Source organism: Bacillus sp. EB01 (assembly GCF_000613125.1).
Classification (GTDB): Bacteria; Bacillota; Bacilli; order Bacillales; family Cytobacillaceae; genus Bacillus_D.
This window is the reverse complement of the sequence record NZ_HG964497.1, coordinates 817579-874905: the sequence shown is the minus strand read 5'-3', so window position 1 is coordinate 874905 and position 57327 is coordinate 817579. Positions and strand designations below refer to the sequence as shown.

Below are 57327 nucleotides of genomic sequence, written 5' to 3'. Positions count from 1 at the left end.
TTTGAGTCGTGTCTTACTCTTATCTTAGTGGGGAGCCCTGTTTTTATCAAAGTCCAAAATTAACGAACTACAGGAATGCTATGAGACGGGCTCTCTTGGATTAATCTCCTTGCTCCAAACAACGATTAATCTATGAGACGGGTTCTCTTGGATTAATCTCTCTTACCCATACACCGATTAATCTATGAGACGGGCTCTCTTGGATTAATCTTTCTTCCCAATACACCGATTAATCTTTGAGACGGGCTCTCTTGGATTAATCTCTCTTACCCATACACCGATTAATCGTTGAGACGGGCTCTCTTGGATTAATCTCTCTTACCTATACACCGATTAATCTGTGAGACGGGCTCTCTTGGATTAATCTCTCTTACCCATACACCGATTAATCTGTGAGACGGGCTCTCTTGGATTAATCCAACTCTCCTGGACCCTTATTACTCGAGGATTCGGCTAGCTCATCTTATTGGTTTTACCGTACGCGTCTACTGAAATCGTTTTAGTATCACTCGCTGCCCAAAGTCGGCAGCCTATGGATGTGATTACTTTCGCCTTTTCAGAAAAATTCCAGCTCCTATACAAACCAGAACCCCTATGCCAACCGTTAATGTCAGCACCGGCCTGCGATCCTCGGCAGATTTAACGGGTTCAGGCTTTGCTGGTTCAGATTTTGGAAGTGCCGGAACTGCTGGTTTCTCTTCCACTGACTTTAGGAATTCTTCAAAAAACACCCTTTTTGTATCAACAGGATGCACAACCTTGCCATTCTTAAGTTGAATCATTCCATTTGGGCCCCCAACAGGCACAAGAAAGTCTGCCTCTGCACTATTCTCCAAAAACAGGAGAAATTCTCCGCCTGCGCGCTGAAATTCGTCCACCCAACCATCGTCGAAAGGATCAAGGCCTGCTGTTATCTTTTTGGATATATTATCACCTTTATACACCTTGCTAACATTAAAAGCTACGCCATGAAAAATAAACTCACTTTCTTTCCGTTCATCGGAAAAATCATACGTGCCGCTAACAACCACATCTGCTCTGTTAACAACCTCTTTCGGATCGATTTCCACCCAGCTGGTCGCAAACACAGGAGTATTCATTAACAGAACCAAGGTTGCCAGCATAACAATTGAGAAAAATTTAAGCATTTCGCTCACCATCCCGTTTATACAATAAGACGGATATTTTTTAAAAAAATGACACTACCACAAAAAAATAAGCGCACCCTTTTCAGAGTACGCTAAACGAGCTGCAGCCCATCAAGATCAAGAATCTCAATTCTCTTTTGAGGCTTTTGGCGGATTAATCCGGCATCCTCAAACTCGGCCAGCTTCCGGCTGACTGTTTCCGGAGTCGTTCCGAGATAGGATGCAAGATCCTTCTTGCTCATCCGCAGTTTAAACTCAAGGGACGTCGCTTCATCCTCCAAGCAATCGACCAAAAACAGCGCAATCCTCGTTTCCACCTTTTCCGTTGCCGTACGCGCACCCTGCTTCTCTGACTGCTCAAGCCGGTTCGAGAACTCGGTCAGTATCTTCAAGGCAATCGTCGGATACTTCAACAGGAATTCCTGGAGGTCACCGCGGCGTATCATGCATACTTCCGTATCAGCCATCGCTTCGGCAAAGGACTCATGCACACCTTCATTGAACAAAGCCAATTCCCCGGTAAAATCACCAGGATTAAGGATACGGACAAGCTGTTCCTTACCCGACTCAGAAAGCCGATAAATCCGGATTTTCCCGTTATGGACAATATAGAGTGAATCCGACTTGCTGCTGGCCTGGTACACTATTTCCCCTTTTTTAAAAGAAGCCGGCCGTGCCGTCTTCATGATTTCATCCATCTGCTACTTTTCCAAATGATTAAAATCGGAACGAGCGCAACACAAGACTGGTGCGAATGGCCATGATGGGGGCAGTAGCTATACTGCCCTGCCTCGTTAGTTGGTTGGTGTACCGTCTTGCTCCTATCCATTCCGCAACACCTCTCTGGTACTTGTTATTCTTATTGTGCTTCTATTTCCCTTGTTAGTCCAGTCCAGTTTATATCCCGCTGTATACCTGGTTCAAATCGTGGCACAAACCATAAGGCTACCTTGGAAGTACAACACAGCCAAGGTTCGTAAGCGCTTCCTCAATACGGGACGCTGTGGTTTTAGCTGACTCAAATTCAGCGGTACCTTGCTAAGAAAATGACCTTCACAGATTTGACACCAGCGATTTTGCTCAGCAGAGTCTTAATTTTCTTAATACAAGAAGGCAAGTAAAGGATTCCAGTGATACTCAGCTTTTGAAGTAGTGGCTTTGGAGAGAACAAGTCTGGTATAAGGAGAAAATAAGTTAAACTTCAACCCAATGTAAAAAAATAAATCCCCCTCACTGCCGGGAGGGGGATTATATTCATTTTCTTAAAACTCCGTTTGAGTAGAAGTAGTAGCGCTTGCCGCCAATGGTTTGCCAGCCGGTTAGCATTTGGCCATAGGTATTGAAGTAGTATTTCTTCCCGCCTATCGTCTGCCAGCCCTTCAGCATATGGCCATACGTATTAAAATAGTATTTCTTTCCGCTTATCGTTTGCCAGCCGGTCACCATTTGGCCATAGGAGTTGAAGTAGTATCTCTTCCCGCCAATCGTCTGCCAGCCCTTTAGCATATGCCCGTAAGTATTGAAGTAATATTTTTTCCCGCTGATTGTTTGCCAGCCTGTCACCATATGCCCATAGAAATTGAAGTAATACTTTTTGGTCGAGATCGTTTGCCAGCCTGTGAGCATATGTCCGTAGGAGTTAAAATAGTACTTCTTCCCGCTGATTGTTTGCCAGCCTGTAAGCATGATACCGGAGCTATTGAAGTAATATCTCTTCGTGGAAATGGTCTTCCATCCCACGGTGAGGATGCCGCTGTTCGGATCGAAGTAATACTTTTTCCCGCCAATCGTTTGCCAGCCAGTCACCATGTGACCATACGAGTTAAAGTAGTATTTGTTATTGGAAATCGTCTGCCAGCCTTTAAGCATATGGCCGTAAGCATTGAAATAGTACTTCTTGCCTCCTATGCTTTGCCAGCCAGTGGCCATCTTGCCGGTTGCTGGACTGAAATAGTACCGTTTTCCGTCAATCGTTTGCCAGCTGGTCCCCATCTGCCCAAATTGGTTAAAGTAATAGGTTGCCCCTTGGATTGGTTTTAAGCCTGTTGCCCAATCACCTGTTTCGGTATCGAAATAATACTTGTAGCCTTCATGGGTTTCCCACTTCGAAGCTGTTTTGAAATGAAAAACAGCATCATTTTCAAGCGGCAGGCCTCCCTTGCCTAAAATGCCGTCTTTCTTAATGGTCAACGTATAGTTGGCCAACTCATCCAGGTAATCAAGCGGGATAATGTAAAGATCTCCAGACTCATCCATTTCGCTGTATACATCCACTTTTACTCCATCAGGGCCAGTCAGGACAATTTTCGAATTATTAATGCCCAGCAGATTGGAGATGCCGAGAAGGAAAAAAACATCTACCGGGATGTTCAATTCCCCATCGGAAATATCATAATAGTATCCACCGTTGGCAAAAGAATAATCGGAATAGTAATAGATGCTGCCAAGCTCCGGTCTTTCTGGGTCTTGATCAGGCGGTGTAATCGGGTCCTCCGGGGATGGCGGATCGAAAACTCCTTTTGACGTATCTGGAATTGTCACAATCTTATATTTCCCGGCACCGTCCTTCATCACGGCAACAAGATTGCCATTCTCCAAATGAAGCTTTTCAACTGTATCCAGTGTCGGGATTGTGTATAGATAGCTGTTTGTATTGATTTTGAAGACATCGATTCCGGTATCCTTTTGAGCCGCAAAGGTTAACGTTTTTTCAACATCGAATTCATAATCGTTATAGCTCCTGCCAAGTAAAAATTCCAAGGCCATATCACCAGACTGGAACTGGTTGGAGGTCAGGACCACCCCGCCGCCAGTGTAAATGCTTTGGCCATCCGCCGAAGTTTTTGTGATGCTTACCAAAGGTGTCTTTCCACTGTACACATCGAAATACCTGTTAACGATAATACCTTTATTAACTTCAAGCCCTTCTATTGAACCGCCATACAAATAAAGTTTTGAATTTCTTGGATTTATCATAGCCGTAGTCTTTTCGTATACTTCGCGAAGTGTTGGATTGGCAATTTCCTCTCCTGTTGCCAGTGAAATTGCCAGCAAATCGGCCCATTGTCCCGAGCCAGGGGTAACATATGCATATCCATCCTTGTCAATGGCTATATCGTAAGGGTCGGTATCAATATCAATTAGTTTTGTTGCGGTAAACGCAACCGTATCTACTTCCACAATCGCTCCCTTTAGCTCAGTTGCGTAGGAGCTATGTGCCATTTTATGTTGAGTAACATACAGCTTGTTTTGATAAAGTTCCAGCTTCTCTGCCGGATATGGCAACGCAAGCGACTTTATTTCACCTGTTTCATAATTCGCCGCATAAATCGTCTTGCTATTCAACCGTGTCATATACATAACAGGCTTGTTTGGATCGATTGCTGTATCATACGGCTGGAATCCAAGATCACTGATGGGTCCAGCCGGATCCGGAGCGCCAGGTGTTTCGGGAAGGCCATTGCCGGGCTGTGTGTTCGCAGCCATCGCCTCAAGGAAAAAGTTATTGCTTTCATCCTTGTGAATCAGGATTAGCTCCCCATTTTGATAATGCAGCTTCTTCACCCGAAGATCCTTTCTCAAGGCATGCATATACGTTTTGGTTCCATACTGATAAACATCTATTCCAGTGGTCGTACGGGCTGCGAATGTCATCCCCTCTTCGGTGGAAAAAGCAAAATCGTTATAGGCCCTGCCGAAGGAAAAATTGTATTTCATATCTTCAGCCTGGGAAGCAGTTAAATTGAAAACATAACCGCCATAGTTATAAAAGTTGCTGCCATCGGGGGATAGTTTCCCGGCACTAGTAATGTCATAGTCTCCATGGTACGGAGAATCATAGCGTTTTTGAATGACGCCATTGACTGTTTCATATGCCTCAAGATCATATGGAGTAACTGCAGTCCGGCTGGAATAAATTTTTGAAGTTTGTTCATTGTAGTAAATATTCGTTTTTGCGTACATGGTTGCTTTGCCGGATTCCTGGGGAAGTTCCTGCTTTGTTTCAAGTGAATAGACTTTTAGGGAAACCGACTGGCCAGAGCCTGGAGCCACATATAGATGCCCTTCATTGTCCACTGTAATGTCAAAGGGATCCTGATTGATATCGATTGTGTCAACGTGGGTGAAAGTGACAGTATCTACGACGGCAATGGCCCCTTGATACGGACCATTGTGATACGTGTCATGGCTCATTTTCAGCTGGGTCACATATAGCTTATTATTCTTAATATCAAGCCTTTCTGCGGGGAGCGGCAGGGTGAGGGATTTCATTTCCCCTGTAGAATAATTGACCGCATAAATGGTTTCGTTGCCTTCCCTTGTCATATAGATAACCGGACTTGAGGGATCAACTGCTGTGTCATAGGGATGGAAACCGAGATTTATCGCGGGTGATGCAGCACTGGCGCGGTGTGGCTGGAGGAATGGAAGCAGTGATGAGAGCACAAGGGAGAATATAATCAACCATTTAAATGGGACCTTCAAATGCAACCCACCTTTCGTGTTATAGAAAAATTTTACCATGGGATACGTTTGATTAATACAAAAATTCCGCCCAACTTTTAGACTAATTAAAAATCTCTTCTGCTTGCATCCTCTTTGCATAGGGCAAACAAAAAGCCATTCCCGGATTGGGAACGGCCTTTCGAAACCGGATTCTTATTGACACCTTCGGAAGATTATTAATAGGTTATGGCCCTCTTATTTTGGTTTGCCCAGATTTTGTTGAAACTTGTTTTACTCATTTTAGCGTTCTTTTCACCGCTCCATGGATCGTTGTAGTAATAATTGCTGCCGTCGAAGCCGGTCAGGGTGATGGCGTGGACCGAGAAGCCATGCATTGGTGATACCCAGACAACAACAGGTTTATTTTTCGATAAATACGATTCTAACGTTGCATTGCTCGTTCCTGTCAGGTTAACAGATGTTCCGGCATACTTTTTCACTAAACTCATTAAAGCTGACGGGTAAATGGTCCAGCCGCCTTTTGTAAACGGATCCCCGACATACCCTTGATGCGGATCCCATGAATGCCTTGGCATTTCCCTTGCCAGGCTGACTTTGTTTACGTTGGCCCCTTTATAAAGAAGCATCATTGTGACAGCCGTTATTTCGCAGCCAGTAGGGAGCTCAGGAAGCTGCTTGACCAGCGGAACATTCAGTTTCAGGCTGCTTACCCGTGCTGCATGGCTTCCGTACTTCGTATAAGGTAGATAGCTGTAGGTTGCCAGAAGCCGCTGGGTCCCTGCTTCCCTGCTAACCGATGAGGTAAGATAGCCGCTCGTTCCGATTGTAAAAACGTTCTTGATTCTTTTCCCATGAGTTCCATACTTGGTGGACGGATAATATTCATACCAGTTAAGGATTCTTTGGGTATTCACTTCATGCCTTGATGCTTTCGTTAAATATCCTGACGAATTCTGAGTAAGTTTGTACTGAATTCTTTTTCCATGGGTACCATACTTCGTCCCCGAGTAGTATGTATACCGGGTCAAGATTTTTTGGGTGTCCAGTTCATGCCTTGTCGCACTCGTTAAATAACCCGATGAATTCTGAGTTAGTTTGTACTGAATTCTTTTTCCATGCGTTCCATACTTCGTCCCCGAGTAATATGTATACCGGGTCAAGATCTTTTGGGTGTCCGCTTCATGCCTTGTCGCACTCGTTAAATAACCCGATGAATTCTGAGTTAGTTTGTACTCAATTCTTTTTCCATGCGTTCCATACTTCGTGCCTGGATAGTACGTATAGTAGGTAAGGATTTTTTGGGTATCCACCTGGTGTCTTGTGGTCCTGGCAACATAACCTGAGGAATTCAGAATTAGTTTATACTGAACTTTATTATCATGAGAGCCGTACTTAGCACCCGAATAATATGTATAATAGGTTAGAATTTTTTGAGTATCTTTCTCCAACTGCTCCCGCTTTGTTATGTAACCATCTTGATTAACATAGAATATGTATTGAATTGAGCTATCAGCGGTTTCGACTGTGCTATTTGGATAGTACTCTTGTATTTTCACCAGCTGCCCGTTTGAGTGGACTTCCGCTTTTAAAATCTCTTTATTCTCATTCAGATAATAAGTTGTATCCCCAATTGTAAGAATAGTACCCTCATCGGACTGCATTTCAGAAGTGCTCTTAACTTCGACTTTCTCACTTTGATTAGCTTCAGCCTTGTCGCTTTCCGCTGGTTTCTCAGTGCTGGCAGCAGGCTCTTCGGTTTTGGCTTCTTCATCCTGAACCTCGACAGCTTCCTTGTTCTCCTCAACAGAGCTTGTCACTGGCTTCTCAGTGCTTTCAGCAGGTGCGCTGGTTTGATTTTCAGTGCTATCAGCAGGCTTGTCGGTTTGGGCTTCCTCATCCTGAACCTCGGGTGTTTCCCCGTTCTCCTCATCAGAGCTAACTATCGGTTCCCCCGGAGTTTCAGCAGATATTTCGGATGGAGCGGACTCAGCAGGAGTCCCTGTTTCCTCGGATTGCAACTCCGAACCGCCCGTACTGGAATCTTGCTCTAACACTGTTCCTTTGGTAGATTCCTGGCTTTTGACTCCGAGTTCTTCTGCAAAAACAACTTCTCCCACCGATGAAAAAACGATGGCAGCGCTTAACAATGATGCAATGGCTTTCCTAGACATTTTGCTCTCCTTTCAATTCCGCTAATACGTTCTACTACTATATTAATCTATTTGATTTGGAAAAACACTAGTAATTAGGAAGGTTTATCCACTATTAAAGAATGGAGAATCCGAGAGCTAGCAAACAGGCAGTTCACTTTGGAAAATGCAACTCCTGTAGTATCCTTTTGATAAAATTAACGAAAGAAGGCTAGCCTTATGGAGAGATATCGAATTGATCCAAGCAAGGGGCTCGAGTTTGGGCTGTATACGCTTGGCGACCATATTCCCGACCCGCATACGGGGAAGCGGATTTCCGCCCAGCAGCGGATACAGGAGCTGATTGAGCTGGCTAAGCTTGCAGAGCAGGCTGGGCTTGACTTTTTCAGTGTCGGCGAAAGCCACCAGGAGTATTTCGCGACGCAGGCGCACACGGTTGTGCTTTCGGCGATTGCCCAGGCAACGAGCAAAATAAAGATTGGCAGCTCCTCAACAATCGTTAGTACACTTGACCCGGTGCGAGTGTATGAGGATTTTGCGACAATCGACCTGATCTCAAATGGACGGGCAGAAATCATCGCCGGGCGTGCCTCCAGGGTCGGCCTGTTTGAACTTCTAGGGTATAACATAAGAGATTATGAAGAGCTATACGAGGAAAAATTCGACCTGCTGCTGCAAATTAATGAGAACGAAACGGTTAACTGGAGCGGCAAGTTCCGCGCGCCACTCCGAAATGCGCAGGTTATCCCTCGCCCAGCAGACGGAAGCTTGCCTATTTGGCGTGCAGTGGGAGGCGGCCCGGAGAGTGCGGTGAAAGCTGGTCGAGCTGGTGTCCCGATGATGCTCGCCATGCTTGGCGGAGCGGCGACGACCTTCAAGTATTCGGTTGATACTTACCGGGCGTCGGCCGAGCGAAGCGGTTTTAACACAAAAGAACTTCCAGTCGCGACCGCAGGATTCCTCTTTCCAGCCGAAACGACTCAAGAGGCGCTCCGGGAGTATCATCCTTACATTAACGAGGGAATGAAGCTGACGAATGGACGCGGATTCCCATGGGTCGGGTTCCAGCACGGCGGCGACCCAGAGAATATTATGAATGTCGGCAGCCCGCAGCAAATTGTCGAGAAGATTCTCTATCAGCACGAGATGTTCGGCCATCAGCGCTATATCGGGCAAATGGATTTCGGTGGTGTGCCGTTTGAGACGCTCAAGAAGAAAATTGAACTGATCGGTACGAAAATCTTGCCGGACGTGAAAAAGTACACTTCTGCAAAATAAGATTACGTAAAAAGCCATTCCCGCTTAGGAATGGCTTTTCTTGTATAGGGTAATCCGGTCGAGGATTCCGCTTTTCATAACGAAGTTCTTTACTTTGCTGTATTCATCAGCGGTCGCCCCGGTGCCATGAGAGGCAGGGTTACGATAGCTGCGCAGGGCATCGATTGTGTTTGTGTATTCATTATAAATAGCTTCGTCGGCAAAATCCGCAATCGGCTGGCTGTGCATGCAGGCTGTGATCTGGCTGAGGGTGCGCGCCTTCGCTTTGCCATCCAGCATGTTTAGTATCTCGTTCATTTCCCTTTCAATCACGCCCATCAGGGATGCGATGTGCGTCGCATAGGGAAACAGCTCCATCGAGTCCTTGTACTGCTTTTCCGCAGTCAAGGCTGCAGCAAGCCTCCTCCTCGACTCCTCGGTCAGAAACCTGTATTTGTAAAAGAAAAATTGATAATCGTTATGAAGTTCGTTGATTGCTTTAAAGCTTATCCTTGCAGAAGGCAGTTTTGGCTGTGACCGGCCAAGCGCTAATTGCAAATCGATAAAGCTTAGTTTCATATCGACCAGCACATCGTCTTTGTGCAGAAGCTCGGCTGTATCGAGGACGGCTTTTCCAGGGATATACTCGGACTGGATGATTTCATAGGCGGCAACAGCTTCCAAGCGGATTGCCGCGAAATCAGCGACACTTCCTTCAGGGAGGGCAAAATATTCAGCACTGATGCTCTCGGCAATATCGCGGACAAGCAGCTTTTCGCCTTCGTTCAAAGTGGGCCGCAGCCTATACTTCCGCTTTAGCTTCGCAGCTTCGTCATCATGAAGATATTCATTTTTTGCAAATTGTGAATCCAGGGTATAAGAATCGAGAAATGCCTGGTCATCAAAGACTGAATCGGTCGGCACTAGCTTATGCAGGGAATGAGCCAGGAAACTCACTTTTTCGTCGGACTCTTCCTCGCACGCCTTAATCAGAAGTGTGAAGAGGCCTAGCACAAACTCCCTCGGATTCTTGAGGTAATCATGTCCGGTTTCCGGAAAAAGCTCATGGTAGATTTTCCGGTGCAACTGCCTCTGTTCAGATTCGTACTCGGCCAGCTGGAATTTCAGCATTTCCTTATCGATTTTATAAAAAAGTACATCAAGGTTCCCGCTGTAATAAAGCCGTTCAGCCTCTTTGCTCTTAATGGGCAGGTTCAGGTCGTACGATTCTATGTATACTAATACTCCGCCAGGACACTTTGTAATCCGAAAGCCATCTAGTGTAATCATGCTGTCCACCCTTTTTTCAAAAATAAGTCCTTTATCCATTTTAAATTAAATTGTGGATGCCGACCAAGGTTCTTTTTTTAAAAGTCTTGCAAGATTTGCTGCAACAGCTTCCAGTAATTGTCTAATGGCTCATATCTGGGCTAAATCGGCTCGTATTGGGCTCATATCATATGAAAAAAGGCTCATATAGTTTAAACTATTACTCCTGAATCGAGTTACGCCTAGTAAATTGATTTTCTCGACAAATCGATGGCTCCTGAATCCAGTTTCGTCTAGTAAATTGGGTTTTCTCGACGGATCAATGGCTCCTGGGGCGAGTTTCGTCTAGTAACTTGGGTTTTCTAGACGAATCGATGGCTCCTGAATCCAGTTTCGTCTAGTAACTTGGTTTTCTCGACGGATCGATGGCTCCTGAATCCAGTTTCGTCTAGTAACTGGTTTTTCTCGACGGATCAATGGCTCCTGAATCCAGTTTCGTCTAGTAACTTGGTTTTCTCGACGGATCGATGGCTCCTGGGGCGAGTTTCGTCTAGTAAATTGGTTTTCTCGACGGATCGATGACTCCTGAATCGAGTTTCGTCTAGTAAATTGGTTTTCCAGATAATTGACCGCCTCTTACCACAAAAAAAAGCCCCCCGCAGATTAATTCCGCAGGGAGCTGTTAATATTCTCAGAAAATACACCTTTTCATAGAAAACTGTCTAGCTCCAGCGCCTATCGCCTAGCAAACTTCAGGCCTCCTCCCTACGATAAGTCATCATCGAATCGCTAGCGCTCTTCGTGATTCCTTTATCTCAGTCAAAGTCCCTCCATTTTGTACGGCGATGACCAAGGCGCTTGCGCTTTTCTTGTATTATGCTTTCACAGTCTCTTTCTTTTCTTCCCTGACTGTTCCTTCAAGGACGGCTGGGCGGATGGTGCCCTTGCCGGAGTAGTTTTCAAGCAGCTCTTTCAAATCGATGCCGCTTGATGCTTTCAAGGTTTCCTGAAGGCCGGCCATCAGGTTGGTCGCATAGCCAGTGACGCGGTTTGCGCCGCTGCCGGAGCCGCCGCCGCCAGTGTCGACGATGCTAATCTTGTCGATGTTGGCAAGTGGTGCTGCAACCTGCTTCGCATATTCAGGAAGCATTTTCACAATCATGTCCATGACAGCTGCCTGGCCGAACAACTCGAATGCTTCAGCAATCTTTTGCTTCGCTTCCGCTTCGGCAAGACCTTTCAGACGGATGATTTCAGCGTCGGTTTCACCCTGCGCCCTGACTGCATCCGCTTTGGCAAGACCATCGAGGCGGATGCGCTCAGCTTCCGCTTTTGCAAGTGCTTCAATCCGGTATTTGTTGGCTTCAGCTTCAGCCATTTCCTTCGCTTTTTGGGCCGCTGCAGATTGCTCAACCGAGTAGCGGTCCGCGTCAGCCTTTTTCTTGACCTCGGAATCGTACTGGCGCTCACGGCGCTGGATTTCTTTTTCCTCGAGCTCGATCTGCTTTTGGCGCTCGATGATCTTGATTTGCATTTCCTGCTCGGTTACCTGCTGCTTGGAGCGGGCTGTTTCAAGGTCGTATGCCTGGTCGGCACGTGCCTTGGCGCTTTCCTGCTCAGCGCGGAATTCCGATACCTTCAGCTGGTTGGTCTTTTCAGCTTCGGCAATTTCAGTAGCGCGCTGCAATTCAGCCTGTTTTGCTTCCTTGGCTGCCTCAGCCCTCTTGACGCGTGTTTCCATTTCAGCCTCGGCCGTTGCGATATCGGCATCGCGTTTCACCTGGGCAATTCGCGGCTTACCAAGGGAATCGAGGTAACCGTTCTTGTCGCGGACATCTTTAATCGTGAACGATACAATTACAAGGCCCATTTTCGCAAGATCCTGCGATGCAACGCGCTGGACTTCCTGTGAGAACTTATCACGGTTTTTATAAATTTCTTCAACAGTCATTGAACCGAGGATTGAACGAAGATGGCCTTCAAGGACCTCTTTCGCTTCATTCTCGCGGTCTTCCTTCGCTTTTCCGAGGAACTGCTCAGCCGCTGTCGCGATTTCGGAAATCGAACCGCCAATTTTAATAATCGCAACACCATCAGCCATAACCGGAACACCCTGCTCGGTGTACACCTCAGGCGTGGTCACTTCCAGCTTGCTTGACAATAGGCTAAGCGGCTGGGACTGCTGGAATACTGGTAAAATAAACGCACCGCCACCGCGGATGATTTTAATTTTGTTGCCCGATTCGTCAATGTGGACATTTTTACTGCCCAGCATGCTGCCTGTAATAATCAAACCTTCATCCGGGCCTGCAGTCTTGTACTTTGTCACAAAAACAGCTATAAGTGCGAGAACAATAAAAACGCCAATACCTGCTGCAATCCAAATCATTTCCATTCAATCTCCTCCTAGATCCACTCGTTTTCTATTTTTTCTTTTACTGCAACCTGAAGCACACCATTGGCTGTATCAACAATAAGGACATCGTGCCCGTTGGATATTTCCGCCCCATCGAAGCTTTTCGCAGGCTTTGAAATCCGCCCGCTAATCGAATCGATCATCACTTCGCCGAACCCGTCAGTCGGGATAGCCGTAATCACCTTTCCGACCCGGCCCCTCAAATCAGATTCAGTGTAGGTCAAGGAGACCTCCGCTTTCCTAATCGGGACAAGCACGAACACATTCAGCAGGGTGACAAGAACAGCAGAAAGGCCTGAATTAATGAGCAAAATGGCAAGATGCGACAGAGAGGTCAATTTTTCTAAAATAAACCCTCCGGCTGATAAAAACGTAATAAATGAGAACAAAAGCACAGGATTGAATACATGCAATCCATCAAAAATTCCATCGAGCAAATCACTGAACAGGACATAAACAAGCGTCAGTCCCCCAGCAATCAACAGCCCGTAAAGATAAATCGTGTCCATTGGCACCCCATTCAGAAACTCCATATCTGCCACCACCCCCGATTGAAAGTCTTCCCTTTCATTGTACATTAGGTTATACGGACAGATACAGAGAAAGTTTCATAATATGATAAATTTGTAAACATTTACCTAATTTTATTTTTGTCAAAAGCTGTAGTAACCAATCCTGTTTCTGTTTAGTACAGGCTTAAAAAGGGTATGGTGTACTATTACATCACGAAAGGAGTGCAGCTAGATGGAACCAATAGATTATTTGGCATGGGTTGTGCCAACTCTGTTAGGGGTTTCGTTCGTGGCATCACTCTATGCTATCTCAAAAAAACCGAAATACATGACTGAAAAAGTCTCCCGACGCAAACTAAGTGACTAATGCCTCAAACGCGCTGCCCTTATAAGGCAAGCGCGTTTTATTTTTTCACACGACAGATTCCTTTTTAATGTTAATATAGTAAATATAGTAAAAACATTTACAGGGGGAGAGCTGTATGAGGTTATTGATCGTTGAAGATGAACCCATCATCCGTGACCTGCTTAAACTTTATCTAAAAAACCACTTTGAAATAACAGAAGCTGATAACGGCAGGGACGGACTGAAACTTTCCCTCGAACAAGACTTCGACTTTATTCTTTTAGACATGTTCATGCCCGAGATGGATGGATTGGAAGTTTGGAAAAATCTAAGGAAGCAAAAGGACACACCTGTCCTAATCCTGACAGCCCAATACTCCGAGCAGCTTGAGGAGGCAGGGAAAGAAGCACATACCCACTTTATGCTAAAGCCCTTCAGCCCAAAAGACGTAGCAGCACACATCCTCCAGTCCCTCACCTTACCAAGCAGTTAATTCTTTCTTTTTTAAAAAAACACACAAGTTGAACTTAACTACGGGGTGCCGGCCTATAGGGCCGGTGCCTGTTTATATTAGTGAAAAAGCAGCCTCCTCAAAAAAAGGGGCTACTTTTTATTGGTCTATATTTCCGGCTGAATCATGTTCAAGAACTGTTTAGTCCGCTCATGTTTCGGATTGGTGAAGATGATGTCCGGCTTGCCGCGTTCAAGGACAACTCCCTGGTCCATGAAGATGACCTCGTTGGCTGCCTCACGGGCAAAACGCATTTCGTGGGTGACGACAACCATCGTCATCCCTTCGTTCGCCAGGTCTTTCATAACCTTCAGCACTTCGCCGACGAGTTCAGGGTCAAGCGCGGAAGTTGGTTCATCGAACAGCATGACCGCTGGTTCCATCGCAAGTGCGCGGGCAATGCCGACACGCTGCTGCTGTCCGCCTGATAATTGATGCGGATAATAATCAAGCTTGTCGCCGAGCCCTACTTTTTGCAAGAGCAAGGCAGCCTTTTGCCTGGCATTTTCCTTATTTTCACCTTTGACGATAATCGGCCCTTCCATAACGTTTTCCATCGCCGTCTTGTGCGGAAATAAATTATAGCTCTGGAACACCATCCCGGTCAGGCGACGAAACGATGCGATTGCTTTGTTTGGAACCGTTTTTTCAGTAAAATCAAGCGTCTGCCCCGAAATGGTAATGCTGCCCTTCGTTGGCGTCTCAAGAACATTTAGGCAGCGAAGCAAGGTTGTTTTTCCAGAACCGGACGGCCCGATAACAACCACAACCTCCCCTTTTTCCACTTCCAAATCAATGCCTTTTAGAACTTGAAGGTCGCCGAACTGCTTATGCAAGTCTTTTATTGAAATCATTGGTTGATCCATTGGATTTCCCCCTTCCGTCTATTTGACATACCGGTCAAACCTCGCTTCCAATTTCCCCTGGAAGATGGAAAGGACAAAGCAGACAATCCAATAAAGCAGGGCAGCCTGTAAGTAAAGCAGCAAGAACTCATAATTTGTGGAAGCAATTTCCTGTGCGCGCCGGAACATTTCCGTAACGAGAATCGTCGCGGCAAGCGAGGTATCCTTAACAAGGCCGATGAATGAATTTGATAATGGCGGAACGGAAACCCTGGCAGCCTGCGGCAAGATAATTCTCTTTAGGAGTTGGGGATACGACATGCCGATTGAATAGCCTGCTTCCCATTGTCCTTTTGGGATGGATAGAACAGCAGCCCGGATGATTTCGGATGCATATGCACCGACCGAGAGCGAAAAACCGACAACGGCTGCTGGAAACGGGTCAATTACGACGCCAATTGTTGGCAAGCCATAAAACAGGATGAACAGCTGAACCAGAAGTGGCGTCCCGCGGATAGCAGATACATAGACACGCGCGATATACTGGAGCGGCTTGTTATGCGAAATCCTGGCCAATGCAGTGAGCACGGCCAGGATCAGCCCGATGACAAATGAAATAAGTGTCAACGGGATTGTGTATTGAATGAGCCCTTCCAGGAGCGGCATCCACGAGTTTTTCGCGATGGTTGTCAGCCTGTCCATTCGCTCAGGGTCTGCAAAAATACTATTTAAGTACATTCTCGCCAAACCATTCTTTGGAGATTTTGTCGTACGTACCGTCGTCGATCATTTCTTTAAGCGCCTTGTTGACTTCTTCAACAAGTGTTTCGCTGCCCTTGCGGAACATCAAGCCGCTCTGGGAAGCATCTTCGGATTCGTCTCTCACTTCAACTTGTGCATCCGGGCGGTTCTTTTTAAAATCAAGGAACGCGATTTTGTCATTAAGTGTTGCATCAACTCGTTTAGAATTTAGCAACTCAACTGCCTGGTTAAAGCTGTCGATGCCTACAACCTCGGCGCCAAGATCTTTTGCCATTTGCCCATAGTTACTAGTCAAGGTCTGGGCAGATTTCTTTCCTTTAATGTCCTCAAATGATTGAATATCTTTATTGTCAGTCCGTGTAATCAAAACCGCAGCAGATGTAATGTAGGGATCAGAGAACAAGTATTTTTCCTGTCGGTCCGGGCGGATTCCCACCTGGTTGGCAATCATATCAAATCGCTTTGCATCAAGTCCCGCAAAGATTGCATCCCATTGTGTTTCCTGAAATTCAACATCGACTCCGAGACGTTTTCCTACTTCACGTGCGATTTCAACGTCAAAGCCAGTCAGCTCGCCTTTATCATTATGAAATGAGAACGGAGCATATGTACCTTCCGTACCAACGACCAACTTGCCTTCATCCTTTACCTTTGCAAGCAAATCGTCCTTGTTCGCAGTTTCTTCTTTATTCGTATCGTTATTGCCGCCATTCTTCGCGTTGTCATTCGTGCCGCAAGCTGCAAGCACCAACACAAGGCTTAATAGCAATGCAAAAAACAATGAAAATTTCTTCTTCACAAGTAAAACCCCCTAAATCATATTGGTTTGGTCAACATTCCTCATAATAGTACAGCCCGCCTGCCTTGTCAAAGAAATAATTTGTGTATATTTTACCCTGCTTGTTCTCAGTTAATCGCTTAATTCTAAAATAGCTGGATTGGCTGTAATAATTCTGGCATACTCCTTTATCTATAACCAGATTCAGGAAGACTGTTAATCCTTTCAGCTAATGTATGACATTTTCATGCCTCGATTACCTTGAAGTGTTATTCATCCTTGATTTCTATGGACACTTTCTTTTTTTATGAGCACTTTCCAGCTTATGAATGACATTTTAACGCTTCGGCTACCTTGAAATGTCATTCATCCGGGTTATGAATGACAGTTTGACGTCTCCGTTACCTTGAAATGTCATTCATCCGGGTTATGAATGACAGTTTGACGTCTCTGTTACCTTGAAATGTCATTCATCCGGGTTATGAATGACAGTTTGACGTCTCTGTTACCTTGAAATGTAATTCATCCGGCTTATGAATGACAGTTTGATGCCTCGAGTATCTCGAGTTGTCATTCACGACTAACTCTTACAACTATTAAAAGCCTATTTTTTAAAAATTAAAGAAAATTTATCCATTTTTGACATCAATATGATATCATTATGATAACAAGTAAATAAGGAGGAGATTTGCATGCAGGAAAAAGATGTGTTTAAGATGAACGGTTTTGCCGGGCTGGGGATATTTATCCTTTTAGTAGCGGGCGCGGTGTATTTTCTTGTTCAGTTCGGTATGACCGGCAGTATTGCTTGGGCTGTTATCGGCATATTGCTTGGTGCTGCGGCTTTTTTAATAATGACCGGTTTTACCATTATCCAGCCGAATCAGGCAATGGCACTTACCCTTTTCGGAAGCTATCTCGGGGTGATCAAGAAGGAAGGTTTTTGGCTGACGGTTCCGTTAAGTGTCAGGAAGAAAGTGTCTTTGAGAGTACTAAACTTCAACAGCGACAGGCTTAAGGTTAATGACCTTGAAGGAAATCCAATTGAGATTGCGGCTGTTGTGGTTTACAAGGTTTTTGACACAGCGAAAGCAGTCTTTGATGTCGAGGATTACAAAACTTTTGTTCACACGCAAAGTGAGACCGGACTCAGGCATATTGCCAGCCAATATCCATATGACAACTTCAACAATGACTATGAAATTTCACTCCGCCAGCATTCCGACGAAGTGGGCGAGGTCCTAACGAAGGATCTTCAAGAACGGCTCATGGTTGCAGGTGTCGAAGTAATTGAAGCACGGATCATGCATCTTGCCTATGCGAGCGAAATTGCTTCCGCGATGCTGCAACGGCAGCAGGCAAAAGCGGTTCTTTCAGCGAGGAAGGTCATAGTCGACGGCGCCGTCGGCATGGTCAAGTCGGCAATCGAGCAGCTTAGCAATGAAGGTGTTGTCGAGCTTGACGAAGAAAAGAAAGCACAGATGGTCAATAATCTGATGGTGGCCCTTGTATCCGAAAAAGGCAATCAGCCAATTGTCAATACCGGATCGATTTACTAAGGTTGTGATAGCATGGCAGATAAAAAACGGTTCCTTCTCCGGATTGACCAAAAGACATACGATGCACTCGAGCGCTGGGCAAACGATGAGTTTCGCAGTGTGAACGCCCAAATTGAACTTTTATTAAAAAAAGCACTTAAAGAAAATGGCAGGCTGAAGAAGGAAGAGTAGGTATCCGGCAAAAAAGGGCCGGCCGCGAGTAATTGCGGCTGGCCCTTTTTATTTCGTTAGCGTAAGTGCCTATCGCTAGGCGCTTGCGCTTTTGGTCTTAAACTTCATTTATTTTTTTCGGCTTAGGCTTAAAGAAGTTAACCACTGCTTGCCGGAGCGGCCCATAGAAGAAAATGCCGCTAAGGAGCAGGAGCATACCTAACGCAAAGGTTTTGATATCAGATGTCCCAGCGATTATGACCCAGATCGAGTATAGTGTAGCAATACCAGCAATGATTCCGTCAGTCACACGGGAACGGTCCCCAATCGCATATGTGTCCCCTGTCACAACAAGCTTCAATTGGTACACAGAAGCGATGAAGTATGGGATCAAATAAGACAAGGTTGCAATAAAGACAATGAAATCGAACGCTTGTGAAATTGAATTCGAGATGGTTGAAAAAATAAACACTTGGCCAAGCATGTTGGTAATCACCAACGATCGGACCGGCATGCCCTTCTTGTTTTCTTTTAGAAATGATGGCAGGAAAATGCCCTGCTTGGCTGCCTGGTACGGTACTTCGGCGCTAAGCATCACCCAGCCAAGTGTTGAACCGAACAGGGCGATTAAACCCAGTGCAGCGAGCGCCTGTCCGCCAATCGGGCCAACAAACACTGTAATGGCATCAATTAGTGGCTTATCAGAAGCGATCAGTGCTTCCTGGCTAAGCATGCCCATGACTAGTGTTGAGATACCAACATATATAGCAAGTGCGATTAGGAGACCAAGAATAGTCGCCCGCCTTACGTCAACCTGTTTTTTTGCCCGAGATGCGAACACCATTGCGGATTCGACACCGATAAATGCCCAAAGAGTAGTCAATGCAGCCGAATTTACCTGGCCAAGGAGTCCAAGCGTATTGCCAGCCGCATCTGTCCGGGGTTCGACCATTGGCAGGATGTTCGTTTTATCAAAAGCGAACAGACCTATTAGAATAAAGATAACGAAACCAGCCACTTTTGCGGCGGTCGCAGCAAAATTAAGCTTGCCAGCATCTTCAATACCGCGCAGGACAATCGCATGTGTCATCCATAACAGCACCGTACAAACGATGAATGTCAACCCGTTCCCGACTTTAAGGGTGAAGCTACCGATAGTGAACCAGTCAGCCTGGCTGGTCATAATCGGGAAGAACGTAGACAGATAGCCTGCAAACGTTGTGATAATCGCAATGTTCCCAACGAGGTTCCCAATCCAGTAACCCCATGATGCCATGAAGCCTGAAAGCTTAGATGCATGTGTGCCTTGCTTGAATAAGTCTTTCGCATAGATTTGCGGGCCGCCGCCAAGCTCAGGCTTTCGGATGGCCAAATTACCGAAGACCAATGCTGTCATTAAAACACCAAAACCGGTTAATAACCATGCCAACAGCACGCCAGCTGGGCTGGCTGCTTCCGAAAGTGAACGAGGCAGCATAAAGATCCCCGAGCCCACCATATTTCCAACGACTAACGCCGTCAATAACCACAATCCTAATTTTCCGTTCTTGCTCATCTATGATGTCCCCTTCCTGGTTGTGTGTTCGAAGGTAGAGTATAAATTCAGTTTGTCCTGATTATCTGTGAATCTGTCCTGCATTCTTTGGGAAATGTCCTGTATTCTTTGGGATATGTCCTGAATATATAAAAGTTTGTCCTGTATTTTGAAAAAGTTGTCCTGAAACAATCGAGACGGGTGCTGCTTCAATCTCTTAGTTACAGTCACAAGTCTACAACTCAACTCGCACACAAAGGTAAAGTTGTTGCTTTAACGCGAATTGATCAGCCCGCAGTTACGTGGTAATTGTCCAGTGTAATCCACGGCTTTCAATAAAATAAAAAACACACTCTGATACGGAGTGTGTGTATGTGCCGCATCAGACAAAACGGATAGTTCACCATGGCAATGCCATGACAGTGCTGCACCTGTTCGGATACAGCCCCAGCTTACCACAGGCAGGGTCCCGCGACGCTTCGGCGGATGTTCCTTTCGTCCAGTCTCGTTGGGGATTCCTGCCCCTCTTCTGGAGTACTCTTAATAACCGCAGCCTCTACCCCATCTTGAGCTGATGAGGAATATTGAATTTAGTTGTTGTGCCCACCCAACGGTTTACGCCAAACGGATGGCGTTTGCTGATGGTGGGTCCATTTTTAGCACTATACAAGGATAAGGCCGTGACCACTCTCTGTCAAAGGTAAATTTTGTAATGCCAATAATTGCGTGTCGGCCGATTATTCCAAAAGCAAGGGTTTAAAGGGCCTTTTTTTGCGGAGTGCCCTGTTGGGTGAAGCTGGTTATTTCCGAAGCAGTTCCGGTGATTTGGAGGGTGATGCCTTGCTCGGTGACCGGGACGAGCGAAATCAGGTAAGAATGGTTTTTGATTTGGGCCATGAATGTTTGGTTTTCGCCAGAGTCCCAGGTTGAATTGCAGTAATCCATGATGTCGCCGCCCGAGGCCGGGAGGAAGTCTTCAACGGTGGTTCCGGCCATTTGCTCGGGGTGAAAGCCGAGCTGGCGGATCATTCCGCCTTCAATGTAGGAGAAGATGAAGTTGTCATCTTTTTTGGTGATTGAAAAAATCGCGCCGGGATTTTTCTTGACGATGGACTCGGCGACAGCGGCTTCCTCTTTGTATTCATCGACAGGCAGGAGGATTTCATAGATTCCTTTGAGTATGAAATAGTAGCCGAGCACCTTGAAGATGTGCCCCGAGAAGTTGTCGAGGTCATATACGCTCCTATAGACAGTGAAAATAAGTTCGGAAAGGAATAGAAGCGTGAATGCCATCCCCAGGTTCAAGTAGACGGTTTGCTTGTTAAGATAGTATTTGTAAAGGCACATGACGAGTGCTAAAAGGTGCATGGCGGAAATGATATATTCGAGCAAATTTTTGAGCGGGGTTGTGCCTTCCCCTTCGATGACGAGCTGCGGCAGTAATCGCTCGAATGTGAAAATGAATACCGTGATAACCGCGATTGTGACAAGCGATGCAAGTATGACAGGCCAGCGCAAATCCCGCTTGAGTTTCTCGTCTTTCATGAACATGATTTTGACCATGAGCCCCGCTTCAAGCGCACGGCCCGCAACCCAGAAATAGGTTGCCTTTTGGACTGTGCTTTCAGTGATGAAGAATGGCATTCCTTTAAAAGTTAACGTATGGAAGAGGTCGATGATGCCTACGGTGTAAAACGTGTACATAAGCCATAGCGCGGCGCTTGATTTGCTTTTCTCGTAGGTTTTCCAGCAGTAAAGGAAAATTGTCATTGAAACAGAGATACTGAAAAATTCTAATACTGTATGAAAAGAAACGTAGTTGACCGGGTCATAGATTTGAGAGAGCTGAGGATGGAAGATGTGAATCATCATCAGTGCGGAAATTGCTGCTAATACGTATATGAGGAATCTTGTTTCTGCTTGTGAGTTTTTCACGTTTTTCCACCTCCGTGTGGCTGGGGTTTCTCTTTTATTATAAAAGCTGTATAGCTCTAAAAACGGTTAAGATTATAGCGTTTTTATGAATTTTCAAATATTTGGATGATAACCAAGTAATTAAGTTGGAAATAGTGTTCATTATACCTGCAGCTTTCTCAGCCAATCTAATGGAAACGATATGAAAAAAACGGATTTTAAGTTGCTGCTAGTTTATTTTATTAAAATAGTTTTATTTTTCCTCTAACGCTTTGATTTCTTCGATCCAGTCCATTTTTTGTTCCTCGTTAATCAATTGTTCATGTCCATATACAGGGATTGTCCAGTAAAAGTCGCCTTCCCTGATTACTGAGAACAGGTAGATTTCGCCTTTTTGGAGCAGCTCATCACCTTTGTATCGGAGGAGATGAAGTTTCCCGTTTTGCTTGTAATACCCGCCCTCCTGGATGACGGTCAGACCGCCAAGCAGTGCGCCTTTCATATTATGGGTCACGCGAACCTCGTGAAGGGCGGCCGGATTGCCGCGGTGTTTTGTCGTTCCCTTTTCCTCGAGGACTTCACCGATAAAGATGTTGTCGGCCTTTTTGACGAGTAGTTCGGGGGTGGAATAGGCAGCTTCGTCTGGAAAAGCAGGGCTGACTAGTTTTGCCGAGGCTTTTGAGTCGAGAAGCATGGTGTTGTATTTTAGGATGAAAATGGCTGTGGCAGCAGATATGATGAGTGCCGCCAAGAGGAGTGGCTTCTTTTTCATGGGTGATGTTCCTTCCCTGTTGGTTCTTCCATTATATATGGGTGTCAGGGTGTGATGAGGTGTGTGTTTGAGGATATTTTGTGAAAGATGCAAACCCTTTGTGATAAAAGAAAAAGGCCCCCTGCCAAATGGTAGGACGGCCTATCTTTAGCTAACGCAACTTGGAGCTTATCTTTTTGAAGATTTTCCCGACGGCGTTTGCTTTTTCGTATTCGATTTCCCGGATTACATTTTTCACTTTGGTCTGTTTTATATTTTTCAGTCGAGCCCGGTAGTCCTTATTTTCCCAAATAGGGTTGTCTTCCTGGAGAAGATACCATTTAAGAGCCTGAAGTAGATTTTCGTTCCCTCTATAATACGAGACGCCCCAGTGAATGAATTCGTTCATCACATCTGCATTGTGTTTTTCATTTATAAATTTAACTATTTCCCTGAACTGGGGATCGCCTTCTTTTTCAAAAGCATGCTCAAGGTAAGGAAAGTAGTCTTTTTTTATATCCCTGGAAAGAATAGTCCGGACAGCCTCCCGGGCAAGCCTCTGTTCTCTATAGCCCAGAGATGAGAATTTGTTAATTGATAATTTAAAAAGTGCACTGAGTGCTTCCATAATGGTGACCTTCTCCGATAAACCATTATCAATCTCACTTTTATAAAATTGCGGAAGCATTTCGGACAGTGCTGTAAACTTATCTATTTTTTCAAGTGAAACAGTCTTTATTTCCAAATCCTCCAGGAGGGTTTTCCATAGGTTTCCTGCAATATAGTCCTTTAGGGTTGTGTACCTTCCTGCAGGCTTCAAATCTTCTAAAGTCTCAACCGTCTCTATCACGACGTCAAAGGGTTTAGCAGAAACCTTCATAGCCATCTCTAATTTATCGAGAAGGATTCCCGCCAAAGCAGAGCTATTCGCAAGGAAGGGTGCCAATCCAAGTATCCTTAAGAGTTGATTGAGTATATCCTGATGGCCTTTTATTGCGCCGAACTTTTCTTCTAAGTAGGATTCAATGATCCTTTCGTCCTTTTGCTCATAAAAGTAGCCCAGCAAATAACGTAGAAATTCTACATCCTCTTCTACAATTGCCCATAAGCCCTTTATTGTGGGCATGCCAAGATGAACAGACATCGTCCTAGCTACGAAGTCCCTTACAGCAGTGGACGGAGCTATCCGGTAAAATTGAATTGCATATCGAAGAAAGTGTGGTGCCGAATCCGGCTCCTCCGCCTGGCCCTCAATCGTGATTAGTTTTGGAAAGCTAGTTAACAGTTCTCTTTTTGACTGGCTCTCTTCTGACAAGAAATGAAGGATGCCATTGAGCATGCCCAATCGGTTCCTTTGGTAAAAATGAATATTACCTGTTGTGAGATAGTAAAAAATCGTGGCAAGGCTGTAATAGTTGCCCATTTCCAACTCCTCTTGTAGGCCGAGCCCTGAAAGCGCCTTTTCACAAAAGGTAAAGAACGGATCCATTTCCCGACCTGATTTCAGATACGCCCAAGCGAGTTCCAGATATTCGTGGGTTTGCCCGGCAATGTTGACTCCTGTCGATTTGCCGGCTGCCAGGTCAAACAGGTATTGTTTGTCGAGTTCAGGCCTGTGGCTATTCAGGACGGCTGGCTCAACAAATGAAACGTGTATGTATTTCCGGCTTTCTGCTTCATTTGAGTAGGTGGTTGCTCCGAGCTTCCTTCTGACAGGATACGGAAGGTAGCGGGAAATCAGTTCCAGCAGCCTCATTCCATAATTGGCATACTCTTTGATTTCAACACCGAGGTTAATGAATACCTTCTTTTTTCCTGTTACTGCCGAAAAGACTGAGAACAGCAATTCCTTGAAGATCTGTTCGCTTAGACCAAGGGTTTCAAAAAGGTTGTCCCGCTCGGCTATCGCATTGCCTTGGTCGAATGGTATGTCGACGAGCTCTTCAAGCTCACGAGGGTACTCTGCCGAATAAGTGGTCTGGAAACCTTTTGCCCGGAATAGCTTCTCTGGCTTTTTTAAGAAAAGATCCTTTTCGTTTCGTGGCACAACGTAATTATGGACGAAATAGGTGCTGCGCTGGCCGGTGAAGTCGGCGGGCACATAAACAGATTTGCCGAGAACGAGCTCTCCTGTTTCCGGCTGGAAAAACGTGATGATTTCAGGGTACATCGCTGTATCTTTTTCCCGGCTTCTGGCAAGTGCGGCGGGCGGGTCATAGGTGCAGAACGAATGGATTGTCTTTTTTACAAAGTTCTTATCCAGCCCGGCAGAGATTGAAACTGTGTCGTAGCCATCCGAGTTTAGGAAGACGCCGCCTCGTGCCCTTGTGTAGTATTGCTGCTGGATCATTGATTTCGGCCTCCCTCGATATAGCCGAGCTTATAGAGCAGCCAGACGAACGATTCATCGACCCGGAGAGGATTGATGACACTGGTTACCTGCTGGTCGACCGGATTGCTGCCAAGCGCGGACACGGCGAAATAGGAGGCTGAGTTAAAATAAACGTCCATTGTATCGACGAATGGACTGTCAACCTGCTCAAGGAAACGGCGTACCTCGCCATTGATGTTTTCGTATTCGTCCATGTCAAGGACACCTCGATGGACAACGTTTCGGAATACATTGCTGTTGGGGCGGATGTAGTCCCCATCCTCCTCCTTTAAAGCGTGGAGAAGATCGCTTTTCGTCAGGACTACCGCTGTCGGGATGCTGGTCTTGCCGTTGTCTTCGTAGGAAATGAAATTTTCATAAAGCGAGATGGCTACATCGCGGGGGTCAGACCCCTGGGCTGCCACCTCACCGGGATTGTCGCCCATTTTGAACAGCAAACGGCTGCGGATTGAGCGAATTTGCATTGGGTCAACCAGAAACAAAATGCCGGATGAGTTTTTAATATGGGCCGCATGGAGTTCCATGTAATCAGTATCGGTCATCGCTTCGCCTGCCACGTCAAAGAAAACTAGCGTCAGAGGAGCTTTTGAATCGTCCTTGAACTTGAATTGGAAAATCATTGGCTCCTGGCGCTGGGTTGAGCGGGTGGAGGTTAACAGTTCGCCTCGTTCAAAAAGCGGCAGCTCGTAATTGGTTTTGAAGCGTTCGCTTATTTTATTATCAAGCGGGATACAGGCGGCATTGAAATTGCGCGCTGTTGTATTTTGAATTGTGTGGATGAGCGATGCCATGTAAACCGATTTTCCAACGGATGTCGCTCCAACGAACGAGACGATATTGCTCGGAAACTTGCCGGCTGTCGACGGCAGGCTATTATGGCAATTCGGGCAAAGCCGTTTCCGGGTAATAACGGTATATTTATCGGAAATTCCGGTCAGGACATTGTCTGTATAAATTTTGTTCTCCTGGGGGATGGTCGCCGGGTTGATGACGGCTTCCATATCGCCAGTCCGTTCAAGATTGAATTTTTCTCTATAGTCGCTCAAGGATTCATCTTCCTGGAGCATATAGGCTTCATCGTCGGTGCGGTGATGTCCCGCACGGAAGACAACCTTCTCCGGATGGAATTTGGAAAAGCAGTAAGGGCAGACGATATCATAGTAGGCTGGCCTTTCCTTGACTGCCTTCTTTCCGCCAAACAACTCTTTTAATTTTCCAATCATCTGTTTTCCCCCTGTTCCGGTATCAGCTCAAAATGTTGCGCTGATTGTTTACCATTTGTAAAGAAAATCCGGATGTAATCATTTTTGTCCAATGGAATTTCCGGCTGCGGGTTGAGCCCAGGTGCGAAATCATTTTGAAACGTATAGATTCTGCCATCATCGAGTGAGGCAGGCGGTTCCCCGCTTTTTTTCACATAGCAGATGGCGTCCTTCGAGACCGGAACTTCGGCTCTAATGACAATCTGCGCCTGTTTTTTGGAACTCAACAGCTTCCGTTTGTATTGGATCGAATAGTAAATCTTTGCTTTTCCAGCCGCGAATGAGATTGTATTCCGGTCATTTTCTTGTTTGAGTAGCTGCAGCTTGCCTTCTGTCTTTATGGCGGGGAATACCCGCACTATGTATCTTCCAATTGAGTCTGCTTTGGTTGTATATGCCTTCTTGGCTTTGTACTCCTCTCGCGTATAGAGCTTAAGGTGTTGTTCCGTTAAGTCATCGGCGGGAAGTGCGGCTTCGGCCTTTGCTTTGTATATGTAGACGAAGTCGATTCCCTTCGACCAGTGCCAGGTCAGCACGAGTTCCCCGTCACGGAGTTCGTGCTGCAGATTTTTTATTTCGTAATCCGTTGGTGGGGCATCGTCCCAATTCATTACTGGACCTCCTTTAAGGAAAAGGGGCGGAGCTGCGCAATATGATTCGGCCTAGGCATTACTTTTGTAACGATGAAAAGTCATGTCAGGATTCCTTGTTGTTTGGCTCCGCTCACACAGCCTTATTCTGTTTGTTTTTGCTGTTCACTGTTCCATTTCCATGATGGTTGTATTTTCTCAGCAGGACCTAAAACCCCTTCCGCTCATGCCTGCCTTGTGTGCCAAAGTTTTTGCGCTCTGCATCATTGCCGCTGCGGCGCATCAGTGAGCCACCGCTGAATTTTTCACGGACAGGGATGATCAGTGTTCCAAAGCCTGCTACTATAGCGAGCAGGATATTCGAGACAAGCCTGATGAAAATGCCCGTTTCCGGAATAAGCCGGAATCCCGCTTCCATAAGAAGTCCAGCGAGCAGCCCACAGCCAATTCCGGTGATGGTAAAACTTTTAGCAAGGTAACGGTTGTCGAACACCGCTCCCAATGCAAGGCCGATCAGACCGCCAATCAGCGTGTAGAACAGGACTCTGAGCACCGACAGCCAGGTGCTGTCGAGTAGCGGTCCGCGCCGTTCGTCAACGAGTAGCCGGTCGGCGTTGTTCAAATAAATCGTTTCAAAGACGTTCGAAAGTTCATCCGCATTTCTTACGTCATAATAGGCACCGCCAGTTTCAGCGGAAATATCCCGCAGCAAACCGGATCCTTCAATATCAAAGCGGCTCATGCCGATTGTATTGACAGCAATGTCAGCATCCTTGTAGGGCTTCAAAGCCGAAGGAAGATCCACCTCGCTATAACCGTCCGAGAACAGGATGACCATTGGCTTCCTACCGCTTTCCCCGTTTGCATTGATTTCATCCATCGCAGTTGCCAGCGCCGCCTCAATATTTGTTTCACCGTCCGCCTGAAGCTGGCCAATCCGGTCCACTGCCTCAGTACGGAGGCCGGTGTCAGAAATTGGGAACATTGGCTGAGTAACGGCTGCTTCATGGTTGAATGAAATGACCGAGGCCCGGTGCGAACCCTTCATGGTGGAAATCAAATTTTGTGCCGCTTTGATGCTTTTGCGATTCGGGTCTGATTCCAGCATGCTTCCGGAAATATCAAGTGCTACAACAATATCATCAGGCGGCTCGGTTTTTGATAGATTGATTGAATACAAAAATTGAAAGAGCGTTCCGGCCAAAAACAGCAGGACGAATGTGGCTGGAATAAGCACTTTCCAGGAGAAGCCGGCGTATTCACTGCGCCACCCCCTGCCATTAACTACCGGGGAAATTAGCTCGGCCAGAAGCGCGAAAAGCCCGACAAATAGGGCAAGCACGCCAAAATAGATGCCAATCAGGACCGGGCTCGGCACGGCTCCATATAGTCCGGCAAGAATGAATTCCCCGGCCACCGTCCCCGCTATGCCGGCCGCGATGCTTAAAATGAGCAGCAATAAGCTGAATTTACGGATTTGCATGAGTGCTAGTCTCCCTGCTTTTCAAAAATTCCGGCTCCTGCCGGGAGTTGAATCGATAACACGCTGATAGCGGATTTGGGCCCGCAAAATCTAATAGAGTGCTAAAATCGAGACGTGCAAATTAAGTCTAGTTAGCTGTCTGGTTTTTACCGGCCTTTGTGAGTGTTTCCATCAAATAGTCGGGGTGTAGCCCAAAGCCCATTTTTTGATAGCCTTCATAGTATTTCATATTGTTCCGCCAGTACATCAGGTCGGATGAACGGAAGCCTCCCATTAGGGATAGCTTTGCGATGCCGCTGCTCTTTTTCTCATGTATGCAGCCAACCTTGTATTGGCGCAGGTCGCTCTCTTTGCCGACCGCATATTTGACGAAGCTTGAATAAAAGTCACCGAAGAAGTATTTTTCTTCGTATTTATGGGACTGCATTGATTGTACTTCTATCTGGACTGCGGATTGGGAAAGAAGACGCTTATAAAGCTCCTTGAACAGGTCTTCTTTAGACAAAATATCGCGGTTCCCGTACTCGGTTTTCGCATTTGCCCGCTCAAGCAACTCGTCTTCAAAGCCGCGATGGAATTCCTCTTCCGCCAAAATTTCCTCTGAACAGATTGCCAGAAGTCTCTCCATGAACGCTTCAAGCCCATCGTCCAAGCGTCCGAAAAAGCGTTCCTGGCCAAGGAATGAAGGGCCCCTTCTTTCATTCAGTCTTTTCACAATTGATCCAACAACACTTTCATAGTATTCAGGAACGTTTTTTCCAAGATATTGATCAGCTTCATGAAGACTTTCCTCGGCAGCCTGTGACAAGACCTGATCCGCCTCCTCAAGCAAGGCCATCGTCCTAGAGAGTTGCCTGTTTTTTTCAGACAAAGCTTTCTCAAATTGACCAAGAATTTCAAACCTTGCTTTAAGTGCCGACTCTGCAAGCTTTGCCCCGTAAACAGCGCTATACAGGTACTCAATGAAGTTCCGTATGTTCTTTTTATCGAAAAAAGGAAAAGATGACTTCTTAAAATCGCACATATCAACTGTCTGTTGGTAAATCTGCTGGACCCTGTAGCCCGCGTCCTCTGCCTCACGCCTTGTTGAACTTATCAGTTTTCGCACTGCCCTGAGCGCACTTTCTTCGTTTTCCTCGCTCGTCCAGCTGTAGGCACAATACAAGCCATAGTTGTCTTTATTAATAATATTGCTTTCAATTCTGGCGTTAAGCCGGGCGGCGAAATCCTTTTCTGCGAGTGCCTCCTGGAGCGGAGTTTCGACATTCGCAGTAAAAAACCTGCGCGCTGCCTCCCCGGCAATCTCTTCCTCAGCATCGAGAACAGTCAGCCGTTTGATTTCAGTATACGAGCCAGGCGGCTGGATTAATATCGACTCCATATCTCTAAGAATTTCCTTGTCGGGAACAATTTCTGCCGTCATCCTGTCAAGGCTATCTTCATCTAGCCCGAAAAGATCAAGAATTCGCTCACGAGGCTGGCTGGCCGCTTGCAGAAATGAATCAGCGGCAATTTTGAAAAAATGCCAGGCCGCATGCAGCGCAATTGTTTTGTTTGGCCGCTTCACCTTTGAAAAAGCAGCGCTCGCAAAGGCTGGCGAGTTGTCATTCCCTTGAATAGCTTTGCGGAATTGCTCATTGTTGTACGAATCCATATGTTCGTCATATTCGGCAATAATTTTCCGGTTTTTCAAGAGGTTGGTATAGGAAATTATTTCACAGTTTCGCCAGTTCGCTTCTGGTAAAATCCGCCCATTTTCATCCTTGTCGCTAAGCAGGTAGGCAAGGTTGAAAAGTGGAAATTCTTGTGGATGCTCGACCGGCAGCCTCAAATCACCAGCTGCAAGCTGGATATCCCTTTTAAAGCTGAAGGCTCCAGACTGGTAGTGGTCAAGCTCCTTTAGGAAGCTTATTCCTAGCGAAGTTGCATAATCATCACCCTCATACTTTTCCTTGATGAGTCCGTAAAAATCAACCTCGACCATCTTGAAGGAATCATTGAGGATGTTCCTGAATAAAAGCGTCAGCTCGGGAACAAGCACATTAAGCGGATCATCTACCTGGGTAACCACAGAAATAGTGACTTTCTGCAGCGATGCATACAGCCTTCCCTGCTCAGTGACCTTGTTTGCCAGCATCCGGAAGGACCTGTTCAGTTCGATCAGGACAGCTTCGTCATGGTGGAATGCCTCATATAATTCCTGTCTGGCATTCCTTCTGTCCTCCGGTGCTCCCTGCATTTTGACGGATACTGTTTCTTTGTAGTTTGCCGGGTTATTTTGATAGGCATGGAAATACGCCACACCCGGAGAATTGTGCCAATTCACATCGTTGATTCTCGCGGTCGCCTCTAATGCCCAGCCGGCCTGGTCACCAATGAACATGAAGATGACTGGATTGTTGATGCTCCGCTGCTCATCTTCTGCCCGATTTCGTTTTTCCTGCCGGCCTGAATAGACATCGACAAATTCCTGAAGCATCCTGTCCAAGCTGTCCCCTCCTTCGCTGTTGCCATCTTTATGATAAGAGGCGGCCACAAAGCAGTGTTGCATTGTGGCCGTTTCCTACCGGTGTGTTTTTTATTGAACTAATCTATTTCGTATGGTTCATTTTGGTTGTTTTCTAGTCGCTTCTTAAAACTCCGACCCCGGTTCCGTCAAGTAAATCCTTTTTCTCGACGCTTCTCACTCTGCCGACCTTGTTTTTGTCTAGTAAATCTCTTTCCTTGTATGCCGCCAAGGACATTTCCTAGTTTAGTAGACCTCGTTTTGTCCTCGAAAACCTATTTCGTGGACATTTCCTGACTTAGAATCACCTGTTTGTCCTTGACGCTATTTCTTATTAAAAGGTAAAACAAACGTGAACTGTCTTAACTCTATTTAACCGGCAAACGAGAACCGTCGCGTCTTAGCGCGGCTGATAAGAACCGTCCCCTTTTAGCGAGGTGACCATGTTGTTGAGGGTGATCATAACTTCTTTGTAGAAGGTGTACATATTTTCGCCTTCCATGTAATCATCGCGCTCGTAGTCAAGCTTGCCTTTATTGCGTTCGAATGCAGCCGCTAGCTCCTGGAGCATGGAGAGCAATTCAGTGGCATCCTCGCTCTGGGCCAGCTCATCGCGGCGCTTGGCCGCCTTGCGCACAAGAACAGTTTTGCGTTGCTCATTCAGGCGCTGGAATGACTTGAACACCTCGTACTCGACAAATTCAGGGTTGCTCATGATGTTCGCAAACGGCTCCCATGGGTCTTCTTCAAGCTCTTTGTCGTAAACGAACAAGGCGCCTTTCTTTTGAATGGTCTTTGTATACATCGCCTCAATATATTCCTTAAGAAGCTGCTCGTGGCTGCGCTGGCTGTCGATAAACGTTGTCAGCGTGCCAATTAGCTCGTCGAGCGCGTGGTATTTCTTCACTTCTTCCTTCATCCGGTCGACAAGACGCGGCGAGCGGATGAAGTTTTCCTTAGCCATCTGCTCGTTGATGCTGCTAAAGATGTCCACCGCGGGTTCCTTTTCAAGCCCGCCATTAAACAGGTCCTGAAGCTGCTTGGCAAAGCGTCTCAGCTCACCAATGCTGGTCTTTTCAAGCTGCTTTGCATCAATATTATTCTCGAAGAGCAGTGCTTCGACCGAGAACGGCTTTGAAAAAACACAGGCATAACGGGCACTTGAATTTGTATCAATATCCTTCTCAACAATGGCGCCGTATCTGCGCGCCTCGTCGAACATGCTTCGGATCCGGTTATTGTATTCGCGCAGCCTTGGATTTTCATACGTATCGCCCCATGATTGCTCCGGAATCGGCGATGGCAAGTACGCCCAGTTGACCTTCTCTGTCTGAACAAGGTGGCGTCCGATACCTTCCTTATCAAGGATTGTGCTCTCATAGGCGGCTTCATAGTTTTTAAGCGGCGTATATGCGAAAAGCGGGATACCGTTCTTTGTATTCAGCCAGAAAATCCGGTTCTTCAGTTCGCTTTCTTTTACAGTAAAGCTTGCATGGCTGAGCGCGACACGCTGATAATTCCTGATACCCTTCAAGATACTTGGCGCTTTCGCCGGCACCGACACAAATCCCCAGTGAGGGAAGTTGAGGTTCCCAATTGAGTTCTGCAAATCAAACACCGGCAAGGCATCATTGTCAAGCTGGCGGGCAATCTTCTGCTCGATGATTTTGTCAATCGGCTCATCCTCACCGTATTTCAGGCGAAGGAAGTCCTCCATCGACTTTGTAATTAACTCACCAAACTGATCGGAAAGAAACTCGGAAATAGAGCCAATGACATCGATATCAGTTTCCTTGACCCAGTTGACGGAGCGCTCAATCAGCATTTGCGACCATTCACGGACAAGCTGTTCGCCGTCCTTCGAATCGAACATTTTCTGGATTTCACGCGCGACATCCGGGACAGAAACCAGCTGCCAGTAGTACGTTACTTCGCTAGCAGTCTTCACCTCATGGCCGCTAACAAGGATGTCGGCATTCTTTTGGAAAATGCCCTTCAGGGTTTCAAGGATTTCGCGGTACACATCGTAAATCCGGTTGTTTTCGTTATTAAGAAGCTGGTATAGGTCCTCATAGAACTTAATCATTTCTTCAATCCGTGCCTTGTCGGCGCGAGCAAAATATTCATTGCGCTTCGCCTCGATATAGGCGTTCTTTTTCTTTTCTTTTGAAATGAACGCGCTGCGGGCATCCTCAAAGCGGCCGTACGCAAAATCCTGTTCGCCCTGGATGTCGCGCGGCAGGCGGGCAAGCCGGTCCTGAAGGCCGGTAATATACACTTGAATTGTTTTCAGCAGGCAAAAGCCTTTATTTGAATACACGAGCTTTGATGCATAAATCGGTCCCTGTTTCGGATTCAGGAACAGACGCTCCATCTGTGCGCGGAATTCCTCGACAATTTCACCAGGCAGCTGTTTCGTGCATTTCCGGTACTGGTCCTTCGCCTTTTCCAAATAATCTCTGGTCAACTCCTCGTCAAGGTTGACGATTTGCTTAATGACATTGTTATAGGAAAAGCGTTCGGAATTCTCATAGCCCGAGAGCGGCTCCGGTACGCGTTCATTGAAGCGATTGTGAATTGAATCAGGATCGATTCGCAGGCGTTCCGCAAACTGGTCGACATCGTTCTGATCCGGATTCGCATCAAACATCCCATTCATTTTTTCAAAAAGCTTATAACCGACATACGTTGTCATCTCTTCAATCGGAATTTCCGCAAGAGAGGCGCCGATGATGTTGTACTCGTAGTTGGCCGGGTACAGCTTTGGCATATTTGCAATGTTGGTCCTGATGTTGCTGATATAGTCATGGATTGCGAATTCATCACCGGTTTTTTCTTCATTCGCCATGAAGTTCGTGATATTCTCGGCCGCAACGTTCATGCAGTAGTCATACGCATTTTCAAGAAGCTTGCCGTCAATATTCGTCGCCGAAATCAAGTGGCACAGGTTGAACGGCGGCATCGCTGAATTAACCGTAAGCGCACTGCCGTACTGGGCCTGGAACCGCTCCTTCCGTTCCTCGGCATTCATCCAGTAATCAAGCTCCTTCAGCGCGGCAAAACCATTTTTCTGGATATATTCCTTTGTCTGGGAATTCAAGCCCCGACGGGCAAGGTTGACGTCCGGCGTGAACAAATAGCCGAGCAAATGGACCCGGTCGACACCGGCCGGCCCGAACTTCTTCTCAATAATGCCGCGGACAATATAGGAAATGTCAAGATAACTTCCGCTCCCGGTTCCGCCTGACAATCCAGTCAACAGGAACACATAAAGCTTTTTATTCGTTCCTTCCAGCAACGCCTCAATTTTCGTGCTGATGCTGTGGACGACCTGATTTATTTTTGTAAAAAGAAGCAGCCTGCCAGCCTGCCTTACACCTGACGCGCCATTAATACCGTCGGTGATTGTCAATTCAGGAGAAAGCCAATCCGTTATGTAAGAAGGTAAAAGGCTCCGGCTCTGCAACGTCGCGCCAATTTGCGGATTCGACAAAAGCACAAACTCCTTGATCGGGTCGAGGCCAATGCCCTTATGCTTCTTATTGACCTCCGTTTCATTCGTCTCAAAGGCCAGATATTCAATATTATCGGGTTTCTCGGCTTTCTTTTTAGTAAGCGGATCCTGTGGAAGCTTGAATTTGCGGTTAATCTGATATTTCAAACGCAGCAACGCATCAATCCCGGTCCCGCCTAGGCCGATGACCAGCATCGGATTATCAATCGTATCAACACGAATCTTATCGGAGACAATCCCTCCGCCCAGTGACACATCAAGCTGTTCAATATGCTCTCTCACGCTAGCTTTCAATTCTGTTCTCCCCTTCGTTTTCTGAGATTCTCGCAATATAAGAATTTATGAATTCTTTTTTGGAAAAAATGGGTCGATACGTTCAGTGGTACTTACCGTCGATGGACGGGATATACCACGAGTTTCGGCCGACTTAGCTAATATATTCGATATAGACCGATTTATTGACCTGTTTCAGTACGATGCGTAGACGGTCGTTCTTCTTGATAGTCAGTCCTTTTGAGGCGTCGATTGCACGACCGCCCTTTTCAATCATGGCACTTGAACTATTAATAAGAACAAGCGAGTCACCAGGGCCAGGTTTTAGTTGAATAGTGTTTGTTTCCGCAAACTCCGGCGCAAGGGACAAGAGCTGGTGAAGCTTGAATCTTCCCTTGAATGCGTTCAGCTTCCGGTATTGAGGGCTTGTGCGCTCTCCTGTGTCCTCATCCTTTACTTCGACGACCATCTGGCCGCTGAAGCCGCGGTTTGCCTGCTTTACCTTCGATAAAAGGAACAAGGCGAGGCCGATAAGAACAACTGCACCAAGAACCCCAAGCAAAACAGTCATCCATGGGAACGGTTCTTCCGGCTGGGCCGGCTTTGTGGCAGCAGGTGCAGTTGCGGACTTTGCGGTTGATAGTTTCAGTGGTTCACTTTCCTTTGTAAAGCTTGAGTCCTCTGCCATGGCAATGATTTCGTAGTCGCCATCAGCCGGGATTTTAAACTCCCCGCTAAAGCTGGAGTCGCCAGCAGAGAGCGGAACCTCCTCCGTCTTGCCTGTACCGACATTTTTCACTTGAAGAACCGCGTTCATTGTTTGATAGAATTCCTTGCCTTCAACCCTGTCACCGCCGTCTTCAAAAAAGGACTCGAACTTGACGGTGTCACCAGTTTTATGGGTATTTCCGCCCGAGGCAGACAATTTCAGCTGCAGATCATAGTTGAATACGAGATTGATATCGATTTTATCTTTCTTTACGCCTTTGACACTGAGTGTCCAGTCACCCGCGGCCGGCCTGATCAGCTTCAGCATCGAGTAGCTCTTTGACTTTGACAGCAGCACCGCGTCAGACGGTATCTTCACTTCCTTACCGGATGGATCGGCAAGCTTCACCTCAACAGGCTTTGAAGACATGATGGAAATGTTGGCCTCGAGTACATTTTCATTCGGGACATTGATTTTGATGTCCTGGAACGCACCATTTGCTGTGAACTGATCAACAGGTACTATTTTCAGCTTCAAGTGGTTTGCGAAAATTTCGCTTAAAATCCCGGGCAGGCTGTCAGCGCTTTTTGTTTCAAAGTATTTGCCGCCTGTGCTTTTAGCGATATTTTGCAAAACTGACTTATTCAGCGTGCCATCTGCGTTCAATCCAATCGTATAGACCGGATAGCCTTTATCATGCGCGGCATCGACTGCCTTTTTCAAATCGGCGTCAGCCTGTTTAGCTGTTCGCGGTTTATTTTCATCGAGGTCATTGTTTCCATCCGCCAAAAGAACGATGAGCGGAGCGTAGCCGTCTTCATGTCCCATATCGAGGACGTTGACAGCCTCCTTGACCCCAACTGAAATATCAGTGAATGGATAGCGTCCGACGGAGTCAATAAATTCCTTCAGCGTTTTCTTGTCCTGTTCGGAACGAATCCGGACAAGTGATTTTTCGCGGATAATTTCGTCTGTATAGGCAAGTACGCCAATCTTATCGCCCTTAAGCGAGGACATATCGATGAACATTTTCATCGCTTCGTTGCTTATTTTTCCAGGATCGCTCTCTAACATTGAGCGGGAGACATCGACAACGAGCACCCCTTCAATCCTGCTCTTTGAAGTGTCGGCAGCAGCCGGCTGAGCGAGGATACCGACAAAAAGCAGCAAAGAAACTAGTAAACTAAAAAAATTTTTATTCATAAGCGGGAACCCTCCGATGCAATCCTTATTCGACAAAACTAGGTTTTTTCTACCATTTTACCACTAGTACTCAATTTTACCTATACTGAAAATTTATAGAAAAATAGTTTATGATTGCCTATAATGAAAAGACGAACAAGATTGGAAAAAAGATACACTATGCGGGGGAAGTTCTAATGTACAAATTATTTTTTACCGCGTTCCTGCTGGTTATCGCGTGCTGGAAGCTATGGACTCTTGTTAGGAACAAGCGGCAGACAGGCGATTTTAAGGACCTTGATAAGCAGCTTGTTAAAAAGCTGAATGAAGGTGATTTCCATGGCTAAGCAGGCTGTGCAGATTTCAGGGAAAAAGCGGACTCTTCACCTCTTCCAAAAGCTGAAGATGTGCAAAAAATGCAACCGGTATTCGGTGCTGAAGGATGATACCTGTCCGAAGTGCGGTTCGCACTATACATATGTTGAAAAATTGGCCAAATCAATGTTCCGGACAAAACTGGGCAATGAGGCAGCGATTATTTTGGTTCTCGTGTCCGTTGGCATCATGTTCGCAACCACACTTGATTCCCTTTACTACTGCTTGATTGCTGGCTTGATTTTTTGTCTCGGCTATTGCCTGATGACTGGCTTTTTTCTTACAAGCGAGTATTTCCTTCAGCTCAAGAAACTGCTTGATTCGGATTCACTGAGGATCCAGCGTGGCATCATGTTCGACAGCGAGCAGGCACGGATTGATGTTAGGGAAGGCCGGGTTGCCGAGGCGTATGAAAAACTGACTGAAATCAGCGATTTTATTAAAAACGATCAAATCCGGATTCGGCGCATCATGGTTCTGAATGATATTGAACTTCGAAAGGATATGGAGCTGGAGCTTGATTCGCTCGTTCCTTCCACCTACGATAAGGATTTTCTTCTCTATGCGCTCGAAGCAATCAGGCTTGACCGCTCACTTGTCACGCGAAATGTAATAGCTTATTTCATTGATTATCGGTACGAGATTGAAAATGATTTTGGCTTTGATGCGCTGATTAGTGTTGCCGGTTCCGCAGTCCGGGCAAAGCTGTATATCCAAGAATTCCCCGGGTTTATTCTTGAATTCCTCGAGCATTTCCCTAAGGACCGTCTGCTTCGCCTTTGCAGGATCCTTGAAGCTGATCCCGAGGAAAACTGGGGACCGCTTCGCTTGCGGGCGAGGCAGACCGCTGAACGGAAGTATGGGTTTGACCCTGAGTTCAAGGAGCTGTACGGGACGGTGGCAGACCCTGTCCAATAGATACTAGTGGCGTAGGAGTCTGTCTGAAAAATGTGATACTGGGGCGTCGGCCCCTTTTTCCAAAAAGAAAGGAACTTGGAAATGTCGATTCGTAATCGTTTGACTTCCTACAGGAAGTTGAGTTTGTCCAGGAATTTGCTACTGGTTATTTTGGCTTTTTGCCTAGTTGGGGTCGGTGCGAAGATCGCACTGGCTCATGAGAAGATTGCCACCTTCAACGAGGCTGAGGCGCTTTACGCTGCCGGAAAAATGCGTGCGGCAGAAGAGAAATTCCGGGCTGCAAAGCTAAATGTGTCGGTCAGTGACCATAATGATGCAATCAATGCCCGGCTAGCTGAGCTGTCTCCGATCCGTGAGCTGATGGAGCATTTAGATGAACAAGCTGCTGACTATGTTGAAGATGGAGACTTGGCAGGACTGGTTAAGATGGAAGCCCAGTTTCAGAACTATAGGACAAAGTGGTTGAAGGGCACAGCCGCCGAGGTGGATATGCTTGGCGAGATGGTTGCCTTCACAAAGATCGAAAAGGATTTTAAGGCCTATTTTGCTGAGCATATTCGCAATCTGTCCTCTAGGCTTAAAGGCAGTCTTCTCGCTGATGAGGAGCTGACTGTTTTCGACAGTTTCTCAATGATTCCGCCTTCTTATTACGGAGGAAAGGCGAAAAAGGTTTCCACTATTGAGAAGAATTTTACAGCTTATTTTTCCGAACAGCTTGAAAAAGTTCTCACCGCGGATACGTTTTATCCGGCTGTTCAGGAAGGTGAGCGCCAGTTTGACCAGCTGAAACGATTCAATATGGAGTCCGGATGGCTGTTTGATAAACTCGATGGGTTTTTGCTAGCGATGCTAGAAGAGCCTTTTGAAAAAGAAGATTATAAGACGTTCGTCCAGCGCGCAAAGGATGCGAGCGATCTTGAAACCGCTTTGAAGAATGGCGAGGCGTTTGCCTACCGTACATCAAAGCTATCCGGCCTTGAAAAGATGGCCGGGCAGCTTGCAAGCAACCATTCGTATGAGAAAGCAATTGAGATTTATAAGGCACTGGAGCCGATGGCTGACTACTCGGAGCAGATCGCATCTCTTGAGGTTGAGTGGGATTTGCATGAACCGGTACGCGTGCTTCAGCGGGAGTATCCCGATGAGAAGTTTGTCCAGGTGCTTGACGGCCGTGACAGATTTGGGGCAGACAGCTATGTCGCTGCGATATCGGAAGTCGGAATGCTTTATTTCGGAAAGGTTACGAGGACCGTCACTCAGGGAACCGTTGAAGGTGATTGGGATGGGAATGGTATTGCAAATTCGGAGGAAGACTGGGATGGAAACGGCGTCCTTGATGGCAATGAAGACTCCGATAGTGATGGAATACCTAATAGTGACGAAGATATAAATGGAAATGGGATACAGGATGATCAGGAAGACTCTGACAGCGATGGAGTTCCGAACAGTGAGGATGACAGCGGCGGTACCGATACGGCTACAACAAGCCGGAGAGTCAGCATCGATGTTGTAACCAATTCGGATTCAGTGCCACTACCGGCAAAAAAATTCCAGTTCTCCGCTTCATATGGCACCGGACCTGACCCGGTCATTTACTTTGAAGCAGATTCAGCAGAGCGGGCAAACCGCTATGTCGCATATGATATTCAGAACGAAAGCCTTGTAAAGATTCTCGATATCGAAGCAGATAGTCTTAAAATCGAATCAGATGGTGTATTGCTGGCTGACAATCCTACCGGCGAGGGTGACGGAGAAATGGTCTACTTCTCACTGAGTATGGATGGATATTATGAATTTGATGAAATTCTAGTCGATTACGTTGACATTGAAGCCACCGAGCTTGAAAACTACAAGGGTGAAAAGGTCCGTTTTAGTGATACGGTTGATATGGTCAAGGACGGCTATGGCTGGATTCGGATTAGCGAAGAATACAACGACGAGCTCGGCTACTGGATAGCGGACTATATTTTGGTCGAGTGGGACGATTTGATGGAGTATGCGAGCTATACCTTCATCGGCACGTACAAAAAGAAGGCAACTGTCACCGATGAAAACTTGGAGGAGCGCAGCTTCCCGGTGTTCGTAGTCGAAGAAATCGAATAGAAAATATGGCGTCTCCCGTTTAGGGGGCGCTTTTTTATTGGCTGGTCGGTTGGAATGTACTTTCAAAACATCAGGGGTTCAGCTTTTTTGAGGAATGTAGGACTACTTTGGATGAGGTACTCGTTGCTAAATCGTTTTTGAGGGGCCGAAGCCAGTCAACCGCTGAAAGTTGACGGGCCAACTCTTCGCGAGGCAGCAAGCAGTTTCCACAATATGTAACTTTCTAGACGGAATTCCATCTTTCTAATGCATACCGTCTAGAAAAGATTACTTTCTCGACAAAACTCCCAATGCTGACTATGTTTTCGTCGAGAAAATACCATTTTTATGGAATTCGCCACACCCGGTGCCATGCAAAAAATCAGTGAGGGCTAGTCCCCCACTGATTAAAGTTTTACATTTTAGTCCCGCCACCACTCATCAAACATGCTCGCTGGTGTATGGCGCTTATGCTCAGAAATGAGGTAACGTGTTTCGATTTTCGCCGCGTCATCAGGCGGTATCGATTTGCCCTCAAGGAAATCATCGATTACTTCATAGGAAATCCCAAGCTCGGTTTCATCGGACTGGCCTGGCTTATGGTCAAGCAGATCCGCTGTTGGCACCTTCAAGTAAAGCCGCTCCACAGCACCAAGTTCAATCATTAACTGGCGTCCCTGGCGCTTGTTCAGGCCAGTCAATGGCAGCACGTCAGCACCGCCGTCGCCATGCTTTGTGAAAAATCCGGTTACAGCTTCAGCCGCATGGTCGGTGCCAATTACGAGCATCCCTTCCATACCAGCAACCGCATACTGGGCAATCATCCGAAGGCGTGCCTTCACATTGCCCTTCTGGAAATCAGCGAGGTCCTTGCCGTCGCTCGCCTTGTTGTATTCCAGTTCGACTGCGTCAACGGCTGACTTGATATTGAACACATACTCCTCATCGGCCTTGATAAAATCAAGGGCTAGCTGGGCATCATCTTCATCCTTCTGGATACCGTATGGCAGGCGGATTGCGACGAACTTCGCATCAGTACCTTCTGCTCTGAGTTCCTCGGCTGCAAGCTGCGCTAGTTTCCCGGCCAGCGTCGAATCCTGCCCGCCGCTAATCCCGAGCACAAATCCTTTTGCGCGTGCCTTCACCAAATACGCCTTCAAGAAATCAATCCGTTTGCGGATTTCCTCCTTCGGGTCAATCTCAGGCTTCACATGCAGCTCGGCAATAATCCTCTCCTGAATACTCATTGCAACCCCTCCTTTATATTAATTATATATTTTACCCTCTTTAGAAAAAAAGTCTATTTTAGTGGTCGGTGCAGCACCGCTGTTCGTTCTATGTGTTGCTTTGTGTTGCATTGACCGATAAATTTTGCGGAACGACCGATAAAGCTGCCGGAATGACCGATAAATGATTATTTCGTTCGATAGAGCGAACAATCCGCATTTAGCCAAACTTCGCCACTAACTCACCAGCAATCAGCCATTTTGCATGCACGCACTCGTATACGGTCAAATCACAGCACCCCGGAGAACAACCGTGCGAAGGATTCTTTCATCCTGTTCCACAGCCCGCGTTTGTAAAACTCGACAGCACCAATTTTTTCAGAGTGCTCCATATCATCCTCGTAATGAGCCACTAAATCACGTATCGAGCTTGTCCCGTACAGGAAGACATTTACCTCAAAATTGAGATGGAAACTGCGCATGTCCATGTTCGCGGTCCCGATTGAGGCAAGATTTCCGTCGATGATAATGACCTTCTGGTGCAGGAAGCCTTTTTTATATGAATAAATCTCGACCCCATAGCGGAGCAGTTCGGAAAAATACGAGCGCGTCGCATATTGAGTCAGGAAGCTGTCGTTAATTTCCGGCACCATGATCCGTACCTCAAGCCCTTTGGCCGCGGCAATCCTGAGAACCGTCCGAATCGATTCATCCGGAACAAAATACGGAGTCGCAATCCAGATTGACTGCTGTGCGCTCGCCATCAATGCGTAATAAAAATCGCTCATGATACCCTGCTGCGTGTCGGGGCCGCTGGCGACAACCTGGATTGCGCCATCGAGAGTACCATCATCGATAGTATATTTTTTCGCATGCTCGTAATCGAGGACCTTTTCACGGCTTACATACTCCCAGTCAAGCAAGAAAACGGTATGAAGTGTGTAGACTGCCTCGCCGGTCAGCATCATATGCGTATCGCGCCAGTAGCCGAAGTTCTTATCCTCACCCAAATACTCGACGCCGACGTTCAACCCGCCGACAAATCCCACTTTCCCATCAATAATAATAATTTTCCGGTGATTTCGGAAGTTGAATTTCTGGTTGAAAAATCCGAACTTCAGCGGTGAAAACGGCCGCGCATTGATCCCTGCTTTCTTCATTCTCCTAATATCCGTCAACCTGAGGCTGAGGCTCCCCGCCGCATCGTAAATGAACCGCACCTCGACCCCGGCCTTCGCCTTTTCAATTAAAATATCAATAATCTCCTGGCCAAGCCGATCAGACCGGAATATATAATATTCGATATGAATGAACGTCTCAGCTTTGCGCAGCTCTTCAATAATCTGGCTGAATGTCTCCTTGCCATTTTTTAAAACAACCGAACGGGAAGACGTTGAAATTGGCGTTTTCGCGGCCTTTGCCGCAAACTTGGCGAAGTTCTCCTGATTTTCCACAAAAAACGTCAAATCCGGAGATGTCTCCGACCGCATCATCCTCTCCCACTGACTGCGGTTCAGCTGCCGCTTATGTTTGAACAAATAGCCCTTCAAGTAAAGCTGGCCCGAGTACAAGTAAAAAATATAGCCCAGCACCGGGATGAACACCAGCACATAAATCCAGACAAGCGTGTGCGGGGCCGAGCGGTTCTCCAGGCACAGCGACACAACGCTGATCAAAATAATCCCCGCATACAAACCACCGAACCCCAGCTTCCACCAAGGCCCTATGTTTGTATAAACGACCATATACAAGCAAATGGTCAGTGCTATCACAAAAACAAATTCAATCCGCCGTTTTAGCATCCTCGTCTCTCCGTGTCTACTGCAGTCTACTTTCCCTATTCATATACCCTCTATCCTTTGCAATAAAAACCTAAGCCAACCGTACCGGGTTAAGAAAGCGAAACCCGGAAGAGTGAGGTAAGAAATTTTTGGCTAGTCGAACGAGTGATTTAATTGCGCACGGAAGGAAATGTTTATAAATAGTAGATTAATCGAAGGCTGAAAAATGAACAGGGAGAGTCAATGGTGATTGATGATGACCTATTGGAACCATTTCACCCTTTGCAGGAAGGCAAAATGTGCCCAATAAGCTTTATTGGAATCATTTTACGTTCCCAGCAAGTCAAAATGTAGCCAATAAGCTGTATTGGAACCATTTCACTCTTTGCTGAAAGGCAAAATATGCCCAATGGATTGTACATTGATTAGCAAATATGTAACCAAAGGGGCTGGCTATTTTTAAAACATGCTCAACCCTAAGAATTATCTGAAAAACTATAAGTTTACACAAGTTACTGCCAGGTTAAAATGAAGTCATTATCTAAGAAGTTGTTTCGAATTGGCTGCAGGAATTACAAAGCAGGCCGGAGAATATTGAATGATGTTATGAAGGATGGGGGATAAACAATGAAGTTAACCTTTAAGACGGCTTCCGAAACGGAGCTGGAGGAAATATACGAGCTCGCTGGTGTAAACCGGCGCGAGGCAACTAACCATGTTGCCGAGGATAACCGCCAACGCATGATTGAGGCATATGAACATTCAGCGAAATACGGTGCCTACTTCCGCTGCCTGATGGATGGGGAAACACTGGTTGGCTGGGTGTATGTCGACAAGGCATTTGACTATTTGACCGGAGAGGAAATCGGCTGGATCAGTGATATTTATGTGAAACCTTCATACCGCGGCCAAGGGCTTTCCAAGCTGCTAATTGACGAGGCGCTAAAGGAATTTAAAGACCAAGGCTATCCGGAGGCGGGCCTCAACGTTTACGTCCACAACGACATAGCGATGAGCCTATACGAAAAAATGGGTTTCCGGGATGTGAATAAATTTATGAAGAGGCCTTTATAGGATAGAGGCCGGGGTTACCGGCCTCATTTTTCATGGTTGTAGATGAAATCATGAAAACAATACCAAAAATAGGTGAACCTCAAACGATTATCAAGGCTGAGCAAGGCCGAGTTCAGATTGACAGGTATTCCAAAAAAACTATAGCCGAAAAACTAAAGACCAAGTGAACCTTAAAAACCCTTTGATTAAATTTCTCTTTGGCTTGTTGCAGCTGTTTCAGCTAAAGCAATTTCAATTTGCTGTTCATGAGGGCTGCCTTCTGGTTCTGTTAGTTCTTCGGTTTGGTACAATTCGGGGATGGGGGTATCCTTTAATCTATATTGTCCGACCTTACTTCTTAATACTTCAGCCTGATTTGATAGTTCTTCACTTGCGGCGGCACTTTTAACTGCTGTTGCTGAATTGGATTGTACCACCTTTGAAACTTCCATAATTCCTTGGTTTATCTGTTGGATGGCTATCGCCTGTTCACTCGATGAAGCCGAAATTCCATTTACAATATCAGCCACCTTGGTAACATCGTAAACAATCTTTTCCAAGCTCTGTGCGGTTTGATTGGCAATAGTTGTTCCGCCTTCTACTTTTTTGATTGATTCTTGAATCATATCAGTTATTTCTTTAGCAGCATTGGCCGATTTTATGGAAAGAGTACGCACTTCTTCAGCAACCACTGAAAATCCCCTTCCATGTTGTCCAGCTCTTGCAGCTTCTATTGCAGCATTTAAAGCCAGTATATTTGTTTGGAAGGCAATTTCATCAATAACCTTCGTAATTTTAGAGATGCTTTTAGAAGAGGCAGCAATATCCTCCATTGCCTTAACCATTTGATTCATTTCCTCATTTCCTGTCTCTGCTATTACCATTGCATCCTGCGTCAATTTATTGGCTTCAAATGCATTCCCAGCATTAAGAGTGGTCTGTGTGGAAATTTCCTCTACTGAAGCTGACAGCTGTTCCACAGAGCTTGCTTGCTTTTCAGTCCCCTTTGATAGAGAGTTACTTGATTCTGATACCTGCTTTGAGCCTGTTGCCACTTGTTCAGCTGCAGTCTGTACCTCGTACATTACCCCATTCAGGTTATTTGACATTTTTCGGAAAGAACCCGCAAGGACACCAATCTCATCCTTAGTATGTATATTTATATCTACATCCAAATCGCCATCTGCAATCTTTTCAGCTGTCTCAACAATCGTCTCAATTGGTTTCTTGATACTGCGTGCCACAATAAATCCTAGTGCTAATGCAGCCAGAACAGCCAAAATGACGACAGCGAGCATTGTGCTTACTGTCCTATTGGCTTGCTGGGTTAAACCCTGGGATTCGCTTAATCCGATCTCTACCTTTTGATTAAACAACTCATTAATCACTTTGTCCGCTTCTAATGCTGGCTGTACCCCTCTGGCTAAAAGCACGGCATACGCTTCTTCATTTTTATTTTCTTTAACAAGAGTTTTAACCGCTTCCCTGGCAGCTTCAAATTCAAGTAGGGCATCATTAAGTTTTGTGAACATCTCTCGGGTTTTAGCATCCTGGATGCTATTCTTATATGCATTTTTGTATTTTTCCAGGTGTTTTTCCAGTTCTGCGAGTTTGGATAACTGCTCCTCTTTCTTCTGGGGATCCTTTGCCAAAATTAAATCTCTAAGTGAGGAATTAATGTTTTGAAAGTCAGCTGAAATCCTCCCCATGTCCCCTACTGGGATGGCATTTTGGACATATAAATTTGAATAGTCCTCATTAATACTTTTTATATTAATAATTCCAATCACTCCGACAATCCCCGCCAACGCGGCCACTGCCAAAAAAGAAATAAATAGCTTTCTGTTAATCTTTAAATTATTGAACCAACTCATGTTGTACCCCTCTCTTGATTTACACTGTCGCAATTCTCTCTACTTATAGGACTATTGGATTACTAAATGGTAAACATCTTAACTATATCTCACTCTATTCTTCTAAATATTAAGTATACGTAAAGATTTCGTGTGTATTTTATTAACCATTCTTCACTAGACAATTGCACAAAAAAGACAGTACGGGGGTTCCGTACTGCCAGAGTTTAGGTATCTTTGCTTTTATTAGAAACCGCTGTACCTGGCAAAGTAGGATTTTGCCTCGGACAGGTCGTTGGTTCCATGCACGAGGACGCGGCCATCTTTGAAAAAAACCATTGAGATGTTCTCGTCCGGCTTGAACTTTAAGAGGAATGGATTCGCGGCGGTCACGGTGCCTGCTTCCTTCAATATGGCAGCGAGTTTTTCCAGCTCAACCGGTTTCTTTTTCCGAGGATTGATTTGGACGGTGTCACGTCCGCATAGTGCTGAAAAAGCGACCTGCTTGTCCGATGAGCGGTCAAGGAAATCGAATTGCTTCTGTGCGCAGCATGGGCAGTCCGGGTTGCGGCCCTTCGAGATGTCCATCTGCATTGTTGAATTGTACCAGATGTCGATTTGCTCAAGGTTTGGGTTGTGCGGTGCGCCGACAAGGATTTTCAGTGCCTCCATTGCCTCGAACGAGCCGATGATTTCTGTGATTGGTGACAACACCCCAATCGTATCGCATGTTTCTCCGAGTCCGGTCTGTGCATCGGGAAACAGGCAGCGATAGCAAGGTGTTTTGCCAGGTATTATTACGGCGAACATGCCCCGCGAGCTGACCGCCCCGCCATACACCCATGGAATATTGTATTTCACAGCAATATCATTCATTAAATAACGTGCCGAAAAATTGTCGGTCCCATCAATAATGACGTCAACATCCCCGAGGAGCTCCTCGGCATTATCGAGGTTTACATCTGCAATAATCTCTTCTATTGTAATTTCCGAATTAATTGACCTGAGCCTTTGGGCGGCAGCAACTGCCTTAGGCAGGTTTTTTCGCGCATCCTCCTCGGTGTAAAGCGTCTGGCGCTGCAGGTTGGACAGTTCGACAAGGTCGCGGTCGATCAGGCGGACAAATCCTACACCCGAACGAACCATATGATTGGCAATGACAGTACCCAGAGCGCCCATTCCGACGATTGCAGCGCGGCTCTCGAGCAGCTTCTTCTGCCCACTTTCCCCAATTGGCTTAAATAGAATTTGGCGTGAATAACGTTCCAATCCATTCATTCTATCCCTCATCTCAAAAGTCTCTTATCTATTACTATAGCTGTCTGGTTATTATTTTTCGAGTGGTTTGAAATCCCATATATTGTCTAATTGCTCATATCCATGCCAAAACGGCTCATATGAGGCTCATATCCACGCTAAATTGGCTCATATCACGCTAAATCAGCTCATATACATGCGGAAATGGCTTATATCTTCATTGCGAATCTTATTATCAGCCCATTTTTAAAAATAAATATTCTAAAAATTTCAATTTGTTTTTCGATTAATAGAAGGAAAATGAAAATAGAGTGTCGAATTTTAATAGACGTATATGCATATTTTAGCTATTAGGAAGTATTCTCCATGCATTCCTAACGCATAAGAAAAACTATGGCCATTCGCCCAAAATACTGGCGGATGCCAGTTTTTCTGAGATTTTAACCAAATAATGTAAGGGGGTTGCAAATCAATGAATCTTGGCGGCTTCAAAAACAAGGAAGCGGTAGTTGATTTGACGAATGGCACAGTTGAGTACAGAAGCATCAACGAAGAAGATGCACGGAAGTACATTGGCGGGCGCGGGCTTGGGGTTAAGTACGTGCTGGACAACGGGCCTGAGGTGGAACCGCTCTCAGAGGAAAACATTCTCTGTTTCATGACAGGGCCTGTTTCAGGTTCACGTTCCTCAATGAGTGGACGCCTCTGCGTGGTAACAAAGTCCCCGCTGACAGGGACAGTAACAGATTCCCATATTGGCGGCTGGACTGCGGCACGCCTGAAATGGGCTGGCTTTGACAATGTTATTTTTAAAGGAAAGAGCGACAAGCCTGTCTACCTTTATATCGAGGATGGCAACGCTGAACTGCGCGATGCTTCCACTGTCTGGGGGCAAAGCACGCGTGCTACCGTTCAGGCAATGAAGGACCAGTATGGCGCAGAAGACTTGAGCGTCATCACCATCGGCCAGGCCGGAGAAAACAAAGTCCTCTTCTCTGCGTTTATCAATGAACACGACCGTGCAGCAGGCCGCGGCGGCACAGCTGCTGTAGCAGGCTCCAAATTGCTGAAAGGGATTGTCATCAAGGCAGCCCAAAAAGGCAATATGCCAGTTCCAGCACAGCCTGAAGAATACCAAAAAGCAAATAAAAAAGCAGTCAAAGCCATCCTTGAAGGCGGCCTGACTGCACCAAATAAAGGCGGCTTGTCCGTTTACGGCACAAATGTCCTTACAAACCTCATCAACGAAGTCGGCGCCCTGCCTACGAAGAACTCCCAATTGACTCACTGGGATCAGGCAGAGCTACATAGCGGCGAGTATGTGAACAAGCACCTTCTTGTTGCGAACAATACATGCCACGCCTGCCCTGTCGGCTGTAAGATTGAAGTCGAGGTCAAGGACGGCCCGTACAAAACACGCGTTGAGAGCATTGAATTCGAATCAGCATGGTCGCTTGGTTCAAACTGTTTGCTGAGCGATGCAAAAGCGATTTCATACCTGATCGACCGATGCAACGAATACGGAATCGATACAATCGAGCTTGGCCACGCCTTCTCCGTTACGATGGAAGCTTCCGAAAAAGGCATCATCGAAGAGAACCTTGAATGGGGCGATGCCGATGCAATGATCGAACTGACAAGGCAAATCGCTTACCGCGAAGGTCTTGGCGGCGTTCTTGCTGAAGGACCTGCGCGCGCAACGGCAATTTGGGGTGCGCCTGAGCTGTCGATGTCTGTTAAAGGCCAATCGATTCCAGCATACGACCCTCGCGGCATCCAGGGTATCGGCCTTGGCTACGCAACGAGCAACCGCGGTGCCTGCCACCTGCGCGGCTACACTGTTGCTGCCGAGATTGCCGGAATTCCTGAGCCAGTTGACCGGTTGGCTGCTGAAGGAAAAGGCGAGCTTCTGAAAATATTCCAGGATTTACTCGCATTCTCCGACTCTATGAACATCTGTAAATTCTCTTCGTTCTCTGAAAATGCCGAGCATTATGCTGAGCAGTACAGCACAATGACCGGTAACACTCTGACTGCTGATGAAGTCATGAAGGCCGGGGAGCGGATTTACAATCTTGAGCGCTATTACAATAACCTTGCCGGACTCAATAAGCGCGAGGACGACTTCCTGCCGAAGCGCTTCACTGAAGAGCCTGCGTCCGGAAACAGCGCTGGACATGTAAGCCGCATGGATATCATGCTCGAGGAGTACTATCAGGTCCGGGGCTGGAGAGACGGCATCGTTCCTGAAGACAAGCTTCGCGAACTTGGCATCCTGCCAGCAACAGAAGCTCCGGGAACACAGCTGGTTTAATTTTTCAAAAAAAGATCTTGGGCTTCCGCGCCGTGAATGTGCGGGAGCCTTTTTTCGCCGTGTCAGGCAGAACCAAATTCGTATGTGCGGGGAGCCTTTTTCACGGGCACATAACCCGAACAGTGCCAGGCAGAAACCGAATTTTCTAACCGAACATTGCCAGGCACCACCCGCTTTTTCTTGTTACACAGGATTGTTCGACGCAAATTATATAGGGGGCTTTTCGATGATTGAAGAATTAAAGATGATGGTTACACCGTTTAATCAGGAGCGGACTATCAGAGTTTATCTGCCAAAAGGGTATACAGAGTCTAAATCTCATTACCCCGTCCTCTACATACACGACGGCCAAAATGTGTTTCGGGATGAGGAAGCGATTGGCGGCGGCGTCTCGCTCCGGCTTGGGGATTACCTTGATGAAGCGGGGATCGGCCTAATTGTCGTGGCAATTGATACACCGCCTACAACCGAGGGCCGATTTGACCAGTATTGCCCATGGCCATGCGGCGAATTCAGCAAGGAGTTGATTGGCTCGCTTAGTCCGCATGGAGGCAAGGGCGACGAGTATATTGATTATATTGTGAATGAGCTTAAACCGTATATCGACCGGACATATAAAACTAATCCAGACAATACGATGATGGCCGGCTGTTCACTTGGCGGATTGATTACCGCTCGGGCAGCTTTTCTCTACCCCGATATTTTTAAGCGGGTGGCTGCGATTTCCGTTGCCTTTTGGCGGAATCAGGAGGAAGTTGAAAACATGCTGACCCGCTCAAAGCCTGTTGGAATCGAGAAATTTTATATGGACTGCGGTAATTCCGAGGTTCCCAATGATGAGCGTATCAGCAAAGGATTCCTTGAATCGAATCGAACTGTGTATGCCCTGCTGAAGGAAAAAGTGGTGAATTCCCGTTTTGAGATAATTGACGGCGCCGCTCATCATTATTCTTTCTTTGCAAAAAGAATGCCTCAGGTGTTGGACTACTTGCTTTCCTAATCGCAACTTTGCGAGATTCACGATGTCAATAAAGGTTCTTGACGACTCTGGAGGTAAAAAAGTAGAGTCTTCGGTCGTCAATAGAGCTTCTTGACGACTCTGAAGGTAAAAAAGTAGAGTCTTCGGTCGTCAATAGAGCTTCTTGACGACCCTGAAGGTAAAAAGTGCAGGCTTCGGTCGTCAATAGAGCTTCTTGACGACCCTGAAGGTAAAAAAGTGCAGGCTTCGGTCGTCAATAGAGCTTCTTGACGACCCTGAAGGTAAAAAAGTGGGGGCTTCGGTCGTCAATAAAGGTTCTTGACGTCTCTGAAATAATATTGGTGGCCACAGCTTTTGCCATGGACAATACGAGCCAGAATCTTGAGGAGGATACATTGAATACATACTGCAAAAGCACGCTGCATCAAATAGAAATTGCCATCTATACAACAGCTTCCATCATTGACCAACTGGAAGAATCCGATTTACCAAAGCGGCCTCATCCAGACAAATTTTCGGTTGGGGAATTACTCGGGCACCTCGCAACCATTTGCAGAGCGGATATGGCTATTTCAAACGGTGCCACACAGGAGGAAATGAGCCACCTTTATGCAAGCATTCCATACAGCAACCTCATTGACATTAAGGCTGCTCTTTTTGCTAATTTCAAAGCACTAGAAGAAAGGTACAAAAACTATACCGATGATGAACTTCAGCAAGAAACCACTTCCTATTGGGGGGTCTCGTACACGAGGTATGAATGGCTGCTTGAAATTTTAGCGCACGTGTATCACCACAGAGCGCAATTGCACGCGCTGCTTGTTTATTGTTATGGAAAAGATCCTGAAATCTCTTTGTTTGAATAACGGCGAATGGCTCAAAGGTCTCCTCCTCTGAGCCATTATTCATCCTGCACGGTTTTGAACGTCCCCAGTTGTGAAACGACGATTCCAGTGAGGATCAGCAGCATCCCGAACCATTGGACGAGGACAACTTCTTCCCCGACAATCAAGTAGGACAGGATAATGCCGACCGGGAGCTCAACGGAACTTAGGATGGATGTAAGCGTCCCGCCGATTTTCGGTGCTCCATACGTAAACAGCACGGGCGGGATAATCTGTGCCAGCAGCCCCAGCAGAATGCCCCAGCCAAGCACATCGCCAAATGGATTCATGTCGGCAGGCGGTGTTGTTGTTGCAAAGCCGATTAACAGCAGAACCGTTGTCCCGCCAATCATCAGGAAGTTTTTATAAAACTCCGGAATTGAAGCCGGCAGTACCGATGCACCCGTTAAGAAGACCGAGTAACAAACGGCAGCCAGGAAGCCGTAAACCAAGCCAGCTGTATTAAGTGTCCCTGCATCAATCGAAGTTACCCGCAAAACGAACAGAGTCCCAACCAATATGATTGCAACCGCAAGCAGTTCATTGCGGCGGATTTTCCTTTTAAAAACAAACCGCTCAATCAAAAGTCCAATCCAGGTGAACTGAAACAGCATGACGAGTGACACGGAGGTTGGCACATAGGCGAGGCTCGCATATAAAGCCATGCTTGTCCCGCCAAGACCGATAGCCCCAACTGCTAAAAGCTTGCCGAAATCCTTTAACGACACCTTGCTGAATGTCCTCGTTACAAGAACGAGAATCAGCAGGCCAAGCGACCCATAGACGTACTGGCTGACCGTCAGCTCGGCATATTGGAACTGATCCGCGTAGGCTAGCTTCACTATTGTATTGACAACCCCGTAGAGGGAGGCCGCAAGAAGTACGGATAGAATCCCGATGCCTTTTTTCAAAAAAATCATTCCTTCCTTTACGTAAAAAGCAATTTGACCTTATCATTTCCCAACGGCCCTGAAAAAGCGAAAAACTTGGCTGCCTTCAACCAAGTTTTCTGCGGATATATACCTTCTCTCCCACATAGCTCGCGGCGGCTCCAATTAAGACGGGAAGGACAGAACCTGTTTGCAGGAAAAAACCATCTGAATGACTTCTGTACTCATACTTCCACATGAGCACGGGGATTTTAAAGGTGTAGCCAATCCCGTATAGAATGCCTGCCGTTAACACTAATGCACCCAATGCCACAAGGAAACGCTTCACAATGGATTCTCTCCTCCCATGGATTACCCGCCAATCCGCGTCGTTTTGTAGCGGTAGTTTTTTATCAGCTGGGCGAGCGCGGTTTCCGTTTCAGCCCGAAAACAGATATGTACAGCATTCACTTTGAATATTTTTGTAAAACTAAGTTCCTCTTCTTTGAGGATTTCTGCGCTCCAGCTGGATGTCTCATACAGAAGCGGCATTGAGTGCGTTTTCCGGACTGCTCCGAGTTCCTCGAAGTACATGCCAAGATGCGCAACGTTGATTCCCCGGAATTCCAGTACGGCTTCTTTCATATCAGCCACCCGCAACTGGCGGGAACAACGCAAATTGGTCCGAGTCGCTGACTTCTGTTTGCAGGTCCTGCAGATGGACAATATTCCGGCCGTTTATGTACACATGGACAAAATCCTTCAAGGTCCGTTCCGCTGTAAAAATTTCCTCTTCAATCGGCGGGAACATCTCCACCATCTTTTCGAGAACATCAATAACCCGGTTCCCCTCAGGCTGCACCTCAACCGTGAAGCCCCCGCAAATATCGCGGAGATTCGCAAACACCTTCACTATCATGAAAAACTCCCCCTTTTTATTTTTAGGCAAAGCAGTCTGCCGCGGCAGACGAAAAGCTGTACGCTTCTCCCTTGCCATAAAAATTATTTCCCCTTGTTGTTACTACTATATTACTACTTTCGCAGGCAAAGGGGGGCGTTTTTTATCGAGGCGGAAGCTGATTTTGATTTAATATTCCCGGTGATTGATCGTTTCCGGCTTCGTTTCAGGCAGCTTACACAATCCTGGTCAGCTGTTATTTTGCGTACAGAACAAGCAGCTCTTCGTCCCCTCTTTCGGAACAATCTGTAAGAATATACCGTTTGGCAAAGTCATCCTTTTTTATTATAAAACCTTGGCATGTATACGTGCTTATTTACTCTCCATCAACGCTGTAATTAACAATGATGCCGCTATCTTCATTGTATTCAAGCTCGCGTACACCCCGCTGGCCTTCAATTCCATACTCAACAAACCGAAGCTCTGCATCACGGCCTTTTTCCACATCCAGGGCGAACTCGTCCAGAGCCTGGAGGTTTTCGTATTTGCCATGTTTGCTTACCACCTGGCCGGCGAACAACTTGCATCCTGCCAACACCAACACCATTGCAATGATTAGTAAATTCCTCATCTTTTCCCCTCCCTGCTATATGGCCGATTGCGTGGCCTATCCACCCATTGTGCTGAGGTTAGGCCGTTTTCTATTTGACGAATCCCTCACTGAAATATGACATCGAAAAAGGAAATTTTGCAGTGTTGTAGAATTTGATAAATAACAGCTTATAGGGAGGGTTTTTGATGGAACGAAACGAGTTTTGGGGATTGATTGAAAAGTCCAAGGGAAAAGAAAATCAGGCCGAGTGGTTAACAGAGGTATTAGCCAAGCGCGACACCCGGGATATCGTCAATTTTGAATATTGGTTTCAGGGGCTAATGAATGAAAGCTATCAATCCAGCCTTTGGGCAGCCGCCTATATTGTCATGGGTGGATGTTCGGATGATGCATTTGACTATTTCCGAGGCTGGCTGATCGGCCAGGGCGAGGAAGTATATAAAAAGGTGCTGGCCGACCCGGAATTCCTCGCTGATTATATTGAAGAAGATAATCTTGGTGAGGAAGGCATGCCACAGAACGAGGAGCTACTCTCCGTCGGGCTGGATGCCTATAGCCTGAAAAAGACGGGCGATACTGAATGGAATGACAGCACCTACGACGAATTGCAGGCGGAACTGGACAATAAAGGACTCAAGCCACAAAACGATATCGATCTGGATTGGGACGAAGACGATCTTGAAGACATGTACCCAACACTATGGGACCGCTTTGGCGAAGAGCCACTTGAATATTAGGGAGGATTTTCAAGCGCTGGTTCATCTGGCAGTATTTTTACCATAGATAGTCGAATCGAACAGTCTCTTTTCCAAGTTAAACGGTGGGGTTCCCTTTGCCTAATCAATCAAAGGGGACTTTTTTCTATTTCTGTGGTTGCTACGGGTCAAGGTTTTCCCGGGTAGAAGCTTTCCAATCATTCGCCGATCACTTTGACAAGGACAACTTACATTCCCTCCACTTAGGCACCACCTTTCAAAGACATTTCACCTATCCGGCAACGTCAAAATGTGCTCGAGATCCACTTTCAAAGACATTTCACCTATCCGGCAACTCAAAATGTACTCGAAATCCACTTTCAAGGACATTTCACATATCCGGCAACGTCAAAAATGTACTCGAGATCCACTTTCAAGGACATTTCACCTCTCTGGCAACGTCAAAATGTACTCGAAATCCACTTTCAGGACATTTCACCATTTCCCTATCATCAAATTTTCCTTGAAAGCCTTGTGCTGGTTTAAAACATAAACGCACTAAAGAAAATTATGATTAAAAATAATACAGATCCCAGATTCACAAAGTTTACGTTTAATGACAGAAAAGTTCTTTTAAAAGAATGCCCAGACTTCAAACCTTGGTAACTCGTGGCAGTCTCCGCCTCGGCAAAATTCTCAGTCAGCCCGCCGCTGCTGGAGAAATAAAGTGAGAAAAACACAGCAAACACACCAACATAAAACATCGCATTAATCATGGTTAATCCAAATTTCGCTGATAAAAAGTAGCTGATTGCCGTTAAAACTGAAATCATCTGTGCTGTCAGTACAACAAATCGGACTATCTTCATGATCCATGCAACCCCTTTCCCTTTACAAAAAACACATCGCCCTCATCACCCTTATTTTACTATTTATCCCATTCCCTTGAAAATAAATCCGAACAAAAAAAAGCCCGAAGCCTCAATATTTGGGCCTCGGGCACTACTGCAAACTTACGCTTGTTCAATTACACCTTTTACAAGTTCCACGAAGTTGGCGCGGACTTTGCCGGCAACTTCAATTACTTCATCATGGTTCAGCGGCTGGTCGAGAACGCCTGCTGCCATGTTCGTCAGACACGAAATGCCTAGTACCTTCATGCCGCCATGAACCGCAACAACAACCTCAGGTACCGTCGACATCCCGACAGCATCGGCCCCAAGCGTGCGGATCATCCGGATTTCAGCCGGTGTTTCGTACATCGGGCCGCTCCACCAAGCATACACACCTTCACGAAGCGTCATACCCTTTTCTTCTGCGACCTTATGGGCAAGCGCGCGCAGCTCGCGATTATAAGCCTGGGTAAGATCTGGGAACCGGGTCCCAAGCTCATCGTTATTCGGTCCGATCAGCGGATTCGAGCCAACAAGGTTGAGATGATCAGTAATCAGCATCAAGTCGCCAGGCGCATAATTCGTATTTACCGAACCGCAGGCATTCGTGATCAGCAATGTTTCAACACCAAGCGCCTTCAGCACGCGCACCGGGAACGTCACTTCACTGAGCGAATACCCTTCGTAATAATGAAAACGGCCTTTCATCGCTACAACCGTCTTGCCCTTCAACTGCCCAATGACCAGCTCATTCGCATGGCCAATCGCCTCGGATTTTGCGAAATACGGAATTTCACCATACGGAATATGGACCGCGTCTTCAATCTCATCAGCAAGCGCACCAAGGCCGGAGCCAAGAATCAGCCCAATCACAGGATGGTGATTTGTTTTTTCAAAAATAGCATCTCTGGCTTCATTGATATTCTGAATGTTATGCATGTACATTCCTCCAAAACGAGTTCTCACTGTAGTATACCCAATTTACAACACGTGAAAAAGGGGCATCAGCTGCCCCTAAGATAATAAAACTATTCAAACAACTTCCTGAACTCGCCGTACCCTTCCTCTTCCAGCTTATCCTTTGGCACGAAGCGCAGTGCCGCCGAGTTAATGCAGTAACGCGCATGATCAGGTCCCGGTCCGTCATCGAACACATGGCCAAGATGCGAATCAGCCGTCTTCGAACGAACCTCAATCCGCCTCATCCCGTACGATGTGTCCAGCTTCTCCTCAATCTCCGTGCGCTTGATTGGCTTCGTAAAGCTAGGCCAGCCGCAGCCCGCATCATACTTGTCAGTCGAACTGAACAAAGGCTCTCCCGAAACAATATCAACATAAATACCATCCTCTTCAAGATTCCAAAACTCATTCCTGAACGGCGGCTCCGTCCCATTGTTCTGAGTAACCTCATACTGCATCGGCGTCAGCGTCTCGCGCAATTCCTCATCGCTCTTCTTCTTTTTCCAGGTAGCCCGGATAAACGGCGCCCGCCCCGAGCCTTCCTTGTACATATTATAGTGGAACGAATTCTTCTTATAATAATCCTGGTGCTTCTCCTCTGCCGGATAAAACGTCTTCGCCGGCAAAATCTCCGTCACAATCGGCTTGCTGAACTTACCGCTTGCCGCAAGATCCTGCTTCGACTGCTCTGCCAACTGCCGCTGCTCCTCGCTATGATAAAAAATCGCCGTCCGGTACGACAGCCCGCGGTCATTAAACTGCCCGCCCGCATCAGTCGGATCAATCTGCTGCCAATACAGCTCAAGCAGCTTCTTATACGGGAACACCTCTGGATCAAACGTAATCTGCACCGCCTCATAATGGCCCGTCGTATCCGAACAAACCTCCTCATACGTCGGATTCTCCTTATGGCCGCCCGTATACCCGGACACTATCTTCTCAATCCCCGGCTGCTCATCAAACGGCTGCACCATACACCAAAAACAGCCTCCCGCAAACGTCGCTAACTCTGCCATCTCCAACCACTCCTTTTGTGAAAAATTGGTCGACGCTCCATGCGCTCACCCTTATCCAGAATCCTACGCCACCAATTCAGCGCATTCACTTTACTCTCTGCGAAACATTCTTTTTCATAATGAAAACATACTTCAATCATCAAATACCAGCTTTGTCACTCACCGCTAGTATGAATGATATTTTGAGCTCCTGGCAAACGTGAAATGTCACTACTAACAAACTCCTGGTTGAAAAAATGTAACCAGCGTTTATTGGTTACACATTTACTGATCAACGTGCAATACATTGGGCACATTTTGCCCTGCTGCAAAGGATAAAATGATTCCAATAAAGCTTATTGGCTACATTTTGCCTTGCTGAAGAGCTAGAAATGATTCCAA

45 protein-coding genes and 1 riboswitch are annotated in these 57327 nt (G+C 46.4%); of the genes, 13 read left to right on the top strand and 32 right to left on the bottom strand.

What is annotated here, in order from left to right:
* Nucleotides 1–542: 542 nt before the first annotated feature.
* From TY16_RS25065 to TY16_RS26505, 4 genes are all read right to left on the bottom strand, one after another.
* The gene (locus TY16_RS25065) at nucleotides 543–1148 is read right to left on the bottom strand and encodes a hypothetical protein (protein ID WP_052342583.1); all 606 of its coding nucleotides are present in this window, start codon (nucleotides 1146–1148) and stop codon (nucleotides 543–545) included.
* Nucleotides 1149–1240: 92 nt separating this feature from the next.
* Nucleotides 1241–1846: a Crp/Fnr family transcriptional regulator gene (locus TY16_RS03870; protein WP_197028355.1), complete on the bottom strand. Its 606-nt coding sequence runs from the start codon at nucleotides 1844–1846 to the stop codon at nucleotides 1241–1243.
* 556 nt (nucleotides 1847–2402) lie between these two features.
* Nucleotides 2403–5633, bottom strand: coding sequence for a hypothetical protein (locus TY16_RS25060; protein ID WP_052342582.1), 3231 nt, complete (start codon nucleotides 5631–5633; stop codon nucleotides 2403–2405).
* A gap of 197 nt (nucleotides 5634–5830) precedes the next feature.
* Nucleotides 5831–7786, bottom strand: coding sequence for a C39 family peptidase (locus TY16_RS26505; protein ID WP_197028354.1), 1956 nt, complete (start codon nucleotides 7784–7786; stop codon nucleotides 5831–5833).
* 198 nt (nucleotides 7787–7984) lie between these two features.
* Between TY16_RS26505 and TY16_RS03855 the strand changes: the two genes are divergently transcribed.
* Nucleotides 7985–9043, top strand: a complete 1059-nt coding sequence (locus TY16_RS03855) for an LLM class flavin-dependent oxidoreductase (protein ID WP_043930444.1) — start codon at nucleotides 7985–7987, stop codon at nucleotides 9041–9043.
* A 24-nt stretch (nucleotides 9044–9067) separates the two neighbouring features.
* Here the strand turns inward: TY16_RS03855 and TY16_RS03850 are convergent, their stop codons facing one another.
* The 3 genes from TY16_RS03850 to TY16_RS03840 form a co-directional block, all read right to left on the bottom strand.
* Nucleotides 9068–10312 carry a hypothetical protein gene (locus TY16_RS03850; RefSeq protein WP_043930442.1) on the bottom strand — a complete coding sequence of 415 codons (1245 nt, stop codon included), beginning with the start codon at nucleotides 10310–10312 and terminating at the stop codon, nucleotides 9068–9070.
* 853 nt (nucleotides 10313–11165) lie between these two features.
* Nucleotides 11166–12686, bottom strand: coding sequence for a flotillin family protein (locus TY16_RS03845; protein WP_043930441.1), 1521 nt, complete (start codon nucleotides 12684–12686; stop codon nucleotides 11166–11168).
* Between the two features lie 11 nt (nucleotides 12687–12697).
* Nucleotides 12698–13240, bottom strand: a complete 543-nt coding sequence (locus TY16_RS03840) for a hypothetical protein (RefSeq protein WP_043930440.1) — start codon at nucleotides 13238–13240, stop codon at nucleotides 12698–12700.
* 211 nt (nucleotides 13241–13451) lie between these two features.
* Here TY16_RS03840 and TY16_RS27040 point away from each other — a divergent pair, with 211 nt between their 5' ends.
* Together TY16_RS27040 and TY16_RS03835 are read left to right on the top strand one after the other, a co-directional pair.
* Nucleotides 13452–13586 (top strand): hypothetical protein, encoded by a 135-nt coding sequence (locus tag TY16_RS27040; protein WP_269320270.1) that lies wholly within the window; start codon nucleotides 13452–13454, stop codon nucleotides 13584–13586.
* Between the two features lie 115 nt (nucleotides 13587–13701).
* Nucleotides 13702–14058: a response regulator transcription factor gene (locus TY16_RS03835; protein WP_052342581.1), complete on the top strand. Its 357-nt coding sequence runs from the start codon at nucleotides 13702–13704 to the stop codon at nucleotides 14056–14058.
* A gap of 125 nt (nucleotides 14059–14183) precedes the next feature.
* Here TY16_RS03835 and TY16_RS03830 read toward each other — a convergent pair whose 3' ends face one another.
* Genes TY16_RS03830 through TY16_RS03820 form a run of 3 tightly spaced genes read right to left on the bottom strand, consistent with a single transcriptional unit; the run spans nucleotide 14184 to nucleotide 16482 of the window.
* Entirely contained in the window at nucleotides 14184–14930 is a 747-nt protein-coding gene (locus TY16_RS03830; protein ID WP_043934480.1) for an amino acid ABC transporter ATP-binding protein, read from the bottom strand.
* A 30-nt stretch (nucleotides 14931–14960) separates the two neighbouring features.
* Nucleotides 14961–15659, bottom strand: coding sequence for an amino acid ABC transporter permease (locus TY16_RS03825; RefSeq protein ID WP_043930438.1), 699 nt, complete (start codon nucleotides 15657–15659; stop codon nucleotides 14961–14963).
* Entirely contained in the window at nucleotides 15646–16482 is an 837-nt protein-coding gene (locus TY16_RS03820) for an amino acid ABC transporter substrate-binding protein (protein ID WP_043930437.1), read from the bottom strand. Before TY16_RS03820 ends, TY16_RS03825 begins: the two co-directional genes overlap by 14 nt.
* A 671-nt stretch (nucleotides 16483–17153) precedes the next feature.
* Between TY16_RS03820 and TY16_RS03815 the strand changes: the two genes are divergently transcribed.
* Together TY16_RS03815 and TY16_RS26500 are read left to right on the top strand one after the other, a co-directional pair.
* Complete coding sequence (locus tag TY16_RS03815) at nucleotides 17154–18020, top strand: SPFH domain-containing protein (RefSeq protein WP_043930436.1); 867 nt, start codon at nucleotides 17154–17156, stop codon at nucleotides 18018–18020.
* 12 nt (nucleotides 18021–18032) lie between these two features.
* Nucleotides 18033–18191, top strand: coding sequence for a hypothetical protein (locus tag TY16_RS26500; RefSeq protein ID WP_197028353.1), 159 nt, complete (start codon nucleotides 18033–18035; stop codon nucleotides 18189–18191).
* Between the two features lie 97 nt (nucleotides 18192–18288).
* Here the strand turns inward: TY16_RS26500 and TY16_RS03810 are convergent, their stop codons facing one another.
* From TY16_RS03810 to TY16_RS03765, 10 genes are all read right to left on the bottom strand, one after another.
* A complete protein-coding gene (locus tag TY16_RS03810) occupies nucleotides 18289–19725 on the bottom strand; it encodes an amino acid permease (protein ID WP_043930435.1) in 1437 nt (478 codons plus the stop codon).
* Nucleotides 19726–20092: 367 nt separating this feature from the next.
* A riboswitch (Lysine riboswitch) is annotated at nucleotides 20093–20271 on the bottom strand.
* Nucleotides 20272–20460: 189 nt separating this feature from the next.
* Nucleotides 20461–21639, bottom strand: a complete 1179-nt coding sequence (locus TY16_RS25055; RefSeq protein WP_052342580.1) for an MASE3 domain-containing protein — start codon at nucleotides 21637–21639, stop codon at nucleotides 20461–20463.
* 232 nt (nucleotides 21640–21871) lie between these two features.
* Nucleotides 21872–22390 carry a hypothetical protein gene (locus TY16_RS03800; RefSeq protein WP_043930433.1) on the bottom strand — a complete coding sequence of 173 codons (519 nt, stop codon included), beginning with the start codon at nucleotides 22388–22390 and terminating at the stop codon, nucleotides 21872–21874.
* A gap of 151 nt (nucleotides 22391–22541) precedes the next feature.
* Nucleotides 22542–24719, bottom strand: coding sequence for a GAP1-N2 domain-containing protein (locus TY16_RS03795; protein WP_043930432.1), 2178 nt, complete (start codon nucleotides 24717–24719; stop codon nucleotides 22542–22544).
* Nucleotides 24716–25984 carry a TRAFAC clade GTPase domain-containing protein gene (locus TY16_RS03790; protein WP_043930431.1) on the bottom strand — a complete coding sequence of 423 codons (1269 nt, stop codon included), beginning with the start codon at nucleotides 25982–25984 and terminating at the stop codon, nucleotides 24716–24718. Before TY16_RS03790 ends, TY16_RS03795 begins: the two co-directional genes overlap by 4 nt.
* Entirely contained in the window at nucleotides 25981–26634 is a 654-nt protein-coding gene (locus tag TY16_RS03785; RefSeq protein ID WP_043930430.1) for a hypothetical protein, read from the bottom strand. The genes TY16_RS03790 and TY16_RS03785 overlap by 4 nt, the downstream gene beginning before the upstream one ends.
* Before the next feature lie 187 nt (nucleotides 26635–26821).
* A complete protein-coding gene (locus TY16_RS03780; protein ID WP_043930428.1) occupies nucleotides 26822–28096 on the bottom strand; it encodes a vWA domain-containing protein in 1275 nt (424 codons plus the stop codon).
* Between the two features lie 127 nt (nucleotides 28097–28223).
* Entirely contained in the window at nucleotides 28224–30584 is a 2361-nt protein-coding gene (locus TY16_RS03775) for a hypothetical protein (protein ID WP_043930427.1), read from the bottom strand.
* Between the two features lie 418 nt (nucleotides 30585–31002).
* Nucleotides 31003–34410 carry a tubulin-like doman-containing protein gene (locus TY16_RS03770; RefSeq protein ID WP_043930426.1) on the bottom strand — a complete coding sequence of 1136 codons (3408 nt, stop codon included), beginning with the start codon at nucleotides 34408–34410 and terminating at the stop codon, nucleotides 31003–31005.
* Nucleotides 34411–34543: 133 nt separating this feature from the next.
* Nucleotides 34544–36301, bottom strand: coding sequence for a vWA domain-containing protein (locus TY16_RS03765; protein ID WP_043930425.1), 1758 nt, complete (start codon nucleotides 36299–36301; stop codon nucleotides 34544–34546).
* Nucleotides 36302–36477: 176 nt separating this feature from the next.
* On the opposite strand from TY16_RS03765, the gene TY16_RS03760 reads away from it, so the two are divergent.
* The 3 genes from TY16_RS03760 (at nucleotide 36478) to TY16_RS03750 (ending at nucleotide 39676) form a co-directional block, all read left to right on the top strand.
* Nucleotides 36478–36627 carry a hypothetical protein gene (locus tag TY16_RS03760; protein ID WP_155922131.1) on the top strand — a complete coding sequence of 50 codons (150 nt, stop codon included), beginning with the start codon at nucleotides 36478–36480 and terminating at the stop codon, nucleotides 36625–36627.
* Nucleotides 36620–37573, top strand: coding sequence for a hypothetical protein (locus TY16_RS03755; RefSeq protein WP_043930423.1), 954 nt, complete (start codon nucleotides 36620–36622; stop codon nucleotides 37571–37573). Before TY16_RS03760 ends, TY16_RS03755 begins: the two co-directional genes overlap by 8 nt.
* 123 nt (nucleotides 37574–37696) lie before the next feature.
* A complete protein-coding gene (locus tag TY16_RS03750) occupies nucleotides 37697–39676 on the top strand; it encodes a hypothetical protein (protein WP_043930422.1) in 1980 nt (659 codons plus the stop codon).
* Nucleotides 39677–40077: 401 nt separating this feature from the next.
* Here TY16_RS03750 and nadE read toward each other — a convergent pair whose 3' ends face one another.
* Both nadE and cls read right to left on the bottom strand, forming a co-directional pair.
* The gene (gene nadE / locus TY16_RS03745) at nucleotides 40078–40902 is read right to left on the bottom strand and encodes an ammonia-dependent NAD(+) synthetase (protein ID WP_043930420.1); all 825 of its coding nucleotides are present in this window, start codon (nucleotides 40900–40902) and stop codon (nucleotides 40078–40080) included.
* 269 nt (nucleotides 40903–41171) lie between these two features.
* On the bottom strand, nucleotides 41172–42683 hold the full coding sequence (cls, locus tag TY16_RS03740) for a cardiolipin synthase (protein WP_043930418.1): 1512 nt from the start codon (nucleotides 42681–42683) through the stop codon (nucleotides 41172–41174).
* A gap of 606 nt (nucleotides 42684–43289) precedes the next feature.
* On the opposite strand from cls, the gene TY16_RS03735 reads away from it, so the two are divergent.
* Nucleotides 43290–43736 carry a GNAT family N-acetyltransferase gene (locus tag TY16_RS03735; RefSeq protein ID WP_043930417.1) on the top strand — a complete coding sequence of 149 codons (447 nt, stop codon included), beginning with the start codon at nucleotides 43290–43292 and terminating at the stop codon, nucleotides 43734–43736.
* A gap of 185 nt (nucleotides 43737–43921) precedes the next feature.
* On the opposite strand, the gene TY16_RS03730 is transcribed toward TY16_RS03735, so the two are convergent.
* Nucleotides 43922–45589, bottom strand: coding sequence for a methyl-accepting chemotaxis protein (locus tag TY16_RS03730; protein WP_052342579.1), 1668 nt, complete (start codon nucleotides 45587–45589; stop codon nucleotides 43922–43924).
* A 225-nt stretch (nucleotides 45590–45814) separates the two neighbouring features.
* A complete protein-coding gene (locus tag TY16_RS03725; RefSeq protein WP_043930415.1) occupies nucleotides 45815–46846 on the bottom strand; it encodes a ThiF family adenylyltransferase in 1032 nt (343 codons plus the stop codon).
* Nucleotides 46847–47297: 451 nt separating this feature from the next.
* Here TY16_RS03725 and TY16_RS03720 point away from each other — a divergent pair, with 451 nt between their 5' ends.
* From TY16_RS03720 to TY16_RS03710, 3 genes are all read left to right on the top strand, one after another.
* On the top strand, nucleotides 47298–49139 hold the full coding sequence (locus TY16_RS03720; protein WP_043930413.1) for an aldehyde ferredoxin oxidoreductase family protein: 1842 nt from the start codon (nucleotides 47298–47300) through the stop codon (nucleotides 49137–49139).
* Nucleotides 49140–49365: 226 nt separating this feature from the next.
* The gene (locus tag TY16_RS03715; protein WP_043930412.1) at nucleotides 49366–50139 is read left to right on the top strand and encodes an alpha/beta hydrolase; all 774 of its coding nucleotides are present in this window, start codon (nucleotides 49366–49368) and stop codon (nucleotides 50137–50139) included.
* A gap of 374 nt (nucleotides 50140–50513) precedes the next feature.
* Nucleotides 50514–50984, top strand: coding sequence for a DinB family protein (locus tag TY16_RS03710; protein ID WP_043930411.1), 471 nt, complete (start codon nucleotides 50514–50516; stop codon nucleotides 50982–50984).
* A gap of 35 nt (nucleotides 50985–51019) precedes the next feature.
* Here TY16_RS03710 and TY16_RS03705 read toward each other — a convergent pair whose 3' ends face one another.
* From TY16_RS03705 to TY16_RS03685, 5 genes are all read right to left on the bottom strand, one after another.
* Nucleotides 51020–51913, bottom strand: coding sequence for a DMT family transporter (locus TY16_RS03705; RefSeq protein ID WP_197028352.1), 894 nt, complete (start codon nucleotides 51911–51913; stop codon nucleotides 51020–51022).
* Between the two features lie 85 nt (nucleotides 51914–51998).
* The gene (locus TY16_RS03700) at nucleotides 51999–52220 is read right to left on the bottom strand and encodes a hypothetical protein (RefSeq protein WP_081772869.1); all 222 of its coding nucleotides are present in this window, start codon (nucleotides 52218–52220) and stop codon (nucleotides 51999–52001) included.
* Nucleotides 52221–52243: 23 nt separating this feature from the next.
* Complete coding sequence (locus tag TY16_RS03695) at nucleotides 52244–52516, bottom strand: hypothetical protein (protein ID WP_043930407.1); 273 nt, start codon at nucleotides 52514–52516, stop codon at nucleotides 52244–52246.
* 1 nt (nucleotide 52517) lies between these two features.
* Entirely contained in the window at nucleotides 52518–52790 is a 273-nt protein-coding gene (locus TY16_RS03690) for a ubiquitin-like small modifier protein 1 (RefSeq protein WP_043934477.1), read from the bottom strand.
* Nucleotides 52791–53145: 355 nt separating this feature from the next.
* A complete protein-coding gene (locus TY16_RS03685; protein WP_043930405.1) occupies nucleotides 53146–53400 on the bottom strand; it encodes a DUF4362 domain-containing protein in 255 nt (84 codons plus the stop codon).
* Nucleotides 53401–53567: 167 nt separating this feature from the next.
* Between TY16_RS03685 and TY16_RS03680 the strand changes: the two genes are divergently transcribed.
* On the top strand, nucleotides 53568–54119 hold the full coding sequence (locus TY16_RS03680; protein WP_043930403.1) for a DUF4240 domain-containing protein: 552 nt from the start codon (nucleotides 53568–53570) through the stop codon (nucleotides 54117–54119).
* Between the two features lie 500 nt (nucleotides 54120–54619).
* Here the strand turns inward: TY16_RS03680 and TY16_RS03675 are convergent, their stop codons facing one another.
* The 3 genes from TY16_RS03675 to msrA all read right to left on the bottom strand — a co-directional run bounded on the left by TY16_RS03675 (nucleotide 54620) and on the right by msrA (nucleotide 56946).
* A complete protein-coding gene (locus TY16_RS03675; RefSeq protein ID WP_052342578.1) occupies nucleotides 54620–54946 on the bottom strand; it encodes a hypothetical protein in 327 nt (108 codons plus the stop codon).
* 144 nt (nucleotides 54947–55090) lie between these two features.
* Entirely contained in the window at nucleotides 55091–55909 is an 819-nt protein-coding gene (locus TY16_RS03670; protein WP_043930402.1) for a purine-nucleoside phosphorylase, read from the bottom strand.
* Nucleotides 55910–55998: 89 nt separating this feature from the next.
* On the bottom strand, nucleotides 55999–56946 hold the full coding sequence (gene msrA / locus TY16_RS03665; protein ID WP_043930400.1) for a peptide-methionine (S)-S-oxide reductase MsrA: 948 nt from the start codon (nucleotides 56944–56946) through the stop codon (nucleotides 55999–56001).
* Between the last annotated feature and the right edge of the window lie 381 nt (nucleotides 56947–57327).

Bases quoted from the DNA above. Each gene is read 5' to 3' on its own strand.
- nadE (WP_043930420.1), bottom strand. From the start codon at position 40,902: ATGAGTATTCAGGAGAGGATTATTGCCGAGCTGCATGTGAAGCCTGAG.
- msrA (WP_043930400.1), bottom strand. From the start codon at position 56,946: ATGGCAGAGTTAGCGACGTTTGCGGGAGGCTGTTTTTGGTGTATGGTG.
- TY16_RS03790 (WP_043930431.1), bottom strand. From the start codon at position 25,984: ATGATTGGAAAATTAAAAGAGTTGTTTGGCGGAAAGAAGGCAGTCAAG.
- TY16_RS03695 (WP_043930407.1), bottom strand. From the start codon at position 52,516: ATGAAAGAAGCCGTACTGGAATTCCGGGGAATCAACGTTGCGCATCTT.
- TY16_RS03755 (WP_043930423.1), top strand. From the start codon at position 36,620: ATGGCTAAGCAGGCTGTGCAGATTTCAGGGAAAAAGCGGACTCTTCAC.
- cls (WP_043930418.1), bottom strand. From the start codon at position 42,683: ATGCTAAAACGGCGGATTGAATTTGTTTTTGTGATAGCACTGACCATT.
- TY16_RS03835 (WP_052342581.1), top strand. From the start codon at position 13,702: ATGAGGTTATTGATCGTTGAAGATGAACCCATCATCCGTGACCTGCTT.
- TY16_RS03760 (WP_155922131.1), top strand. From the start codon at position 36,478: ATGTACAAATTATTTTTTACCGCGTTCCTGCTGGTTATCGCGTGCTGG.
- TY16_RS03785 (WP_043930430.1), bottom strand. From the start codon at position 26,634: ATGAATTGGGACGATGCCCCACCAACGGATTACGAAATAAAAAATCTG.
- TY16_RS25065 (WP_052342583.1), bottom strand. From the start codon at position 1,148: ATGCTTAAATTTTTCTCAATTGTTATGCTGGCAACCTTGGTTCTGTTA.
- TY16_RS03685 (WP_043930405.1), bottom strand. From the start codon at position 53,400: ATGAGGAATTTACTAATCATTGCAATGGTGTTGGTGTTGGCAGGATGC.
- TY16_RS27040 (WP_269320270.1), top strand. From the start codon at position 13,452: ATGGAACCAATAGATTATTTGGCATGGGTTGTGCCAACTCTGTTAGGG.
- TY16_RS26500 (WP_197028353.1), top strand. From the start codon at position 18,033: ATGGCAGATAAAAAACGGTTCCTTCTCCGGATTGACCAAAAGACATAC.
- TY16_RS03735 (WP_043930417.1), top strand. From the start codon at position 43,290: ATGAAGTTAACCTTTAAGACGGCTTCCGAAACGGAGCTGGAGGAAATA.
- TY16_RS03675 (WP_052342578.1), bottom strand. From the start codon at position 54,946: ATGAAGATAGTCCGATTTGTTGTACTGACAGCACAGATGATTTCAGTT.
- TY16_RS03840 (WP_043930440.1), bottom strand. From the start codon at position 13,240: ATGGAGTTTCTGAATGGGGTGCCAATGGACACGATTTATCTTTACGGG.
- TY16_RS03690 (WP_043934477.1), bottom strand. From the start codon at position 52,790: ATGATAGTGAAGGTGTTTGCGAATCTCCGCGATATTTGCGGGGGCTTC.
- TY16_RS03780 (WP_043930428.1), bottom strand. From the start codon at position 28,096: ATGCAAATCCGTAAATTCAGCTTATTGCTGCTCATTTTAAGCATCGCG.
- TY16_RS26505 (WP_197028354.1), bottom strand. From the start codon at position 7,786: ATGTCTAGGAAAGCCATTGCATCATTGTTAAGCGCTGCCATCGTTTTT.
- TY16_RS03870 (WP_197028355.1), bottom strand. From the start codon at position 1,846: ATGGATGAAATCATGAAGACGGCACGGCCGGCTTCTTTTAAAAAAGGG.
- TY16_RS03855 (WP_043930444.1), top strand. From the start codon at position 7,985: ATGGAGAGATATCGAATTGATCCAAGCAAGGGGCTCGAGTTTGGGCTG.
- TY16_RS03765 (WP_043930425.1), bottom strand. From the start codon at position 36,301: ATGAATAAAAATTTTTTTAGTTTACTAGTTTCTTTGCTGCTTTTTGTC.
- TY16_RS03680 (WP_043930403.1), top strand. From the start codon at position 53,568: ATGGAACGAAACGAGTTTTGGGGATTGATTGAAAAGTCCAAGGGAAAA.
- TY16_RS03825 (WP_043930438.1), bottom strand. From the start codon at position 15,659: ATGTACTTAAATAGTATTTTTGCAGACCCTGAGCGAATGGACAGGCTG.
- TY16_RS03670 (WP_043930402.1), bottom strand. From the start codon at position 55,909: ATGCATAACATTCAGAATATCAATGAAGCCAGAGATGCTATTTTTGAA.
- TY16_RS03850 (WP_043930442.1), bottom strand. From the start codon at position 10,312: ATGATTACACTAGATGGCTTTCGGATTACAAAGTGTCCTGGCGGAGTA.
- TY16_RS03715 (WP_043930412.1), top strand. From the start codon at position 49,366: ATGATTGAAGAATTAAAGATGATGGTTACACCGTTTAATCAGGAGCGG.
- TY16_RS03830 (WP_043934480.1), bottom strand. From the start codon at position 14,930: ATGATTTCAATAAAAGACTTGCATAAGCAGTTCGGCGACCTTCAAGTT.
- TY16_RS03730 (WP_052342579.1), bottom strand. From the start codon at position 45,589: ATGAGTTGGTTCAATAATTTAAAGATTAACAGAAAGCTATTTATTTCT.
- TY16_RS03725 (WP_043930415.1), bottom strand. From the start codon at position 46,846: ATGAATGGATTGGAACGTTATTCACGCCAAATTCTATTTAAGCCAATT.
- TY16_RS03845 (WP_043930441.1), bottom strand. From the start codon at position 12,686: ATGGAAATGATTTGGATTGCAGCAGGTATTGGCGTTTTTATTGTTCTC.
- TY16_RS03795 (WP_043930432.1), bottom strand. From the start codon at position 24,719: ATGATCCAGCAGCAATACTACACAAGGGCACGAGGCGGCGTCTTCCTA.
- TY16_RS03800 (WP_043930433.1), bottom strand. From the start codon at position 22,390: ATGAAAAAGAAGCCACTCCTCTTGGCGGCACTCATCATATCTGCTGCC.
- TY16_RS03815 (WP_043930436.1), top strand. From the start codon at position 17,154: ATGCAGGAAAAAGATGTGTTTAAGATGAACGGTTTTGCCGGGCTGGGG.
- TY16_RS03720 (WP_043930413.1), top strand. From the start codon at position 47,298: ATGAATCTTGGCGGCTTCAAAAACAAGGAAGCGGTAGTTGATTTGACG.
- TY16_RS03810 (WP_043930435.1), bottom strand. From the start codon at position 19,725: ATGAGCAAGAACGGAAAATTAGGATTGTGGTTATTGACGGCGTTAGTC.